Below are 57,671 nucleotides of genomic sequence, written 5' to 3'. Positions count from 1 at the left end.
GCCGGCTGGGCGGCAATACGGGCCAGTATTTCCTGCGCTGGCTGGGTTGGGATGCGTTCGTCATCTCGGGCGATATGGCCGCGGCGTTGCGCGACGCCGGCCTAGACATCGCCGAAAGCCCGACTTCGAAGAAGGACCTGGACAAGATCCAGAGGCAAATCAACCAATGGGCAGCGGAGACGCATCTGCCGCGCCGGCATATTTCACGCATCCTGGCGATGTCGATCGGCGAGAACCATTCGCCGCAAGCGCTGCGCGAATATATGGGCGACGACTGATACCTGGTCGTATCGCCACGATTGAAGTACGTTGATCGGTCCGTACACGGTTGACGTATGTCAATCGGTCCGAATTGGTCCAAACGAACGCCATTGCCCGGGCAATTTTGCCGCGCTAAGTCAGCAGGCATGACCAAGAAGCTCGACATCCTGCGCATCGCCGTCGCCCAGCTCAATCCGACTGTCGGCGACATATCAGGCAATCTCGCCAAGGCCCGCGAGGCGAGGGCGGATGCCGCACGTCAAGGCGCCGATCTCGTGCTCTATACCGAGCTTTTCCTCGCCGGCTATCCGCCGGAGGATCTGGTGCTGAAGCCGGCCTTTTTGAAAGCCTGCGAAAAGGCGGCACAGGATTTTGCCGCCGACACCGCGGATGGAGGTCCCGGCGTCATCATCGGCACGCCGTTGAAGCGCAAGAGCGGCACGCACAATTCGATCGTCTTCGCCGATGGCGGCAAGATCATCGCGGAACGTTACAAGCTCGATCTGCCTAACTACGGCGAGTTCGACGAGAAGCGCGTCTTCCAGGCCGGACCCGAGATCCAGGGGCCGGTCAATTTCCGCGGCGTGCGCATCGGAGTTCCGATCTGCGAGGACATCTGGGGCGATGTCGATATCTGCGAGTCGCTGGCCGAAAGCGGGGCGGAAATCCTGCTGGTGCCGAACGGCTCGCCCTACTACCGCGCCAAGATCGATGTCCGCCACCAGGTCGTCATCCGCCAGGTCATCGAATGCGGGCTGCCGATGATCTATGCCAACCAGCTTGGCGGCCAGGACGAGCTGATCTTCGACGGCGCCTCGTTTGCCATTGGCGCCGACAAGACGCTTGCCTTCCAGATGAGCCAGTTCGAGGAAGCGGTCGACGTCACTACATGGAAACGCCAGGGCGATCACTGGGTCTGTTCCGAAGGGCCGATGTCGAAAATTCCGGACCGGGAGGAGGCCGACTATCGCGCCTGCATGCTAGGCCTGCGGGACTACGTCAACAAGAACGGCTTCAAGAATGTGGTGCTTGGTCTGTCCGGCGGCATCGATTCGGCGATCTGCGCGGCGCTCGCCGTCGATGCGCTCGGCGAGGAACGCCTGCGCGCGGTGATGATGCCCTACCGCTACACCTCGAAGGACTCGCTGAAAGATGCCGAGGATTGCGCCCGGGCGCTCGGCTGCCGCTACGACATCGTGCCGATCTTCGAGCCGGTCGAAGGGTTTCTGCACGCGCTGACGCAGATGTTCGAAGGCACCAAGGAAGGCATCACCGAAGAGAATCTGCAGAGCCGCGCGCGCGGCACCATCCTGATGGCGATCTCCAACAAGTTCGGCTCGATGGTCGTCACCACCGGCAACAAGAGCGAGATGTCGGTCGGCTACGCTACGCTCTATGGCGACATGAATGGCGGCTTCAATCCGATCAAGGATCTCTACAAGATGCAGGTCTACGCGCTGTCGCGCTGGCGCAACAGCCACGTGCCGCCGGGCGCGCTTGGCCCCTCGGGCGAGGTGATCCCGAAAAACATCATCGACAAGGCGCCATCGGCGGAATTGCGCGAGAACCAGACCGACCAGGATTCGCTGCCGCCCTATCCGGTGCTGGACGATATTCTCGAATGCCTGGTTGAGAACGAGATGGGTGTCGACGATATCGTCGCGCGCGGCCATGACCGGGCGACAGCGACGCGCATCGAGCACCTGCTCTACATCGCAGAATACAAGCGACGGCAGGCGGCGCCGGGCGTGAAGATCACCAAAAAGAATTTTGGCCGCGACCGCCGCTATCCCATCACCAATCGTTTCAGGGATCGCAGCTAAGTACCGAAAGCGCGCGGCGGTGCGGCCGGAGACAGCCATGCCCGATTGTGAAATCAGCTTCGACATGTCACGGATCGATTTCCGTGCGACATCGGACCTGTTGATGGCAAGCTATTGGGGCGCCGGACGCACTGACGAAGTCCATCGCCGCGCCTTTGCCAATTCACTGTGCGTCGGTGCCTATGTCGATGGCAAGCAAGTCGGCTTCGGCCGCGCGATCACCGACCGCACGGTATTCGCCTATCTCGCCGATATCATCGTCTGGCCGGAGAACCGCGGGCAGGGCATAGGCAGCCGGCTCGTCCAGGCCCTGATCGACCATCCGGAGGTCAGGACCGTTTTCCATTGGAGCCTGTCGACCAGCGATGCCCATGGCATGTATGAAAAGCTCGGGTTCAAGCCATCAACCGATGGCCGCTACATGCGCTTCGATCGCGTTTCTGAATGAGGCGCGGCTTGCCCGCCATTGTTGCAAAATAATCGCAGTGGTTGGACCAGATACGCTTTTGGCGTCAGCCCGTCTTGGCGATGCATCGGAGCGTCTCTATAAGGACCCCTCCGCAATTGTCTTGCGGGAGGTCCGAATGGCAGTATTTCACATGGTAATGCGAGGCCGCGAAGCCTAGGTCTCATCCGGCGCTCAGCGAAGGTTTGCCCTTCGTGCTGATGCCGGATCGAGCACAGGCTTATGCCGATGCCGGTCGCCGCCCGATTATGGGCGAGACGCCAAATATGCCACTCCGCTTTCCGGGCACTCATTGGCCCCTTGCGCGGCTTCTTCAATTTTCGACCTACCGGGATCGGGCTCGTTTGTGCCCGAATGACATCATGGCTCGTTTTAAGATCGATTTGCGCGCGAGCGCCTTTCGCAGCGTTCTTGGCTTCACGCTTACCCATTGGCGGCGCCAGCCGTGGCGGCTTTCGCTCATCATGGGCAGCTTCCTGCTGTCGACACTGGCCGATGTGCTGACGCCGCTCTATTCCGGCCGGCTGGTCGACGCCGTCGCCAGCAGCGCCGGCGCCGACGCGATTGCCTGGAATGCCGCGCTGATGGCGTTCTCGATGCTGATGGCGCTGGCGCTGGCCGGCGTTGTCTTGCGCAACCTGGCGTTCATGGGGATCGTCGAGCTGACGTTGAAGATGATGGCCGACATCGCCGCCGATGCTTTCCATCGCGTCCAGCGCTTTTCCACCGACTGGCATGCCAACAGCTTTGCCGGCTCGACCGTCCGCAAGGTGACGCGCGGCATGTGGGCGCTCGACCTGCTCAACGACACCATCCTCATCGCGCTGCTGCCGTCGATCGTCATGCTGGTCGGCTCGACGTTGCTGCTCGGCTGGTTCTGGCCGTTGATGGGGGCGGTCGTTGCTGCCGGTTCGGTGCTGTTCATCACGGTGACGGCGCTGCTGTCACTTGGTTATGTCGCCCCGGCGGCAAGGCTCGCCAACACCTGGGATACCCGCCTCGGCGGCTCGCTGGCCGACGCGGTCAGCTGCAACGCCGTCGTCAAGGGCTTTGGCGCCGAGGAGCGCGAAGAACGCCGACTGGCCAAGGTCGTCGCCAAATGGCGTGCGCGCACACGGCGCACCTGGGTGCGCGGTACCATCAACGGCACCACGCAAGGGGTGCTGCTGCTGGTCATGCGCGCCGCGGTGATCGGCCTGGCGCTGATGCTGTGGTCGTGGGGGCAGGCGAGCGCCGGCGATGTTGCCTTCGTGCTGACCTCGCTCTTCGTGCTGCAGGGCTATCTCAGGGATATCGGCACGCATATCCGCAATCTGCAGCGCTCCATCAACGATATGGAAGAGCTGGTCGATTTCCAGTCCGAACCGCTCGGCATCGAGGACCGGCCCGGTGCCAAGCCGATCCGGATCACCGAAGGACGGATCAGCTTTGACAACGTCACCTTTCACTATGGCCATCACCGATCGGCGCTTTACCGCGACTTTTCGGTCGACATCGCGCCGGGTGAGCGCGTCGGGCTGGTCGGCCATTCCGGGTCGGGCAAGACGACCTTCGTCAAGCTTATCCAGCGGCTCTATGATGTGAATGCGGGGAAAATCCTGGTCGACGGCCAGGACATCTCCCAGGTGGCGCAAGCATCGCTGCGCGGGCAGATCGCCATCGTCCAGCAGGAGCCGATCCTGTTCCACCGGTCGCTGGCCGAAAACATCGCCTATGCCAGGCCGAGTGCGACGCAGGAGGAGATCGAGCATGCCGCGAAGCTGGCGAGTGCGCATGACTTCATCACCAACCTGCCGAAGGGCTACGGCACGCTGGTCGGCGAACGCGGCGTGAAACTGTCGGGCGGCGAACGTCAGCGCGTGGCGATCGCGCGCGCCTTTCTTGCCGATGCTCGCATCCTGATCCTCGACGAGGCGACATCGAGCCTCGATTCGGAATCGGAGGTTCTGATTCAGCAGGCGATGGAGCGGCTGATGGTCGGCCGCACGACGCTGGTCATCGCGCACCGGCTTTCGACGGTGCGGGCGCTGGACCGGCTGCTGGTCTTCGATCGCGGCAACATTGTCGAGGAAGGCTCGCATGACGAACTGATCCGGCTGACAGGCGGCATCTACCGCCGCCTGTTCGAGCGCCAGGCATTGGAACTGACCAAGGGACTTGTGAGCTGACCAGAGGCGGCCTCCAGCTTCGGCCGGAGGCCGCCTCTGTCCGGCACGGTCAGCCCAGCGGGCTGGACCAGGGCATGCGATCGCAGGGTCGCATGACCAGCTTCATGATCGCCCATTTTGCAGAACTTGACGCACACAACCCTGGCCGACTTGATTTGCCTGTGAAGTCCTGTCCGGATAGTAAGTCTTGAGACCTCTGTTCATCATACTGACCGAGATACGTTGTTTCTACCATTGGTTGATATATATCCGATGGAGAGCAACCTACGGACGTTCTTCACGATGCATCTTTCTGCGAATGCCGAGGAAAAGTTGGCTGCGCCGTCAGTGCTGGAATCTCAGCATGGCTCGGTTCGTCCGCTCGCTGCCGAAGATCTCGAGCGCGTCGCCGCACTCTTCCTGACGAAGTTTCGCCGGCGGCGGCGTCACCTCCTCGATCGCGCAATCGCCGAGACGGCCGCGTATATGAGAGAGATTTATCTCGACCCTGCCGGCCACTCCGGTGAAAGCAACGCTCTTGTCCAGATCAACCGGCAGGGTCGCCTGGGTGGATTCCTCGGCGTTCTGAGAGCCCGCTACGAGCTCAATGGAGCGGCATTGAATGCGGCGATCATCGGGCCGCTCATGGCCGACCCCGGCACCGATGACGGCTCGGCCGGACCCCAATTGCTGCGTGCCTTGCATCAAGGCGAATTCGATCTGCAACTGACCGATTCGGCCAACCGGACATCCTTGGCCTTCGCGCGTCCGATGAAGTATCAACTCCTGCCGGTGCATTGTCTGGGATGGACATATGTTTTCCGGCCGGCGGCGATGGCCGCCTCCGCACTGCACCGTAAATGGCCTGGCCTGCCTCGCCTTGTACTCGATCCATGCGCGAGAGCATTCGATGCTCTCGCGAAGAAAAGGTTCGAGCCCCCCGTCCTCCATTCATCGTCACATCGCACCCACCGTGAGCCGATCGATGCCGTGCAATTTGCCGAGAAGCTGCCGACTCTCCTGTCTGGTTACGCTCTTCGGCCGAGTTGGAAGGATGGGGAACTGCCACGACTGCTTGCGCTGGCGGCCGAGAAGCGGGCCGACGGCCCCCTTCATTTCGGTGGGATCTACGACGAAACGGGCAAAATGCTCGGTTGTTATGCCTTCTACGGTCAAGCCGGCGACATGGCGAACCTGTTGCAAATCCAGGCATTCGGATCGCACTGGGGCGCGACACTGGATGCGCTTGTCGCCGCCGCATGGGAGATGGGCTGCGTCGGCATCACCGGACAGACGCAAACCAAATTCATCCCCCAACTCTTTGGCTACAAGAATGTCTTCTTCCGCTATGCCGGGGGAACGATGGTCCGCTCGCGCATCGCCGAGGTCACGGAAGCGGTCCGCTCCGGCGACATTTTTATCGGTGGATTGGTGGGCGACCGCTGGACCCGCCTCAGTTCCGATGATTTCGGCCGCTGATCGCCTTCAACCGGTCGTCGGCCCCAGCGGCTGGCTACGCTTGGGTCACAAAGGCCGCCTCCGGACTGCGCGCCTCCTGAGGCGTCCACCGCCCGGTCTTTTCATTCCAGCCGCCATGTTCTATGTCTGCCGGGCAACGCGGGGGCGCGTCTTGTCAACCACAAAAGCATCCGGTACGCCCCGTTCATGACAGTTACCGTTCGTTTCGCCCCGTCGCCGACCGGCCGCATTCATATCGGCAATGCGCGCACGGCCCTGTTCAACTGGCTGTTCGCCATGAACAACAAGGGCCGATTCATCCAGCGCTTCGACGACACCGACATTGCGCGCTCGAAGCAGGAGTTTTCCGACGCCGTCCTCTACGACCTGCATTGGCTGGGCATTTTTCCCGACGCCACCGAGTACCAGTCGCGGCGCTTCGAAGTCTATGACGCGGCGGTCGAGAGGCTGAAGACGGCAGGCGTTCTCTATGCCTGCTACGAAACGCCGGAGGAACTCGATCTCAGGCGCAAGGTGCGCCGCACGCGCGGCCTGCCGCCGGTCTATGGCCGCGAGGCGTTGACCCTGACGCACGAGCAGATCGCCGAATACCAGGCCGATGGCCGCCAGCCGCACTGGCGGTTTCTCCTCCCCAATTTCTCAGGCGATCCACAACAGCCGGAACGCACCGAAATCCACTGGAACGACCTGGTGCGCGGCGAGGAAACCGTCGATCTCGCTTCGCTTTCCGATCCGGTCCTGATACGCGAGGACGGCACCTATCTCTACACTCTGCCTTCTGTCGTCGACGACATCGAGATGGGCGTCAGTCATATCATCCGCGGCGACGACCACGTCACCAACACCGGCGTGCAGATCGCCCTGTTCCAGGCGCTGGCTGCCGAGCCGCCGGTGTTCGGCCACCATAATCTCCTGACCACCGCATCGGGCGAGGGCTTGTCGAAGCGCACCGGCGCACTCTCCATCGAGAGCCTGCGCGAGGACGGCATCGAGCCGATGGCCGTCGCATCATTGGCCGTGCTGGTCGGCACTTCGGAGAATGTCGCGGCGGTGCCGACGATGGGCGAACTCGCCGAACGCTTCGATCCGGCGGCGACATCGAAATCCGCCGCCAAGTTCGATCCTGACGAGCTGTTCGTGCTCAACCGGTCGCTGCTGCACCATATGCCGTTCGCCGAGGCACAAGACCGTCTGATCGTGCTCGGCGTCTCCGGCGATCAGGCCGAACCGTTCTGGCTGGCGGTGCGCGGCAATCTCGACAGGCTGGCCGATGCGGTCAATTGGTGGCGCATCCTGCGCGAAGGGCCTCAGGAGACGCCGGAATTTTCCGATGAGGACCGCGACTTTCTTCGACAGGCGTTCGACCTGTTGCCGGAGGAACCCTGGACCGCGACGATCTGGAAGGACTGGACGGGCAAGATCAGGGAAGCGACCGGCCGCAAGGGCAAGGCGTTGTTCATGCCGCTCAGAACAGCCCTTACCGGACTGCCTTCGGGGCCGGAGCTTGCAGATCTATTGCCGCTGATGGGTCGGGAAGGAACGTTGGCCCGACGACCCTGACCTTCCGCTGTTCCGGCGGCAAGGCTGATATCGGCGACGTCACCGGCTTGGCGGAAACCCGCTTGATCGTCTCGCGGTCGAGCCCGCCTTCCTGATTGGCCAGCGTTTCGGGATCGGCACCTGGATCCGGTTTGGAGATCGGCACCGGAATGAACGGTGCGGAGTCCGTCTCGGGTTGCAACTGTTCCGGATTCGGCGGGTTGCCGGCGATGATCTGAAAACCCTGCGCGGCGGCGTTGCAGCCGCAAGCCGGCGGCCGCGACATATCGGGCTGCTTGTAGAGATAGGCGGTCGGCAATTCACTGTAGGGCCGGCCGGTGATAGATGACGTCATCGAGGCCGAATCGTCGCCCATGCCGCGCGAGTAGAAAACCTGCATTTCGGTGCCGGGGCAGCTCGATTCGCAATTCTTCTGGTCACGTTCGAAATCGCCAGCCGAGGCTGAGTTCGACATCGGGAAGAAGTAGCCGTCGCAGGTGCGCACACAGGAGGTGTGGAACTCACCGCCGACGCTCGGAAAATCGGGTATGCCGGGCTGGTTGAGCACCCGGCGGACATTGCGCTCCTCGCCTGGATCGTCGGGCGGGCTAGGCTCATCAAGCATATCGAGTTGCTGGCTGTTGCCGCCAAAAAGCTGATTGAACAGGTTTGCGCTGCCGCCGTCGCGGTTGGCTTCCTGCAAAGGCGTCCGCCGAGGCGCTACGATGTCGTCGCGGCAGCCATTGGCGTCAAGCGCCGCCAGGATGCGTCCGCGGTCGCGGCGAGAGCCGCCGCCGGCCAGCCGCTCGCGCTTGTTCTGCAAGGCGTCGAGATTGGCATTCATGCGGTCGATCGTGGCGTTGAGTCCGGCGCATTGATTGAGGTTGCGACCAAACAGCGAAAAACCGCACCCGGCCCGGCTCGCCTGGCTGCGAGCCTTCGAAATCTGTTCATGCTGCCTGGCAATTGCGGAATCGTATTTCCGGATCAGCGCCGGACCGCCACCGCCGCCGCGCGAGGACGCGGCAAGATCGGCTTCCAGCTGGCGGCAGACCCGCGAAGCAGCCTGTGGCTCGGCCACCCCCCAGGTTGCAGACAACAGGAGGCCAAGCAGCACGGCAGCATGCGCCTGCTTCCACCCTCCGCTTGCCATCCGCCCAAACTCCGCCTGCCAAATCCCGACTGTTAGCCCCGCAAGGCTACCGTGTTCGCGGTTAACTGCAGTTTACCGCGAAATCCGTGTTCAGCCCAGATTGACGACCGCCTGTGCCTTGTGGGCGGCTTCGACCACGGCAAGCGCCGTCATGTTGACGACGCCGCGCGAGGTGACGGACGGCGTCAATATATGCGCCGGCATGTCGGTGCCGAGCAGGATCGGCCCGACGTGTAGCGCATCCGTCATGGTTCTGAGCGCCGTCAGCGTGATGTTGGCCGAATCGAGGTTGGGGAACACCAGCAAATTGGCTTCGCCCTTCAGCCTCGAATGGGGATACACGCGCTGGCGCAGGTGCTCCGACAGAGCAGTGTCCGCATGCATCTCGCCATCGCATTCAAGGTCAGGCGCGATGCGCGCCAGGATCGCCGCTGCTTGCCGCATCTTCAGGGCACTGGGCGAATCGCGCGAGCCGAAATCGGAATGCGACAAGAGCGCTGCCTTAGGCTCGATGCCGAAGCGCTGGATTTCTTCCGCCGCCAGCACGGTCATTTCGGCGATTTCTTCCGCCGTCGGGTCGACGGAGACGTGGGTGTCGGTCAGGAAGATGATGCCGCGCTGCGAGATCAGCATGGAAAGCGTCGACAGGTCGTGGTCCTTGATGCCGGCGCGGGGGCCGATGATCAAGGTGACGTTGCGCAGATGCCGCTCGAAGCGGCCTTCGAGGCCGCAGACCATGGCATCGGCATCGCCGCGCTTCAGCGCAAGCGCTGCGATTACCGTGTTGTCGGTGCGCACCATGGTGCGCGCGGCCTCCGTCGTCACGCCACGCCGGCCGGCGAGTTCGATCAAAAGGTCGACATAATGGCGGTAGCGCGGATCGTCTTCCGGGTTGATCAGGCCGAAATCGACACCGGGCTTGATGCGCAAGCCGTAGCGCTTCAGGCGCACCTCGATGACGTGCGGGCGGCCGATCAGGATCGGCTCGGCGATGCCTTCCTCGAGCACCACCTGGGCGGCGCGCAACACGCGCTCATCCTCGCCGTCGGCATAGATGACGCGCTTGGCGCTCGATGCCTTGGCGGAGGAGAACACCGGCTTCATCACCAGGCCGGAGCGGAAGACGAAGCGGTTCAGCTTGTCGATATAGGCGGCGAAGTCGGTGATCGGCCGCGTCGCGACACCGGTGTCGCAGGCTGCCTTGGCGACCGCGGGCGCTATGCGCAGGATCAGGCGCGGATCGAAGGGCGAAGGGATCAGGAATTCAGGGCCGAAGATCGGCGTCTCGCCGGAATAGGCGCGTGCCGCGACATCGGATGGCTCTTCGCGTGCTAGCGCTGCGATCGCCCGCACCGCCGCCATCTTCATCTCCTCGTTGATAGCGCTGGCACCACAGTCGAGCGCGCCGCGAAATATGTAAGGAAAACAAAGTACGTTGTTGACCTGATTGGGAAAATCAGACCTGCCTGTGCAGATCATCGCATCGGGACGCGCCGCACGCGCCGTTTCCGGCATGATCTCGGGATTGGGGTTGGCCAGCGCCAGGATCAGCGGTTTTGGCGCCATGTGCTCAAGCAGTTCCGGCTTCAGCACGCCTGCCGCCGACAAGCCGAGGAAGACATCGGCGCCCGATATGACGTCGGCCAGCGTGCGCGCCTCGGTGTCCTTTACATAAGGGTCTTTCCAGCGATCCATCTCATCAGTGCGGCCCTTGTAGGCAACGCCGAAACGGTCGGTGACCCAGATGTTTTCGACTTTGGCGCCGAGCGAGACCAGCAGGTTGAGACAGGCAAGGGCGGCAGCCCCGGCGCCGGAGGTGACGATCTTGATGTCCGATATGGTTTTTCCGGCGAATTCCAGCCCGTTGAGCACGGCGGCGGCGACAATGATGGCGGTGCCGTGCTGGTCGTCGTGAAAGACCGGTATGGCCATGCGGGCCTTCAACTGCTCCTCGACCTCGAAACATTCCGGCGCCTTGATGTCCTCGAGGTTGATGCCGCCGAAGGTCGGCTCCAGGGCCGAGATCGTCTCGACCATGCGCTCGATACCGGGCGCGTCGATCTCTATGTCGAAGACATCGATGCCGGCAAACTTCTTAAACAGGACGGCCTTGCCTTCCATGACCGGTTTGGAGGCCAGCGGGCCGATATTGCCGAGGCCGAGAACGGCCGATCCGTTGGTGACGACGCCGACAAGATTGGCGCGCGCGGTATAGTCGGCGGCGGTCGCCGGATCGTCGCGGATTTCCAGGCACGGGGCGGCGACGCCAGGCGAATAGGCGAGCGCCAGGTCGCGCTGATTGCCGAGCGGCTTGGTCGCCTGGATCTCGAGTTTTCCCGGCCTTGGGTGCTTGTGGAAGTAGAGGGCGGCTTCGTCGAGGTCCGAACGTGCCGTCTTTTTGCTCTCGCCTTCCATGCGGCCGCTCCCTCGAAATCTGGCTGGAGATTCCCTTTTAGCATGCAGCCGTGGTTTTTCGCGACGCTAATTGACGCGCCGAGAGCTTTACCCGGTGGCGCGTCGAAAGCCACAATTAATCAGACGCTTATCTTGATTTTCTGACAGACCATTCCTGCAGTTTCACGGACAAGTTGATCAGAATGCGCTGACGTAGAGACCACCATCGACCGGTATGTTCTGCCCGGTCAGATAGCCGGCATGGACCGAGCACAGGAAGGCGCAGATCTGGCCGAATTCCTCCGGCGTACCGAGCCGCTTGGCCGGAACGTCGGCGCTGATGCGGGTCTTGCGCGCGGCTGCGGCCTCAGGGCTTTCGACACTGCCGGCTTCATGCGGGCCGCGCAGCCGGTCGGTGTCGAGCTTGCCCGGCAAAAGACTGTTGATGGTCACGTTGCGGTCGACAACCGTTCTGGCCACGCCGGCAAGAAACGAGGTCAGGCCGGCGCGCGCGCCGGACGACAGGTCGAGGCCGGGAATGGGCACATAGACCGACAGCGAGGTGATGTTGACGATACGGCCGAAGCCGCGCTTGGCCATGCCGTCGATGACAGCCTGCACCAGCTCGATCGGCGTCACCATATTCTGGGTGACGCCTTCGAGGATTTTTTCGCGATCAAGCGTGCGGAAGTCGCGAAGCGGCGGCCCGCCATTGTTGTTTACGAGGATATCTGGCTCGGGACAGGCCGCGAGCAGCGCCTTCTGCACCTCCGGCTTCGAAACGTCGCCAACGACTTCCGTCACCGTGACGCCATAGCGCTCGCGCAACTCAGCGGCGGTTTTCGCCACCAGTTCGGCGTTGCGCCCGTTGACCACGACATCGCAGCCGGCCTCGGCCAGCGCCATGGCGCAACCGAGCCCAAGTCCCTTGCTCGAAGCGCAGACGATGGCCTTCTTTCCGCGGATACCAAGATCCATGACGATTTCTCCTGTGATTTGGCCGGCAGGCTAGTCCTTCGGCTGGACCAATCGCAACCGTCATACGGTTGTTGCATGAATCGGGGCATAGGCTCGCGAAAGCAACGGTGAAATCGCGATGTCCGGCCAAGAGCCCCGCACTTTCCGCAGCATGTTCATTTCCGACGTCCATCTGGGCTCGAAGGCGGCCAAGGCCGAGTTCCTGATCGATTTCCTTCGATATCACGATGCCGATATCATCTATCTGGTGGGCGACATCGTCGACGGCTGGCGGCTGCGACGGAGCTGGCATTGGCCGCAAAGCCACAATGACGTCGTGCAGAAACTGCTGCGCAAGGCGCGCAAGGGCGCCAACATCACCTACATCGCTGGCAACCATGACGAGTTCGCCCGCCAGTTCCAGGGCGTGCATTTCGGCGGCATCGTCGTCGCCGACAGCGCCATCCACGAGACCGCCGACGGCAAGCGCCTGCTCGTCATCCATGGCGACCAGTTCGACACCGTGGTCCACAATGCGCGCTGGCTCGCCTATCTCGGTGATCACGCCTATGACGCGGCCATGCTGGTCAATCGCGTGGTGACGCGGCTGCGGCAACTGCTCGGCCTGCCGTATTGGTCGTTTTCGTCCTGGGCCAAGCACAACGTCAAGAAGGCGGTGAACTTCATCGGCTCGTTCCAGACCATGCTAGCGGACGAGGCGCGCCGCTCGCATGTCGACGGCGTCATCTGCGGCCACATCCATCATGCCGCCATCGAGAATTTTGGCGATGTCCAGTACATCAACACCGGCGACTGGGTGGAAAGTTGTACGGCCGTGGTCGAGCATTTTGACGGCCGCATGGAAATCCTGACCTGGGCGCAGGTGCTGCCAGAGTCGCTGGACGAGCCCTTTATCCCGCTGCTCATCGAAGATCGGGTAGGGCAGGCGGCATAGGCCGGAGTTCGTCTCAGCTGCGGGATCAATCGATTAGTCCAAACGGTTTCGCCCGGTTTTCGTCCATGTTAAGGGATCGACACGCGTTGCCGTCCGGTCGAATACAGCGCGATTGGATCGATTCATGGCCCTGCCGCAGCTCTCGCCCGAACAACTCGTCAAGCCGCGCCATTTCGAACTGCGCATGAGCCTGATCTTCGCGACGCTGTACGTGCCGCTCGGAACGCATTTGCCTTATTTTCCACTGTGGCTGCAGGCCAAGGGTTTTCACGCCGAGCAGATCGCCGTCATTCTGGCGGCGCCAATGTTCCTGCGCGTGGTGACGACGCCGTTACTGACCGCGCTGGCCGACCGTGCCAGGGACCGCGCCGATGTCTATGTCGCGCTGATGGCTGCATCACTGCTCTTGTCGGCAGGTTATTTCCTGCCGCCGACCTATGCGATGGTGCTGGCGGTCTCATTGGCGCTGACCATTGTCTGGACGCCGCATTCGCCGATCGCCGATTCGCTGGCGCTTTCGGGGGTCCGCCGCTTCGATTCGAACTACACAAGCATGCGCAAATGGGGCTCGATCTCCTATCTCTGCGCCAATGTCGCCGGCGGCTTCATTCTGTCGGCAACCGGCTCGCAGGCCGTTCCGGTTGTCATTCTGGCGGCGTTTGCCGCGGCCCTTGCCGCCGGCCTGCTGGCGCCGCGTCTAGGCCGTCCGCGGCGCGCCTCACCGCTGTCGGCCGCCGACATCCAGCATTCGGCGCCGAAGCTTCTCAACCCGTATTTCCTGTATTTTTCCGTCGGCGTCGGCGTCATCACCGCCAGCCACGCATTCCTCTACGGTTTCGTCTCCATCTATTGGAAATCGATCGGCATCAGTGATTCGGTTGTCGGTCTCTTATGGGCTTGGGGTGTGGTGTCGGAAGTCTGCATGTTCATGATGTTCACCCGCTTTTTTGACCGGTTCTCCGTCGTGTCGATCATGGTGATGGCGGGGATTGGCTCCATCGTGCGCTGGATCGCCTTTCCGCTGGTCTGGCCGCTCGGCCTCGGCATTCCCGGTTTCTTCGGTGTCCAGTCGCTGCACTCGGTCTCGGTGGCGCTTGGGCTGATCGGCCTGCAGAAGATGATCGGCGAAACCGTCTCCGAGGAGCGGACAGGTGCCGCGCAAGGCATTGCCTATTTCTCCAACGGCTTCTTCATGGCGGTGGTGACGCTGGCGTCCGGCCCGCTCTACGACCGTCTCGGCGTGGACGGCTTCTTTGCCATGATCCCGATCGCCTTGATCGGGCTGGTGCTCATCGGGCTTGCTGCGCGCTCAGCCCCACAGCGCCACATCGGGCGGTGACACCAGCGATCCCTGGTAGATAAGGCCCGGTACCCGGTCGCGGGCAAGCAGCAGCGGACCGTCGAGGTCGACGAAATCGGCATGCTGGGCAAGCAGCACCGCTGGCGCCATCGCCAGTGACGTGCCGACCATGCAGCCGACCATCACGCCGAAACCGAGTTCGCGGGCGCGATCGCGCAGCACCAGTGCCGCAGTCAGGCCTCCCGACTTGTCGAGCTTGATGTTGACGGCATCGTAGAGACCGACAAGCGCTTCGAGATTCTCAGCCTCATGCACGCTTTCATCGGCGCAGATCGGCACGGGATGGGCGATATGGCGCAGGATCTCGTCACGACCGGCCGGCAGCGGCTGTTCGATCAGCGCGATGCCTTGTTCGGCGGCAAAGGCGAGGTTCGCAACGATGTTGTCGTCGCTCCAGCCCTCATTGGCGTCGAGGATGATGCGGCTGTCTGGCGCTGCCTGCCTGACCGCGCGGATGCGGGCAATGTCGTTGTCGCCGCCGATCTTGACCTTGAGTAGCGGCCGCGCGGCATTGGCGCGGGCCTGCGCCGCCATCGCCTCCGGCTCGCCCAGCGACAGCGTGTAGGCGGTTTCGAGCGCCTGCAAGGGAAGAGCACCTATCGCGACTGCTACCGAGGTTCCGCTGAGCTTTGCCTCCAGATCCCACAGGGCGCAGTCTATGGCGTTGCGGGCGGCTCCGGCCGGCATCGCATCGAGCAAGGCGGTCCGGCCGATGCCACCGGCGATCCGGCCACGCATGGCCTCGATGGCGTCGCGCACGCCCTCCATGGTCTCGCCATAGCGCTTGTAGGGGACACATTCGCCGCGGCCGAAGTGGCCGCCGTCGCCGATCGTGCAGGAAATCACCTCGGCTTCGGTCTTGGAACCGCGCGAAATGGTGAAGGTTCCGGCGATGGGAAAACGCTCGGCCTCGACCGAAATGACACGCGCCATATTTTTCTGCTCCTGCTATGCGACAACCGTTGTCGGCAAATCGACAGGTCAGACCCGTCAGGCTAAACAGGACGCCATGTTGACCATCGGCAAGCGCGACGCAAGCGGCACGACCGCAGGGGAGGCTGACCACGAACCGCGCGTGGCGATCGGCGAGGAGGATGGCGTTCTTGGCTGCGCTTTCTCCGGAATCTGGACCACAAGGACCGTCGCGCTCATCGACGCCGACATGCGCAAGATCGAAAAGCGAAGCGGCTTCAAAACCTTGGCGCTCGATGTTTCCAAGATCGAGAAGATGGACACCGCCGGCGCCTGGCTGATCGACCGGCTGGTCAGCGCCTTCGAGAAGAAGGGCGTCGAGATCCAGATGCAAGGCCAGAGCGAGATCGCTTCGATCCTGCTCGAAGCTGTCGGCGAGGCCGTGCGGCGCGAACCCGTATCCGGCCCGGCGCGACCGCCCAACATCGTCATTCGCGCGCTGGAGGCGGTTGGCCGCCGGGTCTACGAGATGCGCGACGATTTTCTCGCCTCGATGAACATCCTCGGCGCCACCATCCGTGGCGCGCAGATGAAGCTCGGCCGTGGCCATGCCGTCAACCCGGCGGCGATTTTCAACCAGATCGACCGCATGGGCGTCGGCGCCATTCCGGTGGTGGTGCTGATGTCGGCGATCGTCGGCGCCATCGTTGCCCAGCAAGGCGCCTATCAGCTCAGCTATTTCGGCGCCGATATCTTCGTCGTCGATCTGGTCGGCGTGCTGATCCTGCGCGAGCTTGGCGTGCTGATGACGGCGATCATGATCGCCGGCCGCTCCGGCAGTGCGATCACCGCCGAGATCGGCTCGATGAAGATGCGCGAGGAGGTCGACGCGCTGAAGGTCATCGGGCTCAACCCGATCGGCGTCCTGGTCTTTCCGCGGCTCGTGGCGCTGGTCATCGCCTTGCCGTGCCTGACCATCATCGCCAATTTCGCCGCACTCGGCGGCGGCATACTGGCTGCCTGGCTCTATTCCGACATCCCGCCCGCCGCCTTCATCGACCGGCTGCGCGTCGCCATCGATCTCAGCACCATCTTTGCCGGCCTGATCAAGGCGCCGTTCATGGCCATGATCATCGGCACGATTGCCTCGGTCGAAGGCATGAAGGTCGGCGGCAGCGCCGAATCGCTCGGCCAGCATGTTACCGCTTCGGTTGTGAAGTCGATCTTCGTCGTCATCATCCTCGACGGACTTTTCGCCATGTTCTACGCAGCGATCGAGTTCTGAGATGAAGCTGCGAAACAGGAAAAGGGCAGGCGCATTGGCTGAGGACGCGGGTGAGGGCGACATCGTGCTATCCGCGCATGACATCAGCGTGTCCTTCGCCGACAAGCTTATCCTCGACAGACTGTCGCTCGACATAAGGCGCGGCGAAATCCTTGGATTTGTCGGCGCCTCGGGTGCTGGTAAATCCGTTCTGCTGCGCACCATTCTCGGCCTGACGCGCAAGCAGTCGGGTACGATCAAGCTGTTCGGCGTCGATATCGAGAAAGCTGATGATGCCGAGCGTCTGCGCATCGACATGCGGCTTGGCGTGCTGTTCCAGCACGGCGCGCTGTTCTCGGCGCTGACAGTGCTGGAAAACGTCCAGGTGCCGATGCGCGAATATCTCGACCTGCCGCGAAAGCTGATGGACGAACTGGCGATGCTCAAGATCGAGCTGGTCGGGCTGCCGCCCGATGCAGCGCAGAAATTCCCGTCCGAACTGTCCGGCGGCATGATCAAGCGCGCCGCGCTGGCCCGGGCGCTCGCGCTCGATCCCGACATCGTCTTCCTCGACGAGCCGACATCGGGCCTCGATCCGATCAGCGCGGCGGAGTTCGACGAGCTGGTGGTCAAGCTGCGCGATACGATGGATCTGACCGTCTACATGGTGACGCACGATCTCGACACGCTGTTCACCGCTTGCGACCGGGTGGCCGTGCTCGGCAAGAAAAAAGTGCTGGTCGAAGGCACCATCGGCGACATGCTGAAGAGCGAGGAACCGTGGGTAAAGTCCTATTTCCGCGGAAAACGCGCCCGGCAACTTGATCTTGCGGCGCGCGCATAGCCATAAGTGGGACAATGGAAACCAGAGCCAACTATGTCATTGTCGGCATCTTCACGCTGGCCGCGATCCTGGCGGCGTTTGCCTTCGTCTACTGGACGGCGGCCATCGGCGACAAGGGCGAGACGACGTTGCTGCGCGTGCGCATTCCGGGCTCTGCGTCCGGGCTTGGCCGCGGCAGTTTCGTGCTGTTCAACGGGGTCAAGGTCGGCGACGTCAAGCGCGTCTATATCGACGTCGACAATCCGACGGTTGCCATCGCCGATACCGAGATCGACCGCATGACGCCGATCACCAAATCGACGCAAGCCGATATCGGGCTTGCCGGCCTGACCGGGCAGGCCAACATCGAGCTCAAGGGCGCCGACCCCAAGGAAGTGAAACTCCTCGACCAGGCGGAAAAGGAAGGCAAGGTCGCCGAGATCGTCGCCAACCCGTCGGCGGTGACCAACCTCTTGCAGACGGCGCAGAATATCTTCACCCGCGCCGACAAGGTGCTGACCGAGCTCGAAGGCTTCACCAGGGACGTTCGCGGGCCGCTGACGCAGACCGTCCAGAATGTCCAGACCTTCTCCGATGCGCTGGCCAAGAATTCGGACGGCATCGACAAGTTCCTGTCCGCCGCCAGCACGCTGGCGGATGAGCTGAAAGGCGTTTCCGGCAAACTCGACGGCACGCTGAAAGCAGCCGAAGGCCTTCTCAACGCCGTCGACAAGGACAAGATCAAGAGCATCGTCGCCAATGTCGACGCGGTAACCGGTAACCTCAAGGAGACGTCGAAACAGCTCGACGGCGTGATCAAGAACGTCGATACGGCCCTGGGGTCGGTCAACGATTTTACCAAACGGACGCAAGGCACGCTGGCCAAGGTCGACAACGTGCTCGACGGTATCGATCCCGCACAAGTGCGCTCGGCGCTCGCCAACATCCAAAAGGCCAGCGAGAGCGCCGACAAGGCCGCCGCCGACATCGCTGAGGTTACCCACAAGTTCGCCAACCGGGCCGACGACATCGACCAGACGATCAAGGATGCAAAGCAGCTCGCGCAACGGCTCAACGATGCCTCGGTGCGCGTCGATGGCATTCTTGCCAAGGTCGATACCTTGCTCGGGTCGGGCCAGGCCGACGGCGTGATGGCGGATGCCAGGGCCACGCTGAAGTCGTTCAAGCAGGTTGCCGACACGCTGAATGCCCGCCTTGGCGTCATCACCGACAATCTGGCGCGCTTCTCGGGACAGGGGCTTTCGAATGTCGAGGCTTTGGTGCAGGACAGCCGCCGTTCGATCAGCCGCATCGAAGAGGCGGTGACCGATCTCAGCCGCAATCCGCAGCGCATCCTTTCGGGTGGCGACGGCGAGGTTCGGCAATTCGATGGCAGGGCGCGGCGTTGACTTCGGCGACGGCGCGCCCCAGAAACATGAGCCGCGAAAGCGGGTCGATCTTACGATCCGGGGACAACGGGGATCGCGCGTGAAGTCTGTGTGGGTGAAAACGGGCGGGTTGACTTCGGCTGCGGCACTGCTTGCCTTGACGTTGGCCGGCTGCGCGGCGTTGGGCGGCAAGCCCGCGCCGCTCGATACGTTCGAGTTGTCGGCGCCTTCGGTCGACGCGCATGGCCACAGCCGCCGGCAGATCCTGATCGCGCAGCCGTCGGCGCTCAAGGCGCTGGACAGCCAGAACATCGTCATCAAGCCGTCGGATCGCTCGATCCAGTATCTCAAGGGCGCGCAATGGGCCGACCGGCTGCCGCTGATCGTGCAGGCGCGGCTGGCCGAGACGTTCCAGCGCTCGGGCAGCTTTGCCGGCGTCGGCAAGCCGGGCGAGGGCCTGGCGATCGACTATCAGGTGATCGTCGAAATCCGGTCCTTCGAGGTGCGCGTCGAAGGCGGCGAGCATGCCGAGGTCGACCTGTTCGTGCGCATCCTGAACGATCGCAACGGCGAGGTCCGTGCCTCCAAGAGCTTCACCGCAGCCGCACCCGTCTCGGGCAGCGGCAATCCTGCCTATGTCAGCGCGCTCGATAAGGCGTTCGGCGACGCCGCCGGGCAGATCGTGAGCTGGACGGATTCGGTGATCTGAGCGCGGGGGCGCCGGAATCCCACAAAGCTTCATCCCCCCAGGCTTCTCTACCTACAAGCGGTCGAAGATTTCCGGGCGGAGCTTTCCGGTCTTCATCAGGTACTGCAGGGTATAGGTGACGGACAGCGCGTCACCGAGCGCGTCGTGCCCCTGCAATGGCGGGTGTTCGACGCCGTAGTAATCGGCGAGCTTGTTGCTCGGCGTTCTCGCCAGATCCTCGATCGGCATTCCGGCCGCGATCAGCAGCTTGACGGCATTGTCAAACCGGGTGGCCGGGACCGGAGGCTGAATGCCCGCGACATAGCAACTGATGGCGATCATGTTCAATTCGTCCTTGCCCCAGGACCAGAATCGCGACCCGTCGGAAAAACGATCGACGTCGGCGAGCGCATCTCCTAGCGCCACGCCTTCGGTCTCCAGATCTTCCTCGGTGATGCCGGTCAGTTTGGTGAAGAACGGGTCGAGGGCGTATCTCTGACCAAACCGGTCGACCGGTCTGATATAGGCCTTGTGTGTGCCGAGCAGGGGGAAGTCGCCTTCAAGTCCAAGCCTGACCGCGCCGATCTGCGCGATCACCGGGTCGGGGTCGTGTGCCGCGCACCAGAATCGGCGTTGCGAGCCCTCCAGGCAAAGAAACTCGCAGTCGAATATGATTGCCGTCTTCACGATCACACCCTTCGAGCGTCAGGGCAGCGGGTATTGTCGGTGGACTTCAGTGCGTCGGAAATCCGACTTGGGCAAGTCCCGAACGCGTCGATCGGCTTGCAAACGTGCTGCGGGCAGGTTCGGCGCGTGCCGGAGGTTCAGCACAGTCACAGGCGGGACCATGGCCCCGCCTGTTCAATTCCTGTCTTAGTGCAGGCGGCCGCTCGCATGGGCCAGCATGGTGTAGACCTTGCCTGTGTCCGACGTCAGATAGGTCTGCGCCATGATGTTGTCGCGGTCGTTGCGCGAGACATCCTTGAGCAGCTTCTCGAAATCGTCGCAGTAGCGGTCGACGGCGGCGCGGAACTCGGCCTCGGCCTGATACTTGCGACGAATCTCGTCGAACGTCTGCTGTCCCTTCAGCGTGTAGAGCCGCCGCGTGAAGACGTCACGCTCGCCACGCCGGTAGCGGTTCCACAGCTCGATCGAAGCATCGTGGTCGATGGCACGCGCGATGTCGACGGAGAGCGAGTTCAGCGATTCCACGACATGCAGGGGCGAGCGCTGGGCAGGGGTAGCGCGCTGCGCTTCCACGGGGGCCGTAGGGGCTGCCGACCTGAGGTCCTCATCGTTCGATGCCGCGGTAAGCAGATCGCGCACCCATCCGCCCTGAGGCGTGCGGGCGCTGGCATCGCCGCGCGGACGCGGTGCCGCCTCGGCAGGACGCTCAAGGTCGAGCGTGCCTCGCAATGCAGGGCCGCCCAAGGGCGCCTGAGGCGTGCGCAGGTCCGGCTGCGGTGCCGGTGCACGGCGCGGCGGCTCGGCGGCGCGTGCGGCCGGCGCTTGCGGCGCCGGGCGCAGGTTGCGTGGTTCTGATCCGTCACCGCCGCCGCGGCCGGACTTGGCCACGATGTCCGAAAGCTCCTTGAGGGCGTTGATCTGCTCGGAAACGGCGCGGCGGATGGCCGAGGTCGATTCCTTTGCCTCTTCCGGCATTTCGATGACGCCCTTCTTGAGCTCGGCCCGGGTCAGGTCGAGTTCGCTCTTGATCGAGCCCGCGGTGCGCCGCATCTCTTCGGTCGCATCGGCAAAGCGCTTGGTTGCCGAATCGACGACGTCGGTGATGGCATTGCGGATCTTGTCGGCCGATTCCATCGTCTTGCCTTCGGCATTCTGCAGCGTCTGGCCGACGAGATTTTCGAACGAGCGCATGACCCTTTCGAGATCTTCCGACTTCTTGACTAGGCCGACGGCGAGGTCTTCGAGCGACGATTGCCTCTCGAGCGTGTGTTCGAGATTGCTCTGGGCCGAGCTCAGCAGGTCCGAAGCGCTGGACAGCAGGCGGCTGTGTTCGTCGAACTTGGTGGCGATCGACGCCACCTCGCGCAAGGTGGACGACGACAGTTCCGTCAGCCTTGTCGTGTTCGAATCGACCAGTCGCGCCGAGCTGGCGAAGGTCTGCGCGGCTTTCTCGGTGGTGGCGGCGAAGCTTTGCGTGCTGCCGCTCAGGCGTTCATCGACCTGGCCGAGATTGACCGCGGCCTGCTCGATCAGCTGGCCGAGCTGCGAACTGGACTTGGTCATCCGGCCGATGAGATCGGCGACGCTGTCGGACAGCGACGAGCGGGCGCCCTCGACCGCCGACAAGGTTTCGGCGGTGCGGTTCGCGAGTGCGTCGACAAGCGCGGCATTCTCGGTGCGCAGCTTCTCGGTGGCGCGTTCGGTGACCTCTTCCATGCTCTTTTGCAGGTCCGAGCCGCCCTGGGCGAAACGCTCGACCAAGGGCCGTGCGGTTTCGTCGAGGATCTTCGACATTTCGGCCGAACGTGCGGCGAGCATGGTGTTGAGTTCGCGGGTGTTGGCGCCGATCGTCTTGGCGGCATCGTTGGTGCTCTGGCCGATATGCTGGCCGACCGCGGTGAAGGTCTCGGCGATCACATTGGCGCGCGAGACGAGTTGCGCCTCGGCATTCGACACCTGCTCGTTGAGCTTCTGGCCCATCGTCTCGGCTGTGAAGGCGAGGCGGTTCTCGACGCCTGAGACCTGCTCTTCGACACGGGCGGCCGCGGCCGCGGCGCTCGAGGCGAGCCGCTCGTCGGCGCCGGCAAGCGCCTGCTCGATTTCGCGGGCGTGCACGGCCATGTCCTGGCCGGTCCGCCTGGCGCGTTCGGCGACCCTTTGCTCGGTATCGGCAAAGGCACCGACGATGGTCTCGGCATGCTCGCCGATCGTGGTGGTGCTGCTGGCGATGCGCGACACCAGGCGCTGATCCGCGTCGTCGAAGATACGGCCGATTTCCGAAGCACGGCTCGACAGCGCTTCCGAACCTTCGGCGATGCGCGAGACGAGCTGCTGGTCGGCGGCATCGAAGATGCGGCCAAGGTCCGATGCGCGTGCGGCAAGCGCTTCGGCCGATTCGCCGATGCGCATGCCGAGCCGCTGGTCGGCGCCTTCGAAGTTGCGCAGGATGTCGCCGGCGCGCGCGGCCAGCGACTGGGCCGTTTCGATGGCGCGGGCGACCAGCTTCTGGTCGGCGGCATCGAACGTGCCTGCAATCTCGCTTGCACGAGCTGCCAGATGATCGGCGGTGTCCTGAGCCCGGGCGGTCAGCTGATCGGCGGTTTCCTGGGCGCGGGCGGCGAGCTTCTGGTCCGCCGCTTCGAAGGTGCCGGCGATCTCGCTTGCGCGAGCAGCCAGTTGATCGGCGGTTTCATGGGCGCGGGCCAGCAGCGAGCTGGACGTGTCGTCCGCACGGGCAAGCAAGGCGCTCGACGTATCTTCCGCACGGGCGTGCAGGCGACGGTCTGCATCCTCGAAGGTGCGGGCGATGTCTTCGGCCCGCGCCAGCAGGGCGGCGGAGGTCTGCTCGGCGCGCTCGGCGATCTTGCGGTCGGCGTCGCTGAACGCGGCGCCGGCCTGCTCGTGCAGGGTGCTGGTGACTTCCAGCACCTTCTCGCGCAGGGCGCCGGCGACAAATACGGCGCTCTTCTCGAGCACGGCGCGGACGTTGTCGACGCCTGTCGAGAGCGCACGCTCCATGGTGCCGGCGCGCTCCTCGATGATGCCCGTCTGGCGGCTGAACGCCTGCTCGATCTTTTCGACATCCGCCGCGATCGCGTCGGAAATGCCGGTGCTTCTGGCGGCGATCTGGTCGATGTGACCCGACAGCGACCGGTCGACGTCCTTGCGGGCCTCGGCCAACTTGCCCAGATCGTCTTCCAGTGCGCGGGCCAGCATATTACGGCCCTCGGACAGCTTGCCGACATGTCCGGCGATGACGTCGTCGATATCGCCACGGCTTTCGGTAAGCTTCTGCAGGTCAGCTTCGAGGGCGCGTTTGAGAATGTCGCGGCCCTCGGCCAGTTTCTCGACCTGGCCGGCGACCAGACCGTCGATGCTGGAGCGGCTTTCGGCCAGCTTGGCGAGATCGGCTTCCAGCGCGCGCTTGAGAACATCGCGGCCTTCGGCGAGCTTCTCGACCTGGCCGGCGACCAGGCCATCGATGCTGGAGCGGCTCTCGGCCAGCTTGGCGAGATCGTCCTCGAGCGCCTTCGACAGGGTCGAGCGTTCCTGGACAAGCCTTTCCGCGTGGCTGTTGACGAGGCCGCCGACATTTTCGAGGTCGGCTTCAAGCGCTTTCGACAGCGTTGAACGATCCTGGACGAGCCTTTCGGAATGGCTGTTGACCAAGCCGTTGACGCTTTCGAGATCAGCCTCGAGCGCCCGGGCGAACTGTGCCCGGTCATCGACCAGCTTCTGCGACTGATCGGCAATGGTTCCCTTGATCGCATTGAGGTCGGATTCCAGAGCGCGCCGCAGGATGTCGCGACCCTCGGAAAGCTTCTCGACCTGACCGGCGACGAGCCCGTCGATGCTGGAGCGGCTGTCGGCCAGCTTGGCGAGGTCGTCCTCAAGTGCCCTGGACAGGGCGGAGCGGTCTTGGACAAGCTTGTTCATGTGATCGGCGATGACGCTGTTCACATTCTGCAGGTCGGTTTCCAGCACCCGCGAAAGCTGCCCGCGATCCTCGGCCAGCTTTTCCGACTGGCTTGAGATGACGCCCTTGATCGTGTTCAGGTCGGATTCCAGCGCGCGCTTGAGAATGTCGCGGCCTTCGGCCAGCTTCTCGACCTGACCGGCGACCAGACCGTCGATGCTCGAACGGCTTTCGGCCAGCTTGGCAAGGTCGGCTTCAAGGGTCTGCGACAGCAGGCTGCGGTCTTCGGCGAGGCGTCCTGAATGCCCTTCGATCAGGCCGCGTATGCCGGACAGATCATTGTCGAGCGAATGGGAAAGCTGTGTGCGGTCCTCTGCCAGTTTGGCGGAATGGGTTTCGATGAGGCTCTTGATGCCGACGATGTCGTTTTCCAACGCCTTGGCGAGCACGGCGCGGCCTTCGGCGATCTTTTCCACCTGACCGGCGACCAGACCGTCGATGTCGGCGCGGCTGTCGGACAGTTTGCCGAGATCGGCTTCCAAAGCGCGCGACAGGATGTTGCGGCCCTCGGCGAGTTTTCCGACATGACCTGCGACCATTTCATCAATGATCGTACGAGCTTGCACCAGTTTCCCGGAGTCTTCGTTCAAGGCAGTGGAGAGCCTGTTGCGGCCTTCTTCCAGCCTTTCGAGATGGCTGCCGAGCGATGCATCGATGGCCGCCCGCGATTCATTGACCTTGCGCAGATCCTCTTCAAGAGCGCGCGAGATCAGGCTGCGGCCTTCGGCCAGCTTCTGTACCTGGTTGGTCACCGCCGCATCGATGCCGGCGCGGCCCTCGGCGAACTTCGCCAGGTCGGCCTCCATGGCCGTGGCCATGCGTTCGCGGCTTTCTGACAGTTTCCTGCTGTGGTTCTCGACGGCTTCCTCGATGCCGACGCGGGCGTCGGCGAGCCGCTGGATGTCACTGTCGAACGAACGCGACACGACGTGGCGGGCGGCTTCCATGCGCCCGGCGAAGTCGCTGGCGCGGGCTTCGAGCATAGAGGAGGTCGAAGTGACGATGTCGGCCATGTCGGCGCCGATCTGGGTCTTGCCCTGATCGATCATCGCCGACAACGTGTCCTTGCTCTCGGCAAAGGTGTGGGCGATTTCGCGGGCGCGCTCGACCAGCGTTTCGTTGATCTGGCGGGCGCGGGCCTCGAGTGCCGCATTGAGCTTCTGCGTTCCGGTGTCGAGCGCCTCGGCGCGGGTCTGGAACTCGCTGATCAGTGCCTGGCCGCGTTCGGCGAGCGTCCGCTCGATGCCGTTGAGGCTGGCCTCGAATTCGGAATTGAGGGTGCGCGCGGCGCCGCCGAGCAGCGACACCATGCCGGTGGTGCGATCGTCGAGCAGATCGGTCAACGACCGCGTCAGGCCGTCCGTGGTGTCCGTCAGCTTGGCAATGCGGGTGTCGAGAAGGCTGGCGAAGGCCTCGCCCGAGGTCGACAGCCGATCGGTGATCGAATCGAGCCGGCCTTCGACCGAATCGAAGATCGACATCGAGCTTTCGTTGATGCGATCGATCAGCGTGTCGCCGGAATTGGTGATCGTCATCGACAATTTGGTCGATGCATTCAGGATCGAGTCGCGGATGATATCGGAGGCGGCGCCGATCTCGTCCTTCAGCGTCTCATGCGCGCCGGTGATCGAGGCGCGGACGCGCTCGGCATGGGTGACGACGGCTTCGCGCTCGCTGCCGAGCCCGTCGACCAGCGAACGGATGCGGGATTCATTCTCGGAATAGGAGCGTTCGATCTGGTTGACTTCGCTGTGGACAAGCGTTTCCAGTTCGACGGCGCGGGCAAGTGTGCGTTCGATGCCTTCGCCCATGGCCGCGACTTCGCGACGAACGGCCTGGCCGATCATCATGACGCGATCCTGGGCAAGGTTTTCCGGCTCGGTCAGGCGGAAGGCCACTTCGGTCATGGACTGTGCGGCGATGCGCATTTCCTGGGCGCGGCGAATCATGGCGGCGAAGGCCCAGAACAGGATGACGGGCACGATGGCCGCGACAGCGAGGCCGATCAGTTCCGGACGGGCAAGGAACTGGTCGAGCGTACGGATTCTCCAGATGCTCGGTCCGAAAAGCAGATTGGCCAAACCGCCGGCGCCGGCGAACCAGGCGAGCGAAACGAAGGCGACGACCCAGTAAATGGTGTTCGAGGCACGCCTGTTGAGGCTGTGCAGAAGCGTCTTGTAGTCCTTCTGGCGATCGTCATTGGCCGGCGCGAAACCCGCGGGCTGGGCGCCATTGCGCGGTTCCACGGGGCGCAATTCGGCAGGCTTGGCCTTGGGCGCGGGTTTCGCGGCGTGGTTCTGATTGACCACAGGCTCCGGGTTTTGTTCCGGCTTATGATTGCGTCCCTCGCGCGCCAGCTCGTCGGCCGCCTGGGATATCTGAGCTTCCAGATCCTCCATCGAAGCCGCGATGTCGAGGTCGCCGCTGCCGATCTCGTTGCTGAGGTCGAGATCGAGCGCCTTTTCCAGTTCCCTGGCCACGTCGCTGTCGAGAGTTCTCGTCGTCGTTGGTTTCTTTGCCATGCCTTCGCTACCCTGTACTAGCTGCCGCGGGCTTATAATTCTGTTTGTCTTGCCCCGCGCAGGAGGCTGAAAATGGACCCCTCGTATCGTAATGACACAGGGGGGTAAAGAAAACATGCATTCCGCGGGATACGTAAAACTTTAAATATAAGGTTAACGGAACTGTGATTTGGGCGCCGCTTTGGCAACATTTTTCCCGGCCATTCATTAACCCGTTGTCCATTGGATTCGCCTAGGTTTTTGGGCGAATCGAAGAAACGGAGTTCGAGTTCATGCGTGGCGAAAGCGGCATTGCCTTCTCAATGCCCGGGGGCGACGTATCCGGACCAAGGCGGTCACGGCCGGTCGATTTGGCACACCTTGCCCGCCAGACGATGGGCGACCGCAGCCTTGAGCAAGAGGTGCTGGCGCTGTTTGTACAGCAGGCGCTGTCCGTGCGCGACAGAATAGTCGACGCCGACATCAAGGACCGGCTTCTGCTCGCCCATGGATTAAAGGGTTCGGCACGGGGCGTCGGCGCCTTTGCCATTGCCGATTGCGCCACCGAGATCGAGCACCGGCCGGAAGACGGCCAGACGCTCAAGCGGCTTGGCACGCTGATCGACGAAGTGCGCGATTTCATCGCCGCCATCAACCGCTGAATCCGCGCCGAACCCGATTTGCGGAAAAACGTCATCGGGCGGCGCTTTCATGCGGCAGTTGACTTGTCAGCCGGAGTGATTATCTCGGCTGGAACTCCCTTCAGGTGACAAATGACCAAGCTGACTTTCATTGCCCATGACGGCACGCATTTCGACATGGACGCCGAGAACGGCTCTACGGTCATGGAGAACGCGATCCGCAACGCCGTGCCCGGGATCGAAGCCGAATGCGGCGGTGCCTGCGCCTGTGCCACCTGTCACGTCTATGTCGACGAAGCCTGGACGGCTGAAGTCGGCGAGCCGGAAGCGATGGAAGAGGACATGCTGGACTTCGCCTACGACGTCCAGCCCAACTCGCGCCTGTCATGCCAGATCAAGGTCCGCGATGCGCTTGACGGCCTGGTTGTCCGCGTGCCCGCCCGCCAGGGATAAGCGCAGGATCTTTGCCAACTGATTTTTCCCGCTGCGGCTTGGCAGCGGAGCATTGGTCATGCAGTGTCCTGCTCTCTTCGCAGCGAGGCACATCGCATGACCGAGACCACCAAGACAGACGTGCTTATTGTCGGGGCAGGGCCGGTCGGCCTGTTTGCCGTGTTCGAGCTCGGCCTGTTCGACATGAAGTGCCACCTGATCGACATTCTGGATCGGCCGGGCGGCCAGTGCGCGGAGCTCTATCCGGAAAAGCCGATCTACGACATTCCAGGCTGGCCTTCGATCTCGGCGCAGGGGCTGGTCGACAAATTGCTCGAGCAGATCGCGCCGTTCAAGCCTGATTTCAGCTACAACCGAATGGTTTCCAGCCTGGAAAAACTGGAGGACGGCAGTTTTCGCGTCACCACCGACGAAAATGAGGTGTTCGAGGCCAAGGTGGTGGTGATTGCCGCCGGCGGCGGCTCCTTCCAGCCCAAGCGTCCGCCGATCCCCGGCATAGAGCCCTATGAAGGCAAGAGTGTCTTCTATTCGGTGCGCCGGATGGAGGATTTTCGCGGCCATGACCTCGTTATCGTCGGCGGCGGCGACTCGGCACTCGACTGGACGCTGAACCTGCAGCCAGTGGCAAAGAGCGTGACGCTGGTGCACCGGCGGCCCGAGTTCCGTGCCGCCCCCGACAGCGTCAACAAGATGTATGCCATGCAGGAAATGAGGCAGCTGGAATTCCAGGTCGGGCAGGTGACCGGATTGACCGGTGCCGACGGCCAACTGTCATCGGCCACCATCAAGGGACCGGACGGCGATGTCGAGGTGCCTTGCACGCGCATGCTGCCGTTCTTCGGCCTGACCATGAAGCTCGGACCGATCGCGGAATGGGGTCTCAACCTTCACGAGAACCTTATTCCGGTCGATACCGAGAAGTTCCAGACATCGGTGCCTGGTATCTTCGCGGTCGGCGACATCAACTGGTATCCGGGCAAGCTGAAGCTGATCCTGTCGGGCTTCCACGAAGTGGCGCTGATGGCGCAGGCCGCCAAGCGCATCATCAGCCCCGGCGAGCGCATCGTTTTCCAGTACACGACCTCCTCGACCAGCCTGCAGAAGAAGCTCGGCGTCTCCGGCTGAAGCTTACTCGGCGAGGATGGGCGTCGCATTGTCGGCGTAACCGCGAAGCTCCTTTTCGGGCATCAGCGTCAGCGTGATCAGCCCCAGCAGCAATGTAGCGGCGGCGACGGCAAAGATCATCACGAACGGCTCGACCGTCGCGCTATGGCCCACGATCCGCACGCCTTCACCGGCAAGCGGCAGGCCGTAGCCCAGAGCGACCGCGCCGAGCATCGCGACACCAAGCGCACTGCCAAGCGAACGCAGGAATGTCAGCACGCCCGTCGCGACGCCGAGATGCACGCGATCGACGGCGTTCTGGACCGACACGGTGGTGACCGGAAACGTCGTTCCGGTTCCAAACCCGATGCAGATCGTCAAGACCTCTACCTCCAGCAGCGTTGCATATCCTGCGACGACGGCCAGCAGGCAGAGGCACAGCATGCTGAAGACGACGCCCACCATTGCAATGCGCTTGTAGTGGGTGAAATGCGGTATCATGCGCCCGCTGAATGCCGCGCCGCCGACGGTCCCCAGCAGAAGCCCAAGCATCGCGATGCCCGACTCTGCTGCCGACAGGCCGAGCACCGCCTGAAGATAGACGGGCAGGTACACAGCCATGCCGACGCTTGCGGCCTGAAGCAGGAACATCGAAAGCGTGCCTGCCAGAACGATTGGATTGCCAAGCACTTCAAGCGAGATGAGCGGCTCGGCGGCTCGCATAAGCCGCAAGGCAAAAGCGCCCCAGAAAATCGCCGAACCGCAGAGAACGCCGATGACTTCAAGCGAAATCCAGGGATAGGCGCTGCCGCCCCAGTTCAATGCGAGCAGCAGCAGCGCCGTGGCAATGATCAGAAGCAACGCGCCCAGGGCGTCGATACGATGGCGCTTTGCGGCAACGGGCAGTTTCTTGAGCGGCTTGTTGATGATCGCCATCGCAAGAACACCAAGCGGAATGTTGATCCAGAAGATCAGTGACCAGTGCAGGTGCTCGGCGAAAGTGCCGCCGAGCAACGGACCGGCAACGCTGGCGACGGCCCATGTGCCGGAGAACCAGGCGGCATAGCGTGCCCGCTCGCGCGGCGGAACGAGATCGCCGACGACGGTCTGCGTCAAAGCGAACAAGCCGCCGCCGCCGGCGCCCTGGATCGCCCGCCCGACAACCAGCACAAACATGTTGGGAGCCATCGCACTGACCAGCGATCCCGCCAAAAAGATCAGGATCGCGGCATAGACGGTTGGCCGGCGTCCGTAGACATCGGAAATCTTGCCGTAGAGCGGGGCCACGGCGGTAGCGGTCAGGAGATAACCGGTGACGATCCATGGCAGATAGTGTGCGTTTCCGAGCGCATGCCCGATGGTCGGCATGGCCGGCGCGACAATGGTCTGATCGAGTGCCGCCAACAGCATCGACAACAGCACGCCGCCGATAATGGCGTTCTTTTCGCTCTCTGTTATCGGCGTGCCGGTTTCCGCCATCGTTTTGTTATCGACAGCCTGGTCCATGATCGTTCATCCATAAGCTTGCGATTTGACCGGCGCTGTTCAGCCGTTCCGGTTTCTCGACCGTTCGGATCGCATTGGTGTTTTATGCTCGCGTCTGGCGAGCCTGATATATGTCGTCCCATATAGGCCGGTTTCGACAGCGGCTCGAAAGTTTTTCGAATCTGGCACTACGCTTCGGCGAATTTGGCTTCAGTTCGGGTGCGTTCAGGCCGGCGGCAGTCGGCCGTTGCCGATGCGCTCCATGCGGTAGCGCAGCAGCCGCAGGATGCGGCTTTCGAAATTGACGCTTTCGACGCGGTCGAACTGAAGCTGGGCGCGGTCGTGCCTGGCCAGGACAGCCGCGGTGATCGCGGCCGCCTTGGCCTTGGCGGCGTCGCAGTTCTTTTGCGGGTAGGTGGCCTTCAAGGCCTCTTCGAGTTCGCCGCCATGGTTCTTGGCGATTTCGACATGGCGCTCCTCATGGCGCTTGATGTCGGCGGACAGCGTATCCCAGAACAGCCTGACATCGGCATCGGCCTTGCGCGGGCGGCGCCACTCGGGAAGGATCACCTTCACCTTGACGGTCACCACCGCGTCGGCGATTCGGCAGGAACTCGGTGTCTGCGCATAGCTGATACGGGTGGTGAAGGCCATTTGCGTGGCGCCCGGGTGCCGGGTGCCGGTGCTTTTCACCTCCGGCCCGCGTTTGGAGAGTTGTGCCTCGATGTCGTCGAGCGTGCTGCCGCCGATGGCGAAATAGCTGTACGTCTTGACGAGATTGGCGGCAGCCGCCGGAAGCGGGGTCATGGCGAGCAGCAGCGCGCAAGCCAAGGATTGTTTCACGCACAGGGACGGTTTTTTCATGCCAAGCATGGATCGTTTCATCATGTTGCCTCTTCGACCACCTTGCTTTACGGCCGTTGCCGGCGCAATGAAATTGATCCGCCAGGGATCACACATGATTGATGAACTCCATGGTCGATGAGCAATGACGGCCAGGCGATGGCAGTTGGCGCATGGACGCCATCTCGACCTTGGCGGCAAGGCCGTGGTCGTCGGCATCCTCAATGTCACGCCCGACAGCTTTTCCGATGGCGGCCAGTTCGACGCCCCTGAAAAGGCGCTGGCCCAGGCGCGCCGCATGATCGGGGAAGGGGCACTGGTCGTCGATGTCGGCGGAGAATCGACGCGCCCAGGTGCTGCCGCGGTATCGGCCAGTCAGGAACAGGACCGCATCCTGCCTGTGATCGAAGCGCTGGCGGGCGTGAGTGAGGTGCTGATTTCGGTCGACACCTATCGCGCCGACACGGCGCGGCTGGCGGTTGCCGCCGGCGCTCATATCGTCAACGATGTATGGGGTTTGCAGCGCGAGCCCGATATTGCGCGTGTCGCCGCCGACACCGGCGCCGGGCTTGTCATCATGCATACCGGGCGGGATCGCCAGAAACTGCCGGATGTGATTGCCGATCAATTGACGTTCCTGCGAAAGTCGCTGGAAATCGTCCGCCAGAACGGCATCGCCGACGATCATATCGTGCTCGATCCCGGTTTCGGATTCGCCAAGGAGACGGCGAAGGAAAATCTCGACCTAATGGCACGCTTTTCGGAATTGCATGCACTCGGCTTGCCGCTGATGGTCGGTACGTCGCGAAAACGCTTCATCGGCACGGTCACCGGCCGTGATGCCGCCGACAGAGGGGTCGGAACAGCGGCGACCAGCGTTATATTGAGGCTCCAGGGCGCCGATCTGTTTCGCGTCCACGATGTCGCATTCAACGTGGACGCTTTGGCGCTTGCGGATGCTATGCTGGCGCGTCAGACGGACCGGGCGAGAAACTGAGCGATGTATGTCATCCGCATGAAGAACTGCGCTTTCTTTGCCCGGCACGGCGTGCTGGACGAGGAGGAAAGGCTCGGCCAGCGCTTCTATGTCGATGCCGTTCTCACCGTCGATCCGGGCCGGGCGCTTGCCGAGGATTCCATCGAGGATACGGTCCATTACGGCATTGCATTCACCGTCATTGAAAAGATCATCACCGGGCAGCGCCGTTTTCTGATCGAGTCGCTGGCGCTCGAAGTGGCCCGTGCGCTGACGGCGCGTTTTCCGCAGATAAAGAAAGCCGAGATCACGGTGCGCAAGCCGAACGCACCGGTGCCCGGCGTGCTCGATTATGTCGAGGTGACCGTTGTCTGGCCCGAATAGTACCGTTTATCTCAGCCTTGGCGGCAATCTTGGCGATCCGGCGAAATCCATGGGCGCGGCGCTGCGAATGCTGGATGCCGACGCGGATACGCGCGTCACCGGCGTCTCGTCGCTTTATCGCACGCCGCCCTGGGGCAAGCTCGATCAGCCGGATTTTCTCAATGCGGCCGCCGAGATTTCCACCGTGCTTGCACCGCGTGCCTTGCTCGACCTCTGCCTCGATGCGGAGCGCAAGCTGAAGCGGGTGCGCGAGGAGCGCTGGGGGCCGCGGCTGATCGACATCGACATTCTGGTGTTCGGCGACCGCGTCATCCACGAGACCGGGCTGGAGGTGCCGCATCCGCGCATGCTGGAGCGCGCCTTCGTGCTGGCGCCGCTGGCCGAGATCGCGCCCAGCCTGGTTGTCAGCGGCCGCAGCATCACCGACCGCCTGGTCGCCGTCGATACCTCAGGCATCGAGCGATTGTCGTCCGGCCGGGATTGGTGGCTGGCCTGAGGTCCGGACGAGGCAGTAGCCGGATCTTCAGCCAGAGAAGCCGCCACCATCCAGGAACGCCTGCTCCTGCACCGTGGTTTCGCGGCCAAGCATCTTGTTTCGATGCGGAAAACGGCCGAAATGCTGAATGATATCGCGGTGTTCGACAGCGTATTTCAGGTAGGGCTCGGCCCTGGCCTGCGTCAGCTCGACCGAAATGTCCTGGTCGGCCAGCAGTTCCGAATGCTCGTACGGCAGGTAGAGGAAAACGCGGAGTTCTTCCTCGAGTGCCAGGTCATGGCCGGCCGCGACCGCCCTCTCTGCGAAATATCTGGCGAGCGGATCGGTCGCGTACATATGGCCGGTGCCGCGAAAACAGTTCCGCGGAAACTGATCGAGCAGGATCATCAGCGCCAGCGCGCCTTCGGCATGTTCCAGCCAGTCGTCGCATTCACGCCGAGCGGCGGCATAGTGCAGGCCGAGAAAGCGGTCGCGGAACTCGGCATCGAATGCTTCGTTCTTCTCGAACCAGGCATCCTCGCCGGCATCGCGCCAGAATTTGGTGACCGATAGGGCCCGGCTGTCCAATTCCATGCATAGTTCCTTGCTCAATCGGCGGGTTCGGACTTGTGCAGCACACCCGCGGTTTCTTCATTGAGTGCCTGACCAGGCCGGCGCGGCGTGGAGAGCGGTGTCGGAATCGGCGTGCCGATATTGCCTCTCAGGAAGCGCTGTCCGGCGCGAATGCCTTCGGCAAGCTGGGTTTCGAAGCGATCGGTGTCGCGGCGCCTGACGTCTTCGATCGTTTCAGCCACGTCTTCGGGGTCGACGCCCAGCGATTCCAGTGCCGAGCCACCGAAAACAAGTGCGGATTCGAAGGTTTCGCGCAGTTGGTAATCGACGCCGGCACGAATGAGCTGCAGCGCCGTTCCACGGTCGAATGCGCGGGCCAGCACTGTGAGCAGTGGGAATTCGGCCTTGATCAGCTGGGCGATGCGAACACCCACATCGGCCTTGTCGACGCAGATCAGCACGGCGCGCGCCCGGCCGGCACCGGCGGCATGCAGGATGTCCAGTCGCGTGCCGTCGCCATAGTAGACCTTGAAGCCGAAATCGGCCGCCGCCTGGATCATTTCGACATCATTGTCGATGATCGAGACGTCGATGCCGCGCAGCAGCAGCGGCTGGCTCGCGATCTGGCCGAAGCGGCCGAAGCCAATGACCAGCACGCTGCCGGTCAGGCCATCGGCGACATCGACGCCGTCGAGCGACTGCTCGTCGCGCGGCGTCAGATAGCGCAAGGCGATGATCGCCAGCGGCGTCAGCACCATGGAGATGATGACGATCGCCGTCAGCGTCGCGTTGGCGTTGCCGTCGATGATGCCGACCGCCGCGGCCGCCGAGTAGAGGACAAAGGCGAATTCGCCGCCTTGTGCCATGAAGACCGCGCGCTCCAGGGCTTCGCGGTGGCCTGATTTCAGGATGCGGGCGACGATGTAGATACCGAACGCCTTCATCACCATGTAGGCGACGACATAAAGGGCGATCAGCCGCCAGTTCGCCGCGACCACATGCAGGTCGAGCGACATGCCCACCGCGAGAAAGAACAGACCGAGCAGGATGCCGCGGAAGGGTTCGATGTCGGCTTCGAGTTGGTGGCGGAAGGTCGATTCGGACAAAAGCACGCCGGCCAGGAAGGCACCCATCGCCATCGACAGGCCGCTGAGCTGCATGGCGAGGGCTGACCCAAGGACGACCAGAAGTGCCGCGGCCGTCATCACCTCGCGGGCACGGGCATCCGCCAGGATGCGGAAGAACGGGTTGAGCAGATAGCGGCCGGCCACCACCAGGCCGACGATAGCGGCGAGGCCGATGCCGACCTCGGTTAGCCGCTCCGACAGGCTGGTGTCGGCTCCACCGGGTGCCAGGAACGCGATCAGGGCCAGCAGCGGCACGATGGCAAGATCCTCGAGCAGCAGCACCGATACGATGCGCTGGCCTTTCGGTGCGGCGATTTCACCGCGTTCCTCGAGGAGTTGCATGACGATCGCCGTCGAGGTCAGCACGAAGCCGGCGCCGGCGACGAAGGATTGTGCGATCGGAAACCCTCCAGCCATGCCGACACCTGTCAGCAGAAGCGCGCAGACGCCAACCTGCAGCGCGCCGAGGCCAAAGATCTCGCGGCGCAGGCCCCACAGCCGCGACGGCTGCATTTCCAGCCCGATGATGAACAAGAACATCACAACGCCGAGTTCGGCGACATGAAGAATGGCTTCCGATTCGGAAAAGACGCCGAGGCCGAACGGGCCGATCACCACGCCGGCGGCCAGATAGCCGAGAATCGAGCCGAGGCCCATGCGCTTGAAGATGGGGACGGCGACGACGCCGGCAGCAAGCAGCGCCACCACCTGAACCAGATCACTGCCCGATGCTTCCGCCGCCATGCCTCTTGTCCCTGTGTCTCGCAGCACTCCTTGCATGCAGTTGGAGCGGGAGGCAAGGCGAGAAATCTGCCGGGAAAGGTAGGGTGCCGTTGCAGCGATTCCCCTGGTGGAACAACGGTCCCCGCTTGCCTGCCGGACGTTCGGCATCTATATCACGTATATGCCTGACTATTCGTCCCGGCCGTCTTCGACGCCACATATCCCGATGGATGCGCTCAGCGAAGTTTTACAAGACTTTCGCTTGAGTGGTGTCAACTATGGTCGCTGCGAGCTCCGGCACCCATGGAGCATAGACTTTCCGCAACAACAGCTGCTTCGGTTTCACTTTGTCGGCCAGGGCCCGTGCTGGATTCATACTGAATCGCAAGGCTGGCAGGAGTTGCGCGATGGCGATCTGGTGCTGCTGCCGCAAGGCATCGCCCATCGGCTGGCCAGCGCGCCGGACGTTGCAGGGGACTCGCTCGAAGGTTGCCAGGTGATCAAGTTGGGGGGCAACGTCTGCGAAGTGGTACGGCAAGGAACGGGCGCGACGAGCACCCTTTTCTGCGGCTCCATGGCCTTGGACTCCTATGCGCTCAACCCATTGATCACGTTGATGCCGCCTGTCATCAAGGGTTGCGACGTGGCCGGCAATGACCCGGTCGTCGGTCCTTTGCTGGCGGCCATGACGGTGGAGGCCTCGCAACCGCAGATGGGCAGCGCCACGATTCTGTCGCGTATGGCCGACTTGCTAACGGCCCGGCTCATACGCTGCTGGGTCAATTGCAACGGAGCCTCGACCACCGGTTGGCTCGCAGCCATCCGTGACCCCCATATAGGCCGGGCTTTGGCGGCCATGCACCGCGACCCCGGCCACAACTGGACGCTGGGAAGCCTGGCCGGCGTGGCAGGCCAATCGCGTTCGATTTTCGCCGAGCGTTTCAGTGCGGTATTGGGAGAGGGTGCCGCACACTATCTCGCCCGCCTGCGTATGCAGCTTGCCCGCGAATTGCTGGGCCAAAACGGCTTGTCGGTTGCCGAAGTCGCTACCCGTTTGGGCTATGATTCCGAGGCATCCTTCGCGCGCGCGTTCAAGCGCATCACCAATGTCTCGCCTGGCGTTGTGCGTCGCACAATTCCCGGACGAATGGATATGAATTTCGGATTCTAAGATACATATCATCCGAGCGGACTCGCCTATTTAAGACCTCCAAACTTTGGAGATCTTTCCGTGACTGACACAACATTACAGCTTGAAGACGCCGCGATTGGCCTTGATGCCGATGCACCAGCCGCGTGGAGCGCAGCCACTTGGTTCGCGGTCATTTCATTGGCGGCCACCAGCTTTGCCCTGGTGTCTGCCGAATTCCTGCCCGCAGGTCTGCTGACGCCAATGGCACGCGATCTCGGCATCAGCGAGGGGACGGCCGGCCAGGTCGTCACCGCCACCGCTTCCGTCGGCGCCGTGACGGCCATGTTGAGCAATGTTCTCATCGGCCGCTTGAACCGCAAGGCGGTGCTGGTTGGTCTCAGCGCCCTTGCGGTCGGTTCCAATATCCTGGCGGCGCTGGCGACCGATTTCTGGCTGTTGCTGTTGGGCCGGGCCGGACTGGGCATCGCTCTCAGCGCTTTCTGGGCACTTTCGGTCGCCGTCGTGGCGAGGCTGGTTGGCGCCAATGCGACAGGTCGGGGCATGGCGATCGTCACCCTCGGCGTCTCGCTTGCCACCATTGCCGCACCGTCGATGGGCGCGCTGATCAGTGACTGGATAGGGTGGCGCAGTGCCATGGCCATGACGGCGGGGCTGGCCGCGCTTGCCATGCTGCTGCAGTTTCTCAGCCTGCCGACCTTGCCCGCAACGGCAAGCAACAGCCTTGCAGATGTATTTCGGCTGACCCGGCGGCGCGGCATCCAACTCGGCATGTTGGCTATTGTTTTGCTGATGACGGGGCATTTTGCCGGCTCGGTCTATGTGCGTCCCTTCCTCGAACAGGTGACACTCCTTACAACCGGACCGATTGCCCTGGCTCTGCTCGGGTTTGGCATCGCTGCCGTGATCGGTAATGTTGCCGGCGGCCGCATGGCCGACACCAACATCCACATGGCCCTCGCAGTCACCGCAGCGTTGATGGCGGTTGCGGCACTTACTTTGGTGCTTTGGGGCTCGCATATCGGCGTTGCCTTCGGCTTCGTTACGCTGTGGGGTTTCGCCTTTGGCATGGCGCCGGTGGTGCTGCCGACCAATATGTCGCGCGCGGCGCCTGATGCGCTGGAGGCAGCGGGCAGCCTGATGGTCACCTCTTTCCAAATTGCCATCACCATCGGCGCGGTTGTCGGCGGCTATGTCGTGGACACCTATGGCGCGACTGGGCCTTTGACTCTGACTGCTATCCTTGCCGCATCGACCGCCGTCTTGGCGCTGCTGCAGCCGCGCAGCTGAACTTTGCTGCCGCTGATAAAATAGCCTGAATCCAGGCCGCCGCCGATGTTGCAGGCGCGATACACAAGTTGAGGCCGGGAACACGTTGCATCTTGCCGCAATCGAAGGCTAAGGACGCTCGGCTTCGGCCATTGGAGGGTGATCGACGATCAAGTCGCGCCCTTTTTGAGGAGATGACTGACATGAAGAAGTTTTTGTTTGTTGCCGTCGGCCTGGCGGTGCTTGCCGGTTCGGCTTGCTCGAAGGCGCCTGAGTGCACGGCGGAGATCGCGACCAAGAAGGCGCAGGACATGGCTGCAGCACTTCAGGAAGCGATTACCAAGGACCCGTCCAAAGCGGCTGATCTGACGGCCAAGGTCCAGGCGGTGACAACCAAGTATCAGGGCGCTACGACATTGGCCGACGCCTGCAAGGCCTATGACGAACTGACGGCCACGATCAAAGGCTAACGCCCTGATTCGATTGGATCAAACGAGGCGGCGCCCGTTGGGTCGCCGCCTTTTCTTTTGAATTGTTCAGTTCGGCGCGATGGAGCCGACTTCGACCGCGTCGACGCGCTTCAGGCTCATGCCGATCACCGGCACCAGCTGGTCGTCGACGCGCACGGCAATAGTCACCGTCATCGAATTGTCGTCAGGGATGCGAGCCTGCATGACGCCGCGCAGCTGGTTGCGGTTGATGGTGAAGACCACCTTGCGGGGATCGACGACGTTGCCCCCGATGATGTCGAGGCCGGAACCGGTCGCGCCACCCATGAAGCTGCCCTTGTAGCCCTCACGGCCCTTGCGCTCGATCTTGGCCGACATCGGCTGGGTGAACATGCCGACCCGACAGCCGCCGTCGAGCGACATGCCGACCTTGCCGTCGGGCGTCGAGCCGGTGAAGCTGCAGTTGAACTTCGTGCCTTTGTACTTGCCGGCGACGATTTCGCCGGGACCGATCCACTTGCCTTCGGCGGACTGGAAGAACTGCTTGTCCGGCTCCGCCGCAGAGGCCACTCCGGCAATGCCGACGACTGCCGTAATCACCGTTGCCAGGGGCAGGACACTGGATAGAATTACGCTTTTCATCGACGACACCCGGCAACAAAGATGCTGTTTGGAACCCGTCTGACCATGAACAAGATTGGTTAATGCTTCGTCACCGCGGGGCCGCCGCAAAGCAGTCCGGTAACAATTCCGAAGGTCCAGACACTCCAGCCCGGCTCACTTGCCGGATGGGGTCGTTTCACCATCTTTCCTGGTTGCGAACGATGTCAGCGCCGAGAGGAAATCACCAAGTCCGGGACGCTTGGCGGCGCTGAAGGGCAGGGGTCGCGCCGTCTCCATCGCGGCAATGCCGATGCGTGCCGTCATCATGCCGTTGACGACGCCCTCGCCAAGCTTGGCCGAAAGGCGCGCGGCCAGGCCGTGGCCGACGATCTGCTGGACGAAACTGTCGCCGATCGCGATCGAGCCGGTAACCGCCAGATGCGCCAGCACGCTGCGCGCCAGGCGGAAGAAACCCAGCGTTCCCGGCCGTCCGCCATAGAGTTCTGACAGGCGGCGAATAAGCCGCCCGGCCTCGAACACGACATAGGCGACATCGACCAGTGCGCGTGGACTGACCGCCGTCACCAGCGAAACGCGTTTGGCGGCTTCGAGAATCATCACCTTCGCCCTGGCATCGAGTGGTCCGAGAATTTCAGCCTCGGCCAAGCGCACGAGATTGCCGCCGTCGATGATTTCGCCGCGCAGTTCGGCCAGCGCGCGCCGGCCGGCCGCGGTTTCGGGTTTGGCCGCGACAAAGGCCGACAATTCGTCGACGACCGATCGTGCAGCCTTGGGATCGTCGCGGGCGATCGCGTCGAGCGCACGCTTCTGCAGTTTTTCGACCTCGGCAAGGCGGGCGATCGCCAGGAACTCGCGAATCAGGATCACCATAAGCGCCAGCACGGCGATGGCAGCCATGCCCGCGGCCAGCCAGCCCAGCCATTCGGCGCGCGCGAAGAGGTCGCGTATGAGCTGGTCGGTCCACAGGCCGACAGCTAGCGAAACCAGCACGCCAAAGGCGCCGAAGAAGATGCTGCCGAGCAGTGAGCGTTTTCTGGGGGCGATCGCCGGCGGCGGCTCCGCGGCAATGATGTCAGGCTCGTCGAAGACATCGACTTCCGCCGGGATGACCATCGCGACATCGGCCTTCATCGCGCGGGGTTTGCGCTGGGCATCGGCCTGGGCACGGCGCGCCTGCGGCGCCTCTTGCCTTGGTTCGGCTTCCGGCTCGATGCGGAACGCTGCCGGCTTGCGGGGCGCAGTCATGCCAGATGATCTCCGATCAGGAACTGCAAGGCACGGTCGAGCCTGATATGCGGCAGCGACAGGGTGATACCTTCGGCCGTGCGTTCTAGCTTTGGGGGACGGAAACGGACGAAGCGGATTGCAGGGGCCGCGGCATCCTGCTTGTGATCGGCTCCCGAAAGATCAAAAACCGCATCAATTTTCTCCGGTAAATCACCGGGAAATATGGCTGTTTCAGTCTTTCCATCGAAGGTTGCGCCATTGATCTTCTCGCCGGCGATCGGCGTGCCGATAATGACTGGCAACGTCTCTCGGCCTTGCTTGACGGTGCCTTCGCGCGTCGCGCGCACCGCCGCCATGGCGACCACATCGACATCGGCGCCGGTGAAATTCGCCCGTGCCACGGCGCGGTCGGCAAGCCGCCGCACGATCGCCTGCAGCCGGTCATGGCTTTCGTGATGCAGATGGTCGGCCTTGGTCGCGGCAACCAGGATGCGGTCGATGCGCCGCGAGAACAGATCGGTGAGGAAGCTGCCCCGGCCGGGTCGGAAACAGCTGAGGATCTCGGTTACCGCGCGTTCCAGGTCGGCCATGGCGCCGGGGCCGGCGTTCAGCGCCTGCATGGCGTCGATCAGCACGATCTGGCGATCGAGGCGGGTGATGTGTTCGCGGAAGAAGGGTTTGACGACATGCGTCTTGTAGGCCTCATAGCGCCTGTCCATCATGGCGTGCAGCGACCCCGGGCGCGGACGCCTGTCGCCGATCCCGGCCAAGGGCGCGAAGGTCAGTGCCGGCGAGCCTTCGAGATCGCCCGGCATCAGGAAGCGGCCGGGCGGCAAGGTCGAAAGCGCCCGCTCGTCGAGCTTGCAGGCCTTCAGATAGGCGGCGAAGCTTTCGGCCAGGCGGCGCGCCGTCATCTCGTCGGCATCGGCGTTCGGGTCGACCCCGGCTGACAGCGCCCGCCAACTCTGCGAAAGATCCTCGCGCACCGGCAGAACGGCCATTTCGAAGGCTTCGTGCGAAAAATCGGCAAAGGATTTGCCGAGCAGCGGCAGATCGAGCAGCCATTCGCCGGGATAGTCGACGATATCGACCGACAATCTGCCGGAGGAAAACATGCGGCTCCAGCCGGAAGCCGATTCATATTCGATGGTCAGCCGCAGTTCCGAAATGGCACGCGTCGAATCGGGCCAGGCGCGGTCGTTGACCAGGGCGGCGATGTGGTCCTCGTACTGGAAACGCGGCACCGCGTCGTCGGGCTGCTGCTCGAGGAAGGCGCGGGCGATGCGCCCAGATTTCTGCGCCTCGAACAGCGGCAGGCGGCCGCCATGGATCAAATTGTGGACAAGGGCCGATATGAACACCGTTTTGCCGGCGCGGGACAATCCCGTCACGCCGAGGCGCAGCGATGGGGAAAAAAGCCCGGTGGCGCGGCCCGACAGCGTGTCGAGGGCAATCCTCGCTTCGTCGGTGAAGGTGGTCAGCGATGATGCCAAAATTTGCTCTCTCGGACTTCGGTCCGTCCGATATAGGCTCTGCAACCAGGCTTTGAAATGGCTTCAGAGATCGGCCGGCGTCAGGAACGCTTCGAGATAGCCGGTGCCTTGGGCGGCGCTGGCAAGATCGCCGTCGAAGCGGACGACCGCCAGGCCCGCGGTCGGGAACCCATGGTTCAGCGTGGCCCGCGCGGTTTCGTCGCCGTCGCCCGAAACTGCCATGGTGAGGTCTTCCATCATCGGGTTGTGGCCAATGACCAGCAATGAGCCTGATCCGCCATTGTCGCGGATAAGGTGGAGGTACCCGGCCGCGTCCGCGCTGTAGAGCGCGTCGAAGAACAGAACCCGGCCGGTGTCGGTCTGGCCGGCCAGGCCTTCCAGCGTCTCCTTGGCGCGCTTGGCATTGGAGCAGAGCGTCCGGTCCGGAACATAGAGGCGGGAGCGCATGGCGGCCCCCACCATTTCGGCATCGCCGCGGCCGGAGGCATCGAGCGGGCGATCGAAATCCCGCATGCCGGGCAGTGCCCAGCCAGCCTTTGCATGTCGCAACAGATAAAGCCTGCTCACCCAACCTCCGAATGCCGAAGCGTCCCGGGATTAGCCACGAGAACGGCGTTGCGCACAATGGCCCGTGCTCTTCAACACGGCGAATCACCCAATGCTGCTTGCTGCAAAGGTCTCTTGCGTATCGGCCCCCGGGGTCACGGCAATCTCGGAAAGCATGTGCCACCGGATCGAAAGTGTCTCGGCGAATTTTGTACCAAAGCGACCGTACGCGGCCGCAGAGACGCGTGACGGGTACTTTAACAATTGCGTGAGACAGCGGCCGATTGCGCTTGTGCAGGCGTCGGACGACGAATATATAGGCGCCAAAATTGGGGCAGTTTGGGTGAGTCGAATGAACGACATCGTTACCGCCGATTACGTACCCTCCGAAGACGAGCCGTTCATGAACGAGCGGCAGAAATCCTACTTCCGCTCAAAGCTCGTCACCTGGAAGAATGACATATTGCGCGAAGCGCGCGAAACACTGGAAATCCTGCAGCAAGAAAACGCCAACCACCCCGATCTGGCCGATCGCGCCTCTTCGGAAACCGACCGCGCCATCGAACTCAGGGCCCGCGACCGTCAGCGCAAGCTCATTGCAAAGATCGATTCCGCCCTGCAGCGCATCGACGAAGGCACTTACGGCTATTGCGAAGAGACCGGCGAGCCGATCGCGCTGAAGCGGCTCGATGCACGTCCGATCGCGACATTGTCGATCGAAGCGCAGGAGCGGCATGAGCGCCGCGAAAAAGTCTATCGCGACGACTGAAGGTCAAGGCCGGCGGCTCACGGCCGGCTGTCATCGAACGAACTCGATTCTGAAATGGCCGGTTTTCCGGCCATTTTTATTGGTGCGGCATCCACCGCTCAGGGCGGGCGAAGGCAGTAAACCCTTGATATTTGGCGCTTCGGACGAGGTGGTTCGGCAGTAGACCAGTAGACCGGCGACGATGTTTTCCGCGGGGATAGCGACCCGGCGGTTGCTCATCTCTTCTGACTGGAGAGTTCGCCGAGAAGCTTGGTCATCTCGTCGTCGAGCGACTGCGGCGCCGCCGGCTTGCCCACCGGGCCGCCCGAACGGGGCTGATCCAGCGACACTTCGAGTTCCCTCATCAGCGTGTCGTCGATGCTGTCCTGCACCGGCTGCGGTGGGGGCGGCGCGTGCCGGGCGGTGTTGGCGTTGGCGGAGCCGTAGGCAGGCAACGGCGTGACATTGGTCGGCTGATAGCTTTGCGTTGCCGGCTTCGGTGCAGGTGCCGGCGGCGCTGTTGTACGCGGGCGGGCGGGTGGCGTCGTGTTCACCGGCTGTGGAGCGGGAGCCTGTCTCGCCGGCGGCGGAGCGGGTTGCGGCGGACGCGGTCTTGCCGGGGCCGCGGCGGCCGGAACCGGCTGCAAGCCGCCATCTCCGGTCAATGCCGGCCGGCGTAGCGCCGAAAGTCGGATATCGCGCTCGACGACGACGTCGGTCGGGCCGCCGATCAGAAGCAGGTGCTCGATATCGTCACGGCGTATCAGCACCAGCCGGCGATGGCTGTCGACGGCGGTGGCATCCATGACGGCCAGTCGCGTCTTGCGGTTCCGGCCACCGGCGACGAAGGTTCCGAATGTCAGGTTGCGCACCAGCTTGATGATAACGAGAACGATAACCAGCAGGACAAGCGCTGCAAACGTCCACAACAATGCTGCGGCATAACCGGGACCTGCCACGCTATCGAGCCATTGCATTGGGTTCCCCTGATCGCCCTTGGAAGTGAAGAGACACTAGACCGTTGCAGCGGGCCACCGCAAGTTGCGTTTCACGCTGGTGAACAGCTAGAAAAACTCCGAAGCCTGGAAGACATCATTTTTATCCGACATTTGCCGCCCAGGCCTTTTCCGGACTAGGAGAATGTGATTCAACCCGCTAGGGGCGGGTGTCGGAACACCGGAATTCACGAGCAGGGGGCACATGGCCAAGGAAGCGCGCGGCGATTTCTATCCGGTACCGATCGTCGACCAGAATACGCGACCCGGCGCGGTCACCCGGCTTATCATTTTCATCGTCGTTCTGACGGGGGCGGCGATCGTCTTCGGGCTTTTCCGCGAGCGCCTCGGCGATCCTTTCCTGCTCGGCATGCTCGGCGTGCTGGCGATGATCGGCGTCGGCTTCCTGTTCGCGACGGCGATCGGCTTCGTGCAGGTCACGCCACGCTCGACAGGCGACGAACTGTCGAAATCCTTCGTCGATTCGATGTCGCAGGGGCTTCTCGTCACCGACACCAAGGGCCGCGTCGTCTACGCCAATCGCGCCTATGCGGATATGACCGGAGCATCGTCCGCTGCCGACCTGAAGACCGTCGAGGGATTGCTCTCGGATGTCCCCGAAGCCTCGGTGACGATCTATCGCCTGGCATCCGGCCTGCGCGACGGCCAGCCGGGCGACGGCGAGTTTAGGCTCGCACAGTCCATTCGGCCCGGTGCCGAGCCTGGCGCCCGCTGGTACCGGGCACGCGCCCGCGCCTTCAGCGTTCCAGGCCAGCGGCTGCCGATGCTGGCCTGGCAGCTTGCCGACATCTCGCAGGAGCGGGCCGAGCAGGAGCGCTTCTTCCTCGATCTGCAGAAGGCGATCGATCATCTCGACCACGCGCCGGCCGGCTTCTTTTCGGCCGACCAGGAGGGCCGCGTCACCTATATCAACGCCACGCTCGCCGAATGGCTGGGCATCGACCTCACCAGCTTCACGCCCGGCGCCGTGTCTCTGTCGGAGATCGTGGCCGGCGACGGCATGGCGCTGGTCCGCTCGGTCAAGGCCGACCCCGGCACCACACGCAACGCGGTGATAGATCTCGACCTGACGACCACGACGGGCGAAGCGCTGCCGGTGCGCTTCATGCACCGCGTTTCGGCCAGCCGCGAAGGATTGAACGGGCCGACACGCACGATCGTGCTCAACCGCACGCAAGGCGAGGATGCCTCTGCCGATTTGCGGGCTTCGGAAGTGCGCTTCACCCGCTTCTTCAACTCGACACCGATGGCGATCGCCGGCGTCGACCACAATGGGCGCATCCTGCGTACCAATGCGCCGTTCCTGTCGCTGTTTTCGTCTGTCGTCGATCGCGACGCCGTCGACCGTCGCGTACGGCTCGACACGGTGATCCATGAACGCGACCGGCCGGCCTTCGCGGCTGCCTTCGAGAAAGCGCAGCAGCGGCAGGCCGACATCGAGCCGATCGACACGCTTTTGCCCGGCAACGACGAACGGCACATCCGCTTCTACGTCAACGCCGTCGCCGACGGCACCGGCGGCGAGGGCGCCGAGGAGTCGGCCATCGTCTACGCCGTCGAGACAACGGAGCAGAAAGCGCTCGAAGGGCAGATGGCGCAAAGCCAGAAGATGCAGGCGGTCGGCCAGCTTGCCGGCGGCATCGCGCATGATTTCAACAATGTGCTGACTGCCATCATCATGGCGTCCGACCTTTTGTTGACCAACCACCGCCCGTCGGACCCGTCCTTTCCCGACATCATGAACATCAAGCAGAACGCCAACCGGGCGGCTTCGCTGGTGCGGCAGCTTCTGGCCTTCTCGCGCAAGCAGACATTGCGACCGGAAGTGCTCAACCTGACCGACGTGCTCGCCGATCTCAGGATGCTGCTCGCCCGCCTGGTCGGCAACGACATCAAGCTGAAGGTCGACCATGGCCGCGACCTGTGGCCGGTCAAGGTCGATATCGGGCAGTTCGAGCAGGTGGTGGTCAACCTTGCGGTCAACGCGCGCGACGCAATGCCGGCGGGCGGCGATCTCACCGTGCGCACCCGCAATGTCACCGCCGAGGAGTGCAAGGCCTTTTCCTACCGCGAACTCGCCCCGGCGGACTATGTCGTGGTCGAAGTCGAGGACACCGGCAGCGGCATCGCGCCCGACGTGCTGAAGAAGATTTTCGAACCCTTCTTCACCACCAAGGAAGTCGGCAAGGGCACCGGCCTTGGTCTGTCGATGGTCTACGGCATCATCAAGCAGACCGGCGGCTTCATCTTCTGCGATTCCGAAGTCGGCAAAGGCTCGACTTTCCGCATTTTCCTGCCGCGTCACATCGCCGAAGCGAAAAAAGCAGGCGAGCCCGGCGATGCGCCGGCGGCGCCGGCAAAGGTCGCCGATCCGGCCAAGGATCTGTCGGGCTCGGCCACGGTGCTGCTCGTCGAGGACGAGGATGCCGTGCGCATGGGCGGCATGCGGGCGCTGACCTCGCGTGGATACACCGTGCACGAGGCATCGTCGGGCGTCGAGGCGCTGGAAGTGTTCGAGGCGCTGGGCGGCAAGGTCGATATCGTCGTTTCCGACGTGGTCATGCCGGAAATGGACGGACCGACACTGCTTGGTGAATTGCGCAAGCGCCAGCCGGACATCAAGTTCGTCTTCGTGTCCGGCTACGCCGAGGACGCATTCGCCAGAAACCTCCCGGCAGATGCGCATTTCGGCTTTCTGCCCAAGCCGTTTTCGCTCAAGCAACTGGCGACGATCGTCAAGGACGTGCTGGAGTCTTAGAGCCTTTCCCATGTTCCTCCTTGCACAACGCCGTGACAACGCCATGATTGCGGGTGAAACGGCAGGAAGGCTTAGGGGAGCAACTTGTGACGCCGCACAACGAAGCGGACAAGGACGACTACGCCGACACGGTGTTGTTGCCGGGTGATCCGCAGCGTGCCGAGTGGATGGCGCGAACGTTCCTGGAAGCGCCGCGCTGCATCAATCGCCGCCGCGGCACGCTTGGCTTCACCGGGCTGTTTCGTGGCAAGTCCATCAGCATTCAGGCGACGGGCATCGGCGTTTCATCATTTCTGATCTATGCGCATGAACTGCTGGACCATTATGGCGCCCGGACCTTGATCCGCACCGGCACCTGCGGCAGCCTGACCGCAAAGGCGAAACTGCGCAGCCTTGTCATCTCACAATCGGCACAGGCGGAAAGCGCCCAGAGCGGCCAGGTCTTCGGCCTCTATGGACCCGCTGGCCCCGACCCGGCGCTTCTCGCATCGTCACTGGCCAAGGCGGTAGAATTCGGCATCGACCATCATGTCGGCCTGACGGTGTGCAGCGACATCTTCTATCACCCGGAAGGGCGCGCCCGTTTTGCCGTTGCGCGGTCGGAAGGAGCCCTGGCCGTGGACATGGAAACCAGCGCGCTCTATCGCATATCGGAGCATTTCGGAGCGCGTGCGCTGTCGATGTGTGTCGTGGTCGACAACATCGAGACCGGCGAACAGACCGACTATTCCGAGCGCCAGGAATTGTTCGCAGACATGAGCCGTCTGGCGCTCGCTGTCGCAGCAGAGAGCTAGAGTACGGGTCTACCGGGTCAGCCCCTTGCGTACGGCAGCGACATCGTCAGAGGAGACCGCCGGGGCGGCGTTGCCCCAGCTGGCGCGCACATAGGTCAGGACGTCGGCGACCTCCTGGTCTTTCAGGCGCCAGGCCAGGGAGGGCATGGCGGGCGTAGTCGGTGCATCAGCCGTGTGCACGGCCTGGCTGCCGGCAAGGACGAGCCGGGCCAATGTTTCGGAACTGCCCTGCGCGACGATCGAATTGCCGGCAAGGGAAGGGAAAAGCACGCCTGACCCGGCACCATCTCCACCATGGCAAGCCGAGCAATTGTCGCGATAGATTGCCTCGCCCGTTGCCATCCGTGTCGCGTCAGGCTTTGCCGGTTGGACGCTGTCGACATCCGAGCCCAGGCTCTTGAGGTAGACTGCAACCGCCTTGAGATCGGGATCGGTCATTTTCGACGTGGAGTTCTCGATGGCCTCCGCCATCGGACCTGATGCAATCGAATGCGCGTTGACGCCGGTCTTGAGGTATTGGACCAGATCCTCCTGAGACCATTTCCCAAGGCCCGATTGCGCATTGTTGGTGATGTCGGGGGCAAACCAGCCTTGCAGGGAGGCACCTTGCAGGAACTCGCTGTCCTTGTCGGCGCCAAGGAAAGATTTGGGCGAGTGGCAGGTGCCGCAATGTCCAGCACCCTGGACGATATAGGCGCCGCGATTCCACTCCGCCGACTTGGAGGAATCCGGCTGAAAGCTTGCCTCGGTAAAGTTGAGGACATTCCAGCCCAGCATCGCCAGCCGGATGTTCAACGGGAAGGGCAGCTGATTGGCCTCGACCTTGTTCGATACCGGTTCAACCGTCGTCAGATAGGCCCACAGGTCGGAAATGTCCCGATCGTTCATCCTGGTATAGGCGGGGTAGGGCATTGCGGGGTAGAGCCGCACGCCATTGTGGCCGATGCCTGACTTCATCATGCTGCGGAAATCGGCTTCCGACCAATTGCCGATGCCCGTTTCGCCGTCGGGGGTTATGTTGGGCGGGACAAGCATGCCGAACGGCGTTTCGAGCGGCAGTCCGCCAGCCAGCGGTTTGCCCCCGGCCTGCGTATGACAGCCTGCGCAGTCGCCGAGCACGGCCTGATACTGTCCACGTATGATCTGGTCCGCCTGGTCGGCACTCCGTGCCGGGCCCGCGTTGAGGGCCGCGGCGCCGATGGCGAGCGTGAAAACGAGCTTGTTCATGCCTGCACCAGGGGTGCACCGGGATTGCGCAGATATTGATTGCGGATGGCATCGGCGGCACGGAAGGCGAGCGCGCCGACGGTTCCTGTCGGGTTCTTGCCGGCATTCTGCGGGAAGGCCGACGCGCCGATGACGAAGACATTGGGGACGTCCCAGCTTTGGAGGAAGGTGTTGACCGCGCTCTTCTTCGGGTCCGTTCCCATGATGGCGCCGCCCGTATTGTGGGTGCTCTGGTAGGGGACGCTGTCCCAGCCCTTCTTGCGGCGGCCGACGGCGTACTGCTTGCCGCCGAGCGCCTTGGCGATTTCCTCCATCCGGTCGCAGACATAGTTCGACATGCGGATGTCATTGTCGGGAAAATCAAACGTCATGCGCATCAGCGGACGACCGAAACGGTCCTTGTAGGTCGGGTCGAGGTCGAGGTAGTTGTTGCGCGTCGCGTAACTGCTTCCCTGGGACGAGTAGCCAAGCGTGCTCCTGTAACCCTCGACCGTTGCCTTCTTCCAGGCTCTGCCCCATTTCGGCGTGCCGGGCAAGGTCGGCCTGGTTCCGATCGGGCGCCCGTTGGTGGGAATGCAGTTGATGCCCGCGCCGCCGACGAAGTCCAGCGCGCCGTCGTCGATCGTCTGACCGAGCGCGCCGGCGGCGATGAACGGGTTGAAGTTCTTGTCGTCGAAGAACACCTGCACGCCGGCATTTGTCTGGTAGCAGTAATTGCGCCCAACCGTTCCTTCGCCACTGCCGGGGTCGTAGATCTTGCCGATGCCGGACAGCATCATCAGCCGGGCATTGTGCAGGCCGTAAGCGCACAGCAGCACCAGATCGGCCGGCTGGAAATATTCCTCGCCTGACGTATCGACATAGGTGACGCCGCGCGCCGACTTGCCTCCGGGGGCCAGCTCGACATGCAGCACCTCGCTGTCGGTGCGAACCTCGAAATTCGACTTCTTCATCAGCACGGGAAGGACGGTGGTCTGGGCGCTTGACTTCGAATAGTTGGCACAGCCGAAGCGTTCGCAGAACCCGCAATAGGTGCATTGACCCATGGCGATGCCGAGCGGGTTGACATAGGCCCGCGACATGTTGGCGGATGGGGTCGGGAAGGGATGCAGGCCGATCGACCGGCCGACCTCGGCGAACAGGGTTGGCGCGTAGGTCATCTGCATCGGCGGGTTCGGATAATCCCGCGACCTTGGATCCTCGAACGGATTGCCGCCTTCCTGCAACTGCCCCTTGATATTGCCGGCCTTGCCCGAGATGCCTGCCAGATACTCGAACTGGTCGTAATAGGTCTCCATCTCCGCGCCGGTCACGCCCCAGTCCTCGACCTGGAGATCGGCGATTCTCGATGCACCGTATTTCTTCGTCAGATTGGTCTTTATCTGAAAGTCCGAATCCCAGAACCGCCAGGTGTGGCCGTTCCAGTGGACGCCGGCGCCGCCGACGCCGTTGCCGGGGAGAAAGGAGCCGAAATCGCGCATCGGCAGCGCCTTCTGCGACGGGTCATTGCGCACCGTCATGGTTTCCACGGTCGGCTGCAGGAAGAGGTCGCGCCGGATGCTGTAGCGCAACTCGTCCTGCGCATAGCCGATGTTGAAATCGGTTGCCGTGTCGCGCCAGGGGCCGCGCTCTATGGCCACCACGTCCAGGCCCTGATCGGTCAATTCGTGGGCCAGAATGGATCCCGTCCAGCCGAGGCCGACGATCACGACATCTTTGCGAGGCAGTATCTTGGTCATGATCAGGCGCCTTTGCCGAGCCATTCGGGACGCCCGATGATCGAGACAGGCGGCTGCGGATATGGCTGATTGTGTTTGCTGACATGGTCGCGGTAGTCGTAGCGGGCACCTGGAAAACCAAGCATGCGCCACGAGACCATGTCCTTGTTGCCGCCATAGACGGGGTCGGCAAAGAACCCTTCCATGGTGTTCTGCAGCAGAAGCCCGAAGAAACCGGGACCCTTGACGCCATTGGGCAGGTCGACTTTCCCGGCCTCCATTGCCGTCAGGAAGGCATCCTGTTCGGCCGATGCGAGCTCGACGAATGTCTTGCCGTCCCGCTGTTTGAGGAAGGCGTCGATGGCGGCAAGCCCGGTGCGGTAGCGCTGCGCCGGATTGGCCTCGCCCTGATAGCCCTGGGTGGGCAGTCCAGGCAGAAACGGGCCTTGCGTGTAAAGCCGGCTCGACGCTCCGAACGCCCCCATCAACTGCCTGTCGATATAGACGGCGCAACCGGCTTCCTTGCCGCCCATGCTGAGCTCGTCGGCCGGAATGATGCGGTCGACGATCGCCTCGACAAGGGCTGCTTCCTGGGCTGAGAAAAAGTGCCAGCCGCCGGCCACGACCTGCGTGGGTGGATCGGATGCCATTGGCGTCCAGGGCAAAGTGCCCGAGAACGATCGCGCAAAACCGGCCGATGTCGCGGTTGCCGTAAATATTGCGACCGAGGACAGGAAAAGACGCCGATTCATTCGAACAGGATTGCGATGGTTCATATTAGGTATCTCGAAAATAAGAGAACGCGCCCGGGAAGTGACGCCCAAGTAATCATGACAACGATAGTTGGGTTAATCCGCAGATCGAATGCCGATAGACTGCGAGATGAAAATGACTTCGTCAACCACATCACAAAATCGTTAGCGAGGGTTCGGTCGACTGCCGATCGGGTCTGGGTGTGTTGTTGAAGCCGGATGGCTGCCCGAAAGTCGGGCCACGATCCCGCGAAGCATCCGGCCTACCTGCCCGGATGCTGGACCGATAGAAACAGCGTCGTGCCATCAGGCATGAATCAGGAACCAGCCACTGACCGGGTGGCGTTCGAGGTCGCGGTCAATGCCAGGCCCTACCGCGACGCATCACCAGGCTCTCAAGACCCCTTGATCATACTTGCTCAGCTGGCAAGCAGGCTAATGAGTTTACGACCTGGACGACACCTTGTAGACTGAACACCATGGCGCTCAAACGGATGGACAACATAGGAATCGTCGTCGATGACCTTGAAGAGACGATTGGTTTCTTTGGCGAGCTCGGCCTTGAGCTCGAAGGGCGGGCTACGATCGAAGGAGAATGGGCCGGACGTGTCACGGGACTGGGCGATCAGCGCGTCGAGATTGCCATGATGCGGACGCCGGACGGCCACAGCCGGCTCGAACTGTCCCGTTTCCTCACGCCGCCTGTCGTCGCCGATCACCGCAACGCCCCGGTAAACGCCCTGGGCTACCTCCGCGTCATGTTCACTGTGGACGACATTGACGGGACGCTCGAAAGGCTCCGCAATCGCGGTGCGCGGCTCGAAGGCGAAGTCGTCCAGTATAAAGACGTGTATCGGCTCTGCTACATTCGAGGGCCTGGAGGGCTTCTCATCGGGCTCGCCCAAGAACTCAGCTGAGCGCAATACGCTAAGCGGCCTCCCGCTTCGGCACCATCTGCTCATCCATTCCCGGCCGATGGCCGCGCAAATAGAGCGCGCAGGTGGTGCGCAGCATCGACGCAAAGTTCGGGATGGCGCCGTTGATCTCTATGGCTTCGTCATAGAGCTTGGAGATGAATTTCGGCGTCGTCAGGTTCTGGTTTTCGGCGATCTCGTCGAGCAACGCCCAGAATGTTCCTTCAAGCTGGATGCTGGTCGAGTGGCCGTCGATGCGAATCGAGCGGTTGATCTGGCGATAGCCTTCGGGATCCTGGCCCGCAAACACCCTGCACATCCGACAAACCTCCCATAATTGTTGGTCTTGGGTGGACGGGCGTGCAGTTTGATACTGCTTGACCTGTCCCCACATGCATTCTCGGGCAAAATCGCCGCCACGGCAATCGAACTTTTGTCCTTGTTGGCGATGGAGGACGGTTCACGGCTTCGGGCGTGGTAACCGGCTGCCACCACCTTTTGTCCGTGCCGCGCATAATCGTCTCCACACCAGAGCGGAGACTGATTTGGCCAAGGCGATCCACAGCATGATCCGGGTTCTCGAAGAGGCCCGATCGGTCGATTTCTACAGAAATGCATTCGGGCTCGATGTCGCCGACAGGCTGGACTTCGAGACATTCACGCTCATTTACCTCAGCAACGCCGAGTCGGGGTTCGAACTCGAACTGACCGTGAACAAGGATCGGCAAGAGCCTTACGGGCTCGGCGACGGCTACGGTCACCTCGCTGTCTCGGTCGCCGATCTCGACAGCGAACATGACCGTCTCGGTGCGCTTGGCCTCAATCCGAAGAAGATCGTCGAGTTCAACCGCGACGGATCGCTGATCGCCCGCTTTTTCTTCATCGAGGACCCCGACGGCTACAAGATCGAGGTTCTGCAACGCACAGGTCGCTTCCAATAGGAGACATCGCAGCCGCCTCTGAGGGGCGGCGCGCCAGCAACGGCGTTCTGAGCAGAGCGCACATAGCAAGCAGGGAGGAATAAAATGGTCACGATCTATGACGCGAAGCCTGGGCTTTCCCGTCGAGAGCTTCTCAGACGCGGCGGCATCGGTGCGCTGCTCGTCATCTCCGGCAGCGCCGTCATCAGCCCCGAACATGCCTGGGGGCTCGAGACATCGGCACTCAAGCCCGAAACCATGGCGACGCTGATCCAGATGGCGCGTGACATCTATCCGCACGATCAGGTTCCGGACAAATATTACGCCATTGCCGTGAAAGGTCATGACGAGCAGGCCGGCAAGGACGCCGCCTACAAGTCGATGCTCGAGGACGGCATCGCCGACCTCGACAAGAAGTCCGGTGGCGGCGGCTATCGCGGCCTTGGCTGGGAGGAGCAGCGGATCGCCGTGCTGAAGCAAATCGAGGTGACGCCATTCTTCCAGGCCATCAGAGGCGGCCTCGTCGTCAGCCTCTACAACCAGAAAGAGGTGTGGCCGATCTTCGGTTACGAGGGCGAGTCCTATTCCAAGGGCGGCTACATCGCGCGCGGTTTCGACGACATCGAGTGGCTCTGAGCCCCGTCGTTCCTGAACCCGCAAACAGAAATCATGGGAGGAAACCATGGCAGCTTCATTTGATCTGAACAACGACGGCGTGGTCGTCATCATCGGCTCGGGTGCCGGCGGCGGCACGCTCGGCAACGAACTCGCCCAGAAGGGTGTCGACGTCGTCATCCTGGAAGCCGGCGCGCGCCACGAATACGAAGACTTCATCAATGACGAGTGGGGTTCGTTCAGCCAGCTCGCCTGGACGGACAAGCGCACCACGTCGGGTGACTGGCGTGTGGCCAAAGACTTTCCCAACCTGCCGGCCTGGATCGTCAAGTCGGTCGGCGGTTCGACCACGCATTGGGCCGGAGCTTCGCTGCGCATCCAGGAGCATGAGTTCAAGACGCTGTCGACCTACGGCAAATTGGAAGGCGCCAACCTGCTCGATTGGCCGATCACGCTGGCCGAGCTGGAGCCCTACTATGCCAAGGCTGAAGCCAAGATGGGCGTCACCGGCACCAATGACTGGCCGCGGCTGCCGGGCAACAACAATTTCAAGGTGCTGAAGGCCGGCGCCGACAAGCTCGGCTATAAGGAATGCCACACCGGCAACATGGCGATCAATTCGGTCGATCGTGACGACCGCATGTCTTGCCAGCAGACCGGCTTCTGCTTCCAGGGCTGCAAATGGGGCGCCAAATGGTCGACGCTCTACACCGAGATCCCCAAGGGCGAGGCGACAGGCCATCTCGAAGTCAGGCCGAACGCCATGGCGATCAAGATCAACCACGACGCTAGCGGAAAGGTGACCGGCGTCGTCTACGCCGACAAGGACGGCAAGCTGCAGGAGCAGAAGGCGCGCATCGTCGCGGTTGCCGGCAATTCGATCGAGAGCCCGCGGCTGCTGCTCAATTCGGCGTCGGGAAAATTCCCCGATGGGCTTGCCAACTCGTCGGGTCAGGTCGGCAAGAACTACATGCGTCACACCACCGGCTCGGTCTATGCCATCTTCGACAGACCGGTGCACATGTATCGCGGCACGACCATGGCCGGCATCATCCGCGACGAGGCGCGGCACGATCCGTCTCGTGGGTTCGTGGGTGGCTACGAGTTCGAGACGCTGTCGCTCGGCCTGCCGTTCTTGGCGGCGTTCCTTGATCCGGGTGCCTGGGGGCGCTCGTTCACCACCGCACTCGATCACTACGACCACATGGCCGGCCTGTGGATCGTCGGTGAGGATATGCCGCGTGCGGAGAACCGCATCACGCTGCATACCGACGAAAAGGACGCGCACGGCATGCCGATCGCCGACGTGCATTTCGACGACCATCCGAACGACACCGCGATGCGCAACCACGCCTACAAGCAGGCTACGGCACTTTACGATGCGGTCGGCGCCACCCGCACCTTCCCGACGCCGCCCTATCCGTCGACCCACAATCTCGGCACCAACCGGATGAGCGAGAAAGCGGAAGACGGCGTCGTCAACAAGCACGGCCAAGCGCACGACATCAAGAACCTGTTCGTGTCGGACGGCAGCCAGTTCACCACCGGGGCCGCCGAAAACCCGACCCTGACGATCGTGTCGCTCGCGATCCGCCAAGCCGACTACATCGCCGCGCAAATGTCGGCAAAGACGATCTAGTCACATCCTCCCGACAGACTGCTGGCGCGGAACCCGCAAGGTTCCGCGCCTTTTTCTTGCCGCCTCATTGCTTGGTGCAGGTCGAGGCGGTGAAGGCGCCGTCGGGCTGCTTCATGATGATGTCGAAGGAAGGCGCGGTTTCACCGTCCAGCGTCGCCTGGGTCAGCGACAGTGAATTGCCGCCGGCGGTATATCCGCCCAGCGGCCCCAGCCACGAGATCACGCCGTTTGCGTCCATTTGATAGTTATAGCCCTGCCGCGCGGTGCCGAAGACGCCGAGGCTGGTGTAGACGGGGCCGCTGTAGACGTTCCCCTTGATGGTGATGTCGCCGAGGCTGAGGAACATGCCAAGCAGGTACACTTCGCAATGATAGGCGCCGTCAGGCATCTTGCCGTCGCTGAAATCGGCTCGCGCTGCCCCGGTTGCTGCCGTCAGAAGTACTATGCCGATGAAAATACGTGAAATACCTGAAACCATGACGTCGCTCGCTTGAAGAGCGAGCTTGCCTATTTTTGCACCGCGCCGCAACATCGGTCGCCTGAGGCACTGGTGAGATCAAAATCTAGGCAGATTGGGCAAATGATCGAAAAATAGGCAGCAGCAGCGCAAGCTGCGCAAATTTCCCTCAATCGATTTCTGGCCACCTCTCTTTGTTTTGTAAGCTCTATATTCCAAGGTGCTGATATCCCTATTTATTTGTGCCCTTTCGGGATTGCCAGAGCGGTTGGCATGGGGGTTGCTTTGTAGTGTTGCGGTGCAATCAACCAGCTTGGGAGTCCGTAATATGAGGGGTAATTTCTCGACAATAACAAAAATGTTTTCGGCGAGCGTGGTCGCCGCCGGCCTGTTGATGTCCGCTCCGGCGAAGGCCGCCGACGACACGATCAAGGTCGGCATTCTCCATTCGCTGTCGGGGACCATGGCGATTTCGGAGACGACGCTGAAGGACGCCATGCTGATGCTCATCGACGAGCAGAACGCCAAGGGCGGCCTGCTCGGCAAGAAGCTCGAGGCGGTCGTTGTCGATCCGGCTTCCAACTGGCCGCTGTTTGCCGAAAAGGCGCGCGAGCTGATCTCCAAGGACAAGGTCGCGGCGGTGTTCGGCTGCTGGACCTCGGTGTCGCGCAAATCGGTGCTGCCGGTGTTCTCGGAACTCGACAACATCCTGTTCTACCCCGTCCAGTATGAGGGCGAGGAAAGTGAGCGCAACGTGTTCTACACCGGTGCGGCGCCAAACCAGCAGGCCATTCCGGCCGTCGACTATCTGATGAGCGAGGATGGCGGTTCGGTGAAGCGCTGGGTGCTGGAAGGCACCGACTACGTCTATCCGCGCACCACCAACAAGATCCTCGAAGCCTATCTGAAGGCCAAGGGCGTGGCTGCGGAAGACATCATGGTCAATTACACGCCGTTCGGCTTCTCCGACTGGCAGACCGAGGTTTCGGCGATCAAGAAGTTCGGTTCGGCCGGCAAGAAGACCGCCGTCGTCTCGACCGTCAACGGCGACGCCAACGTGCCGTTCTACAAGGAACTCGGCAACCAGGGCGTCAAGGCCGAGGATATTCCGGTCATGGCCTTCTCGGTCGGCGAGGAAGAGCTTGCAGGTCTCGACACCGCGCCGCTGGTCGGCCATCTCGCTGCCTGGAACTATTTCGAGAGCATCGATACGCCCGAGAACAAGAAGTTCATCGCCGACTGGCACAAGTTCATCAAGAACGACAAGCGCACCACCAACGACCCGATGGAGGCCCATTATATCGGCTTCAACATGTGGGTGAAGGCGGTCGAGAAGGCCGGCACCACCGATCCGGACAAGGTCATCGACGCCATGATCGGCGTGTCGGTGCCGAACCTGACCGGCGGCTATTCGACGATGATGCCGAACCACCACATCACCAAGCCGGTGCTGATCGGCGAAATCCAGGCCGACGGCCAGTTCGAAACCGTGTCGCGCACGCCGGGCCTGGTGATGGGCGACGAATGGTCCGACTATCTGCCTGATTCCAAGGACCTGATCTCCGATTGGCGCGCGCCTCTGTCCTGCGGCAACTTCAACGTTGCCACCGGCAAGTGCGGCGGCAAGGGCACGAACTGATCCCTCCCAGGGCTGACCTAGTCAGACCGCGCGCGTGCCCCCCCCGGCAAAAACCCCCCCCGCGCCCCCCAAAAAAAAGAGGGGGGTAGAAAAAAACAAATCAGACGGTTTTTAGAGATTGTTTTAGGGGTTTTTGGGAGTGGGGGCGCGCGGGGGGTT

The 57,671-nt window shown here is 62.7% G+C and carries 49 protein-coding genes (1 of these 49 running past the window's edge); 29 read left to right on the top strand and 20 right to left on the bottom strand.

The features are described 5' to 3' along the window. From NKJ00_RS25345 to gltX, 6 genes are all read left to right on the top strand, one after another. Positions 1–278, top strand: partial view of a DNA-3-methyladenine glycosylase I gene (locus tag NKJ00_RS25345; protein WP_023810565.1) — the 3' portion only. 439 nt of this gene lie to the left of the window's left edge; 278 of the gene's 717 nt are visible here — the last part of the coding sequence; its start codon lies off the left edge, out of view; its stop codon occupies positions 276–278. A gap of 129 nt (positions 279–407) precedes the next feature. Next, complete coding sequence (locus NKJ00_RS25340) at positions 408–2,084, top strand: NAD+ synthase (RefSeq protein ID WP_023810566.1); 1,677 nt, start codon at positions 408–410, stop codon at positions 2,082–2,084. 37 nt (positions 2,085–2,121) lie between these two features. Continuing rightward, the gene (locus NKJ00_RS25335) at positions 2,122–2,532 is read left to right on the top strand and encodes a GNAT family N-acetyltransferase (RefSeq protein WP_023810567.1); all 411 of its coding nucleotides are present in this window, start codon (positions 2,122–2,124) and stop codon (positions 2,530–2,532) included. A gap of 380 nt (positions 2,533–2,912) precedes the next feature. Then, on the top strand, positions 2,913–4,718 hold the full coding sequence (locus tag NKJ00_RS25330) for an ABC transporter ATP-binding protein (RefSeq protein WP_352631671.1): 1,806 nt from the start codon (positions 2,913–2,915) through the stop codon (positions 4,716–4,718). A gap of 252 nt (positions 4,719–4,970) precedes the next feature. Beyond that, the gene (locus NKJ00_RS25325; RefSeq protein ID WP_352631669.1) at positions 4,971–6,176 is read left to right on the top strand and encodes a hypothetical protein; all 1,206 of its coding nucleotides are present in this window, start codon (positions 4,971–4,973) and stop codon (positions 6,174–6,176) included. A gap of 186 nt (positions 6,177–6,362) precedes the next feature. Beyond that, positions 6,363–7,736: a glutamate--tRNA ligase gene (gene gltX / locus NKJ00_RS25320; RefSeq protein WP_352552974.1), complete on the top strand. Its 1,374-nt coding sequence runs from the start codon at positions 6,363–6,365 to the stop codon at positions 7,734–7,736. Here the strand turns inward: gltX and NKJ00_RS25315 are convergent. The 3 genes from NKJ00_RS25315 to NKJ00_RS25305 all read right to left on the bottom strand — a co-directional run bounded on the left by NKJ00_RS25315 (position 7,654) and on the right by NKJ00_RS25305 (position 12,240). Next, positions 7,654–8,868, bottom strand: a complete 1,215-nt coding sequence (locus tag NKJ00_RS25315) for a DUF2865 domain-containing protein (protein WP_023810571.1) — start codon at positions 8,866–8,868, stop codon at positions 7,654–7,656. The two genes, gltX and NKJ00_RS25315, sit on opposite strands and share 83 nt — an antisense overlap. A gap of 90 nt (positions 8,869–8,958) precedes the next feature. Continuing rightward, entirely contained in the window at positions 8,959–11,283 is a 2,325-nt protein-coding gene (locus NKJ00_RS25310) for an NADP-dependent malic enzyme (RefSeq protein WP_352552978.1), read from the bottom strand. A gap of 177 nt (positions 11,284–11,460) precedes the next feature. Continuing rightward, positions 11,461–12,240 (bottom strand): SDR family oxidoreductase, encoded by a 780-nt coding sequence (locus NKJ00_RS25305; RefSeq protein ID WP_352552979.1) that lies wholly within the window; start codon positions 12,238–12,240, stop codon positions 11,461–11,463. Positions 12,241–12,358: 118 nt separating this feature from the next. On the opposite strand from NKJ00_RS25305, the gene NKJ00_RS25300 reads away from it, so the two are divergent. Continuing rightward, the gene (locus NKJ00_RS25300; protein ID WP_352631666.1) at positions 12,359–13,174 is read left to right on the top strand and encodes a UDP-2,3-diacylglucosamine diphosphatase; all 816 of its coding nucleotides are present in this window, start codon (positions 12,359–12,361) and stop codon (positions 13,172–13,174) included. 124 nt (positions 13,175–13,298) lie between these two features. Next, a complete protein-coding gene (locus NKJ00_RS25295; RefSeq protein WP_352631664.1) occupies positions 13,299–14,513 on the top strand; it encodes an MFS transporter in 1,215 nt (404 codons plus the stop codon). On the opposite strand, the gene dgcA is transcribed toward NKJ00_RS25295, so the two are convergent. Further along, entirely contained in the window at positions 14,484–15,467 is a 984-nt protein-coding gene (gene dgcA / locus NKJ00_RS25290) for an N-acetyl-D-Glu racemase DgcA (RefSeq protein WP_352631662.1), read from the bottom strand. The two genes, NKJ00_RS25295 and dgcA, sit on opposite strands and share 30 nt — an antisense overlap. Positions 15,468–15,543: 76 nt before the next feature. Here dgcA and NKJ00_RS25285 point away from each other — a divergent pair, with 76 nt between their 5' ends. The 4 genes from NKJ00_RS25285 (at position 15,544) to NKJ00_RS25270 (ending at position 19,630) form a co-directional block, all read left to right on the top strand. Further along, a complete protein-coding gene (locus NKJ00_RS25285) occupies positions 15,544–16,731 on the top strand; it encodes an MlaE family ABC transporter permease (protein ID WP_352631660.1) in 1,188 nt (395 codons plus the stop codon). A 1-nt stretch (position 16,732) separates the two neighbouring features. Next, positions 16,733–17,554 carry an ABC transporter ATP-binding protein gene (locus NKJ00_RS25280; protein WP_128303560.1) on the top strand — a complete coding sequence of 274 codons (822 nt, stop codon included), beginning with the start codon at positions 16,733–16,735 and terminating at the stop codon, positions 17,552–17,554. A 14-nt stretch (positions 17,555–17,568) separates the two neighbouring features. Beyond that, positions 17,569–18,942, top strand: coding sequence for an MlaD family protein (locus NKJ00_RS25275; RefSeq protein ID WP_352612804.1), 1,374 nt, complete (start codon positions 17,569–17,571; stop codon positions 18,940–18,942). A gap of 79 nt (positions 18,943–19,021) precedes the next feature. Further along, positions 19,022–19,630: an ABC-type transport auxiliary lipoprotein family protein gene (locus NKJ00_RS25270; protein ID WP_502895168.1), complete on the top strand. Its 609-nt coding sequence runs from the start codon at positions 19,022–19,024 to the stop codon at positions 19,628–19,630. Positions 19,631–19,681: 51 nt separating this feature from the next. On the opposite strand, the gene NKJ00_RS25265 is transcribed toward NKJ00_RS25270, so the two are convergent. Together NKJ00_RS25265 and NKJ00_RS25260 are read right to left on the bottom strand one after the other, a co-directional pair. Then, positions 19,682–20,296: a 3'-5' exonuclease gene (locus NKJ00_RS25265; RefSeq protein WP_128303562.1), complete on the bottom strand. Its 615-nt coding sequence runs from the start codon at positions 20,294–20,296 to the stop codon at positions 19,682–19,684. A 186-nt stretch (positions 20,297–20,482) separates the two neighbouring features. Further along, positions 20,483–26,794, bottom strand: coding sequence for a kinesin (locus NKJ00_RS25260; RefSeq protein WP_352631658.1), 6,312 nt, complete (start codon positions 26,792–26,794; stop codon positions 20,483–20,485). 272 nt (positions 26,795–27,066) lie between these two features. Between NKJ00_RS25260 and NKJ00_RS25255 the strand changes: the two genes are divergently transcribed. The 3 genes from NKJ00_RS25255 to NKJ00_RS25245 all read left to right on the top strand — a co-directional run bounded on the left by NKJ00_RS25255 (position 27,067) and on the right by NKJ00_RS25245 (position 28,992). Beyond that, positions 27,067–27,435, top strand: a complete 369-nt coding sequence (locus NKJ00_RS25255) for an Hpt domain-containing protein (RefSeq protein ID WP_023813039.1) — start codon at positions 27,067–27,069, stop codon at positions 27,433–27,435. Positions 27,436–27,546: 111 nt separating this feature from the next. Continuing rightward, positions 27,547–27,867 (top strand): 2Fe-2S iron-sulfur cluster-binding protein, encoded by a 321-nt coding sequence (locus NKJ00_RS25250; RefSeq protein ID WP_013531878.1) that lies wholly within the window; start codon positions 27,547–27,549, stop codon positions 27,865–27,867. 96 nt (positions 27,868–27,963) lie between these two features. Further along, entirely contained in the window at positions 27,964–28,992 is a 1,029-nt protein-coding gene (locus NKJ00_RS25245; protein ID WP_352440292.1) for an NAD(P)/FAD-dependent oxidoreductase, read from the top strand. A 3-nt stretch (positions 28,993–28,995) separates the two neighbouring features. On the opposite strand, the gene NKJ00_RS25240 is transcribed toward NKJ00_RS25245, so the two are convergent. Then, complete coding sequence (locus NKJ00_RS25240) at positions 28,996–30,477, bottom strand: MDR family MFS transporter (RefSeq protein ID WP_352612808.1); 1,482 nt, start codon at positions 30,475–30,477, stop codon at positions 28,996–28,998. Between the two features lie 204 nt (positions 30,478–30,681). Further along, on the bottom strand, positions 30,682–31,341 hold the full coding sequence (locus NKJ00_RS25235; RefSeq protein ID WP_352440309.1) for a DUF922 domain-containing Zn-dependent protease: 660 nt from the start codon (positions 31,339–31,341) through the stop codon (positions 30,682–30,684). 103 nt (positions 31,342–31,444) lie between these two features. On the opposite strand from NKJ00_RS25235, the gene folP reads away from it, so the two are divergent. The 3 genes from folP to folK are packed head-to-tail and all read left to right on the top strand — an operon-like array spanning position 31,445 to position 33,155. Continuing rightward, entirely contained in the window at positions 31,445–32,296 is an 852-nt protein-coding gene (gene folP / locus NKJ00_RS25230) for a dihydropteroate synthase (protein ID WP_352552995.1), read from the top strand. 3 nt (positions 32,297–32,299) lie between these two features. Beyond that, positions 32,300–32,659: a dihydroneopterin aldolase gene (gene folB, locus NKJ00_RS25225; RefSeq protein ID WP_023813034.1), complete on the top strand. Its 360-nt coding sequence runs from the start codon at positions 32,300–32,302 to the stop codon at positions 32,657–32,659. Beyond that, positions 32,643–33,155 carry a 2-amino-4-hydroxy-6-hydroxymethyldihydropteridine diphosphokinase gene (gene folK, locus NKJ00_RS25220; RefSeq protein WP_023813033.1) on the top strand — a complete coding sequence of 171 codons (513 nt, stop codon included), beginning with the start codon at positions 32,643–32,645 and terminating at the stop codon, positions 33,153–33,155. Before folB ends, folK begins: the two co-directional genes overlap by 17 nt. A 27-nt stretch (positions 33,156–33,182) precedes the next feature. Here the strand turns inward: folK and NKJ00_RS25215 are convergent, their stop codons facing one another. Together NKJ00_RS25215 and NKJ00_RS25210 are read right to left on the bottom strand one after the other, a co-directional pair. Next, entirely contained in the window at positions 33,183–33,728 is a 546-nt protein-coding gene (locus tag NKJ00_RS25215) for a DUF924 family protein (RefSeq protein WP_023813032.1), read from the bottom strand. A 14-nt stretch (positions 33,729–33,742) separates the two neighbouring features. Further along, positions 33,743–35,578: a monovalent cation:proton antiporter-2 (CPA2) family protein gene (locus tag NKJ00_RS25210; protein WP_352612809.1), complete on the bottom strand. Its 1,836-nt coding sequence runs from the start codon at positions 35,576–35,578 to the stop codon at positions 33,743–33,745. 160 nt (positions 35,579–35,738) lie between these two features. Between NKJ00_RS25210 and NKJ00_RS25205 the strand changes: the two genes are divergently transcribed. The 3 genes from NKJ00_RS25205 (at position 35,739) to NKJ00_RS25195 (ending at position 38,446) form a co-directional block, all read left to right on the top strand. Further along, a complete protein-coding gene (locus tag NKJ00_RS25205) occupies positions 35,739–36,728 on the top strand; it encodes an AraC family transcriptional regulator (RefSeq protein WP_023813030.1) in 990 nt (329 codons plus the stop codon). A gap of 60 nt (positions 36,729–36,788) precedes the next feature. Then, positions 36,789–37,997: an MFS transporter gene (locus NKJ00_RS25200; protein ID WP_352440296.1), complete on the top strand. Its 1,209-nt coding sequence runs from the start codon at positions 36,789–36,791 to the stop codon at positions 37,995–37,997. Positions 37,998–38,179: 182 nt separating this feature from the next. Further along, positions 38,180–38,446 (top strand): hypothetical protein, encoded by a 267-nt coding sequence (locus NKJ00_RS25195; protein ID WP_027036746.1) that lies wholly within the window; start codon positions 38,180–38,182, stop codon positions 38,444–38,446. A gap of 66 nt (positions 38,447–38,512) precedes the next feature. On the opposite strand, the gene NKJ00_RS25190 is transcribed toward NKJ00_RS25195, so the two are convergent. The 4 genes from NKJ00_RS25190 to NKJ00_RS25175 form a co-directional block, all read right to left on the bottom strand. Beyond that, a complete protein-coding gene (locus NKJ00_RS25190; protein WP_127295926.1) occupies positions 38,513–39,067 on the bottom strand; it encodes a hypothetical protein in 555 nt (184 codons plus the stop codon). Between the two features lie 135 nt (positions 39,068–39,202). Continuing rightward, positions 39,203–40,294, bottom strand: a complete 1,092-nt coding sequence (locus tag NKJ00_RS25185) for a YcjF family protein (protein WP_023813026.1) — start codon at positions 40,292–40,294, stop codon at positions 39,203–39,205. Continuing rightward, complete coding sequence (locus NKJ00_RS25180) at positions 40,291–41,769, bottom strand: YcjX family GTP-binding protein (RefSeq protein WP_352631656.1); 1,479 nt, start codon at positions 41,767–41,769, stop codon at positions 40,291–40,293. Before NKJ00_RS25180 ends, NKJ00_RS25185 begins: the two co-directional genes overlap by 4 nt. A 63-nt stretch (positions 41,770–41,832) precedes the next feature. Beyond that, the gene (locus tag NKJ00_RS25175) at positions 41,833–42,336 is read right to left on the bottom strand and encodes a SixA phosphatase family protein (protein WP_352631654.1); all 504 of its coding nucleotides are present in this window, start codon (positions 42,334–42,336) and stop codon (positions 41,833–41,835) included. Positions 42,337–42,667: 331 nt separating this feature from the next. On the opposite strand from NKJ00_RS25175, the gene dksA reads away from it, so the two are divergent. Beyond that, a complete protein-coding gene (gene dksA, locus NKJ00_RS25170) occupies positions 42,668–43,084 on the top strand; it encodes an RNA polymerase-binding protein DksA (protein WP_013531862.1) in 417 nt (138 codons plus the stop codon). Between the two features lie 215 nt (positions 43,085–43,299). On the opposite strand, the gene NKJ00_RS25165 is transcribed toward dksA, so the two are convergent. Then, the gene (locus tag NKJ00_RS25165) at positions 43,300–44,040 is read right to left on the bottom strand and encodes a hypothetical protein (RefSeq protein ID WP_352440300.1); all 741 of its coding nucleotides are present in this window, start codon (positions 44,038–44,040) and stop codon (positions 43,300–43,302) included. Between the two features lie 223 nt (positions 44,041–44,263). Between NKJ00_RS25165 and cckA the strand changes: the two genes are divergently transcribed. Further along, positions 44,264–46,837, top strand: a complete 2,574-nt coding sequence (gene cckA / locus NKJ00_RS25160) for a cell cycle histidine kinase CckA (protein ID WP_023813021.1) — start codon at positions 44,264–44,266, stop codon at positions 46,835–46,837. An 86-nt stretch (positions 46,838–46,923) separates the two neighbouring features. Beyond that, a complete protein-coding gene (locus NKJ00_RS25155) occupies positions 46,924–47,631 on the top strand; it encodes a purine-nucleoside phosphorylase (protein ID WP_352612813.1) in 708 nt (235 codons plus the stop codon). 9 nt (positions 47,632–47,640) lie between these two features. Here the strand turns inward: NKJ00_RS25155 and NKJ00_RS25150 are convergent, their stop codons facing one another. The 3 genes from NKJ00_RS25150 to NKJ00_RS25140 are packed head-to-tail and all read right to left on the bottom strand — an operon-like array spanning position 47,641 to position 51,226. Beyond that, positions 47,641–48,858 (bottom strand): cytochrome c, encoded by a 1,218-nt coding sequence (locus NKJ00_RS25150; protein ID WP_352612814.1) that lies wholly within the window; start codon positions 48,856–48,858, stop codon positions 47,641–47,643. After that, positions 48,855–50,597 carry a GMC family oxidoreductase gene (locus NKJ00_RS25145; RefSeq protein ID WP_352631652.1) on the bottom strand — a complete coding sequence of 581 codons (1,743 nt, stop codon included), beginning with the start codon at positions 50,595–50,597 and terminating at the stop codon, positions 48,855–48,857. Before NKJ00_RS25145 ends, NKJ00_RS25150 begins: the two co-directional genes overlap by 4 nt. Positions 50,598–50,599: 2 nt before the next feature. Further along, positions 50,600–51,226, bottom strand: a complete 627-nt coding sequence (locus NKJ00_RS25140) for a gluconate 2-dehydrogenase subunit 3 family protein (RefSeq protein ID WP_352553010.1) — start codon at positions 51,224–51,226, stop codon at positions 50,600–50,602. A 581-nt stretch (positions 51,227–51,807) separates the two neighbouring features. On the opposite strand from NKJ00_RS25140, the gene NKJ00_RS25135 reads away from it, so the two are divergent. After that, on the top strand, positions 51,808–52,245 hold the full coding sequence (locus NKJ00_RS25135; RefSeq protein ID WP_352631650.1) for a VOC family protein: 438 nt from the start codon (positions 51,808–51,810) through the stop codon (positions 52,243–52,245). 10 nt (positions 52,246–52,255) lie between these two features. Here NKJ00_RS25135 and NKJ00_RS25130 read toward each other — a convergent pair whose 3' ends face one another. Next, a complete protein-coding gene (locus tag NKJ00_RS25130) occupies positions 52,256–52,561 on the bottom strand; it encodes a ribbon-helix-helix domain-containing protein (RefSeq protein ID WP_023813015.1) in 306 nt (101 codons plus the stop codon). A 226-nt stretch (positions 52,562–52,787) separates the two neighbouring features. Here NKJ00_RS25130 and NKJ00_RS25125 point away from each other — a divergent pair, with 226 nt between their 5' ends. The 3 genes from NKJ00_RS25125 (at position 52,788) to NKJ00_RS25115 (ending at position 55,416) form a co-directional block, all read left to right on the top strand. Next, positions 52,788–53,183: a VOC family protein gene (locus NKJ00_RS25125; protein ID WP_023813014.1), complete on the top strand. Its 396-nt coding sequence runs from the start codon at positions 52,788–52,790 to the stop codon at positions 53,181–53,183. An 84-nt stretch (positions 53,184–53,267) separates the two neighbouring features. Then, complete coding sequence (locus NKJ00_RS25120; protein WP_352631648.1) at positions 53,268–53,798, top strand: gluconate 2-dehydrogenase subunit 3 family protein; 531 nt, start codon at positions 53,268–53,270, stop codon at positions 53,796–53,798. Positions 53,799–53,844: 46 nt separating this feature from the next. Further along, on the top strand, positions 53,845–55,416 hold the full coding sequence (locus NKJ00_RS25115) for a GMC family oxidoreductase (RefSeq protein ID WP_352631646.1): 1,572 nt from the start codon (positions 53,845–53,847) through the stop codon (positions 55,414–55,416). A 64-nt stretch (positions 55,417–55,480) separates the two neighbouring features. On the opposite strand, the gene NKJ00_RS25110 is transcribed toward NKJ00_RS25115, so the two are convergent. After that, positions 55,481–55,894 carry a hypothetical protein gene (locus NKJ00_RS25110; RefSeq protein WP_352553018.1) on the bottom strand — a complete coding sequence of 138 codons (414 nt, stop codon included), beginning with the start codon at positions 55,892–55,894 and terminating at the stop codon, positions 55,481–55,483. Positions 55,895–56,201: 307 nt separating this feature from the next. On the opposite strand from NKJ00_RS25110, the gene urtA reads away from it, so the two are divergent. Then, on the top strand, positions 56,202–57,512 hold the full coding sequence (urtA, locus tag NKJ00_RS25105; protein ID WP_128303581.1) for an urea ABC transporter substrate-binding protein: 1,311 nt from the start codon (positions 56,202–56,204) through the stop codon (positions 57,510–57,512). Positions 57,513–57,671: the final 159 nt, after the last annotated feature.

It is taken from the genome of Mesorhizobium sp. M0227, from assembly GCF_040321855.1.
Classification (GTDB): Bacteria; Pseudomonadota; Alphaproteobacteria; order Rhizobiales; family Rhizobiaceae; genus Mesorhizobium.
The sequence above is the reverse complement of the archived record's forward strand: the minus strand, read 5'-3'. Positions and strand labels throughout refer to the sequence as shown.

Bases quoted from the DNA above. Each gene is read 5' to 3' on its own strand.
- NKJ00_RS25110 (WP_352553018.1), bottom strand. From the start codon at position 55,894: ATGGTTTCAGGTATTTCACGTATTTTCATCGGCATAGTACTTCTGACG.
- NKJ00_RS25250 (WP_013531878.1), top strand. From the start codon at position 27,547: ATGACCAAGCTGACTTTCATTGCCCATGACGGCACGCATTTCGACATG.
- NKJ00_RS25135 (WP_352631650.1), top strand. From the start codon at position 51,808: ATGGCGCTCAAACGGATGGACAACATAGGAATCGTCGTCGATGACCTT.
- NKJ00_RS25120 (WP_352631648.1), top strand. From the start codon at position 53,268: ATGGTCACGATCTATGACGCGAAGCCTGGGCTTTCCCGTCGAGAGCTT.
- NKJ00_RS25195 (WP_027036746.1), top strand. From the start codon at position 38,180: ATGAAGAAGTTTTTGTTTGTTGCCGTCGGCCTGGCGGTGCTTGCCGGT.
- NKJ00_RS25305 (WP_352552979.1), bottom strand. From the start codon at position 12,240: ATGGATCTTGGTATCCGCGGAAAGAAGGCCATCGTCTGCGCTTCGAGC.
- gltX (WP_352552974.1), top strand. From the start codon at position 6,363: ATGACAGTTACCGTTCGTTTCGCCCCGTCGCCGACCGGCCGCATTCAT.
- NKJ00_RS25215 (WP_023813032.1), bottom strand. From the start codon at position 33,728: ATGGAATTGGACAGCCGGGCCCTATCGGTCACCAAATTCTGGCGCGAT.
- urtA (WP_128303581.1), top strand. From the start codon at position 56,202: ATGAGGGGTAATTTCTCGACAATAACAAAAATGTTTTCGGCGAGCGTG.
- dksA (WP_013531862.1), top strand. From the start codon at position 42,668: ATGAACGACATCGTTACCGCCGATTACGTACCCTCCGAAGACGAGCCG.
- NKJ00_RS25245 (WP_352440292.1), top strand. From the start codon at position 27,964: ATGACCGAGACCACCAAGACAGACGTGCTTATTGTCGGGGCAGGGCCG.
- NKJ00_RS25115 (WP_352631646.1), top strand. From the start codon at position 53,845: ATGGCAGCTTCATTTGATCTGAACAACGACGGCGTGGTCGTCATCATC.
- NKJ00_RS25185 (WP_023813026.1), bottom strand. From the start codon at position 40,294: ATGACTGCGCCCCGCAAGCCGGCAGCGTTCCGCATCGAGCCGGAAGCC.
- NKJ00_RS25130 (WP_023813015.1), bottom strand. From the start codon at position 52,561: ATGTGCAGGGTGTTTGCGGGCCAGGATCCCGAAGGCTATCGCCAGATC.
- NKJ00_RS25275 (WP_352612804.1), top strand. From the start codon at position 17,569: ATGGAAACCAGAGCCAACTATGTCATTGTCGGCATCTTCACGCTGGCC.
- NKJ00_RS25150 (WP_352612814.1), bottom strand. From the start codon at position 48,858: ATGAACAAGCTCGTTTTCACGCTCGCCATCGGCGCCGCGGCCCTCAAC.
- NKJ00_RS25210 (WP_352612809.1), bottom strand. From the start codon at position 35,578: ATGGCGGCGGAAGCATCGGGCAGTGATCTGGTTCAGGTGGTGGCGCTG.
- folP (WP_352552995.1), top strand. From the start codon at position 31,445: ATGACGGCCAGGCGATGGCAGTTGGCGCATGGACGCCATCTCGACCTT.
- NKJ00_RS25145 (WP_352631652.1), bottom strand. From the start codon at position 50,597: ATGACCAAGATACTGCCTCGCAAAGATGTCGTGATCGTCGGCCTCGGC.
- NKJ00_RS25330 (WP_352631671.1), top strand. From the start codon at position 2,913: ATGGCTCGTTTTAAGATCGATTTGCGCGCGAGCGCCTTTCGCAGCGTT.
- NKJ00_RS25335 (WP_023810567.1), top strand. From the start codon at position 2,122: ATGCCCGATTGTGAAATCAGCTTCGACATGTCACGGATCGATTTCCGT.
- folB (WP_023813034.1), top strand. From the start codon at position 32,300: ATGTATGTCATCCGCATGAAGAACTGCGCTTTCTTTGCCCGGCACGGC.
- cckA (WP_023813021.1), top strand. From the start codon at position 44,264: ATGGCCAAGGAAGCGCGCGGCGATTTCTATCCGGTACCGATCGTCGAC.
- NKJ00_RS25300 (WP_352631666.1), top strand. From the start codon at position 12,359: ATGTCCGGCCAAGAGCCCCGCACTTTCCGCAGCATGTTCATTTCCGAC.
- NKJ00_RS25240 (WP_352612808.1), bottom strand. From the start codon at position 30,477: ATGGACCAGGCTGTCGATAACAAAACGATGGCGGAAACCGGCACGCCG.
- NKJ00_RS25260 (WP_352631658.1), bottom strand. From the start codon at position 26,794: ATGGCAAAGAAACCAACGACGACGAGAACTCTCGACAGCGACGTGGCC.
- NKJ00_RS25315 (WP_023810571.1), bottom strand. From the start codon at position 8,868: ATGGCAAGCGGAGGGTGGAAGCAGGCGCATGCTGCCGTGCTGCTTGGC.
- NKJ00_RS25310 (WP_352552978.1), bottom strand. From the start codon at position 11,283: ATGGAAGGCGAGAGCAAAAAGACGGCACGTTCGGACCTCGACGAAGCC.
- NKJ00_RS25205 (WP_023813030.1), top strand. From the start codon at position 35,739: ATGCCTGACTATTCGTCCCGGCCGTCTTCGACGCCACATATCCCGATG.
- NKJ00_RS25280 (WP_128303560.1), top strand. From the start codon at position 16,733: ATGAAGCTGCGAAACAGGAAAAGGGCAGGCGCATTGGCTGAGGACGCG.
- NKJ00_RS25165 (WP_352440300.1), bottom strand. From the start codon at position 44,040: ATGCAATGGCTCGATAGCGTGGCAGGTCCCGGTTATGCCGCAGCATTG.
- NKJ00_RS25190 (WP_127295926.1), bottom strand. From the start codon at position 39,067: ATGAAAAGCGTAATTCTATCCAGTGTCCTGCCCCTGGCAACGGTGATT.
- NKJ00_RS25340 (WP_023810566.1), top strand. From the start codon at position 408: ATGACCAAGAAGCTCGACATCCTGCGCATCGCCGTCGCCCAGCTCAAT.
- NKJ00_RS25285 (WP_352631660.1), top strand. From the start codon at position 15,544: ATGTTGACCATCGGCAAGCGCGACGCAAGCGGCACGACCGCAGGGGAG.
- NKJ00_RS25235 (WP_352440309.1), bottom strand. From the start codon at position 31,341: ATGAAACGATCCATGCTTGGCATGAAAAAACCGTCCCTGTGCGTGAAA.
- NKJ00_RS25255 (WP_023813039.1), top strand. From the start codon at position 27,067: ATGCGTGGCGAAAGCGGCATTGCCTTCTCAATGCCCGGGGGCGACGTA.
- NKJ00_RS25140 (WP_352553010.1), bottom strand. From the start codon at position 51,226: ATGGCATCCGATCCACCCACGCAGGTCGTGGCCGGCGGCTGGCACTTT.
- dgcA (WP_352631662.1), bottom strand. From the start codon at position 15,467: ATGGCGCGTGTCATTTCGGTCGAGGCCGAGCGTTTTCCCATCGCCGGA.
- NKJ00_RS25325 (WP_352631669.1), top strand. From the start codon at position 4,971: ATGGAGAGCAACCTACGGACGTTCTTCACGATGCATCTTTCTGCGAAT.
- NKJ00_RS25295 (WP_352631664.1), top strand. From the start codon at position 13,299: ATGGCCCTGCCGCAGCTCTCGCCCGAACAACTCGTCAAGCCGCGCCAT.